The organism is Streptomyces sp. NPDC005706 (assembly GCF_040631045.1).
Lineage (GTDB): Bacteria > Actinomycetota > Actinomycetes > Streptomycetales > Streptomycetaceae > Streptomyces.
In genome coordinates, this window is the sequence record NZ_JBEXYS010000008.1 from 167,027 (window position 1) to 224,697 (window position 57,671).

Annotated in this window: 46 protein-coding genes (2 of these 46 running past the window's edge); 19 read left to right on the forward strand and 27 right to left on the reverse strand. The window is 73.2% G+C overall.

Going from position 1 to position 57,671, the window contains the following annotated elements:
• Positions 1-291: the beginning of an FAD-binding oxidoreductase gene (locus tag ABZ478_RS17090; protein ID WP_359549897.1), read on the reverse strand. It extends 1,122 nt beyond the left edge of the window; 291 of the gene's 1,413 nt are visible here — the first part of the coding sequence; the start codon lies at positions 289-291; the stop codon falls past the left edge of the window.
• A gap of 70 nt (positions 292-361) precedes the next feature.
• The gene (locus ABZ478_RS17095) at positions 362-3,583 is read right to left on the reverse strand and encodes a BTAD domain-containing putative transcriptional regulator (protein WP_359549900.1); all 3,222 of its coding nucleotides are present in this window, start codon (positions 3,581-3,583) and stop codon (positions 362-364) included.
• 104 nt (positions 3,584-3,687) lie between these two features.
• On the opposite strand from ABZ478_RS17095, the gene ABZ478_RS17100 reads away from it, so the two are divergent.
• On the forward strand, positions 3,688-4,119 hold the full coding sequence (locus tag ABZ478_RS17100) for a hypothetical protein (RefSeq protein WP_359549903.1): 432 nt from the start codon (positions 3,688-3,690) through the stop codon (positions 4,117-4,119).
• Here ABZ478_RS17100 and ABZ478_RS17105 read toward each other — a convergent pair.
• From ABZ478_RS17105 to ABZ478_RS17130, 6 genes are all read right to left on the reverse strand, one after another.
• On the reverse strand, positions 4,100-5,395 hold the full coding sequence (locus ABZ478_RS17105) for an FAD-dependent oxidoreductase (protein ID WP_359549905.1): 1,296 nt from the start codon (positions 5,393-5,395) through the stop codon (positions 4,100-4,102). The genes ABZ478_RS17100 and ABZ478_RS17105 overlap by 20 nt on opposite strands.
• 75 nt (positions 5,396-5,470) lie before the next feature.
• Positions 5,471-6,508, reverse strand: a complete 1,038-nt coding sequence (gene sbnA, locus ABZ478_RS17110; RefSeq protein ID WP_359549908.1) for a 2,3-diaminopropionate biosynthesis protein SbnA — start codon at positions 6,506-6,508, stop codon at positions 5,471-5,473.
• 32 nt (positions 6,509-6,540) lie between these two features.
• On the reverse strand, positions 6,541-7,611 hold the full coding sequence (gene sbnB, locus ABZ478_RS17115; protein WP_359549910.1) for a 2,3-diaminopropionate biosynthesis protein SbnB: 1,071 nt from the start codon (positions 7,609-7,611) through the stop codon (positions 6,541-6,543).
• A complete protein-coding gene (locus tag ABZ478_RS17120; RefSeq protein ID WP_359549913.1) occupies positions 7,608-8,618 on the reverse strand; it encodes a TauD/TfdA family dioxygenase in 1,011 nt (336 codons plus the stop codon). Before ABZ478_RS17120 ends, sbnB begins: the two co-directional genes overlap by 4 nt.
• 41 nt (positions 8,619-8,659) lie before the next feature.
• Positions 8,660-11,923, reverse strand: a complete 3,264-nt coding sequence (locus ABZ478_RS17125) for an amino acid adenylation domain-containing protein (protein WP_359549915.1) — start codon at positions 11,921-11,923, stop codon at positions 8,660-8,662.
• Positions 11,924-11,936: 13 nt separating this feature from the next.
• The gene (locus ABZ478_RS17130; protein WP_359549918.1) at positions 11,937-14,531 is read right to left on the reverse strand and encodes a Pls/PosA family non-ribosomal peptide synthetase; all 2,595 of its coding nucleotides are present in this window, start codon (positions 14,529-14,531) and stop codon (positions 11,937-11,939) included.
• 464 nt (positions 14,532-14,995) lie between these two features.
• On the opposite strand from ABZ478_RS17130, the gene ABZ478_RS17135 reads away from it, so the two are divergent.
• Positions 14,996-15,715, forward strand: a complete 720-nt coding sequence (locus ABZ478_RS17135) for an FAD binding domain-containing protein (protein WP_359549920.1) — start codon at positions 14,996-14,998, stop codon at positions 15,713-15,715.
• Between the two features lie 15 nt (positions 15,716-15,730).
• Here the strand turns inward: ABZ478_RS17135 and ABZ478_RS17140 are convergent, their stop codons facing one another.
• Positions 15,731-16,267: an isochorismatase family cysteine hydrolase gene (locus ABZ478_RS17140; RefSeq protein ID WP_359549922.1), complete on the reverse strand. Its 537-nt coding sequence runs from the start codon at positions 16,265-16,267 to the stop codon at positions 15,731-15,733.
• Positions 16,268-16,369: 102 nt separating this feature from the next.
• Here ABZ478_RS17140 and ABZ478_RS17145 point away from each other — a divergent pair, with 102 nt between their 5' ends.
• On the forward strand, positions 16,370-17,326 hold the full coding sequence (locus ABZ478_RS17145) for a hypothetical protein (RefSeq protein ID WP_359549925.1): 957 nt from the start codon (positions 16,370-16,372) through the stop codon (positions 17,324-17,326).
• An 18-nt stretch (positions 17,327-17,344) separates the two neighbouring features.
• On the opposite strand, the gene ABZ478_RS17150 is transcribed toward ABZ478_RS17145, so the two are convergent.
• Complete coding sequence (locus ABZ478_RS17150) at positions 17,345-18,154, reverse strand: SGNH/GDSL hydrolase family protein (RefSeq protein ID WP_359549928.1); 810 nt, start codon at positions 18,152-18,154, stop codon at positions 17,345-17,347.
• Between the two features lie 350 nt (positions 18,155-18,504).
• On the opposite strand from ABZ478_RS17150, the gene ABZ478_RS17155 reads away from it, so the two are divergent.
• Both ABZ478_RS17155 and ABZ478_RS17160 read left to right on the forward strand, forming a co-directional pair.
• Positions 18,505-19,677, forward strand: a complete 1,173-nt coding sequence (locus ABZ478_RS17155) for a S1 family peptidase (protein WP_359549930.1) — start codon at positions 18,505-18,507, stop codon at positions 19,675-19,677.
• Between the two features lie 122 nt (positions 19,678-19,799).
• Positions 19,800-20,309, forward strand: a complete 510-nt coding sequence (locus ABZ478_RS17160) for an N-acetyltransferase (protein WP_359549932.1) — start codon at positions 19,800-19,802, stop codon at positions 20,307-20,309.
• Between the two features lie 64 nt (positions 20,310-20,373).
• Here ABZ478_RS17160 and ABZ478_RS17165 read toward each other — a convergent pair whose 3' ends face one another.
• From ABZ478_RS17165 to ABZ478_RS17180, 4 genes are all read right to left on the reverse strand, one after another.
• Positions 20,374-21,315 carry a carbohydrate ABC transporter permease gene (locus ABZ478_RS17165; protein ID WP_359549935.1) on the reverse strand — a complete coding sequence of 314 codons (942 nt, stop codon included), beginning with the start codon at positions 21,313-21,315 and terminating at the stop codon, positions 20,374-20,376.
• 1 nt (position 21,316) lies between these two features.
• Positions 21,317-22,222, reverse strand: coding sequence for a sugar ABC transporter permease (locus ABZ478_RS17170; protein WP_359549938.1), 906 nt, complete (start codon positions 22,220-22,222; stop codon positions 21,317-21,319).
• Positions 22,223-22,256: 34 nt separating this feature from the next.
• Entirely contained in the window at positions 22,257-23,600 is a 1,344-nt protein-coding gene (locus ABZ478_RS17175) for an extracellular solute-binding protein (RefSeq protein ID WP_359549941.1), read from the reverse strand.
• Between the two features lie 165 nt (positions 23,601-23,765).
• Entirely contained in the window at positions 23,766-25,592 is a 1,827-nt protein-coding gene (locus ABZ478_RS17180; RefSeq protein ID WP_359549943.1) for a sugar-binding domain-containing protein, read from the reverse strand.
• 166 nt (positions 25,593-25,758) lie between these two features.
• Between ABZ478_RS17180 and ABZ478_RS17185 the strand changes: the two genes are divergently transcribed.
• Positions 25,759-26,781 (forward strand): LacI family DNA-binding transcriptional regulator, encoded by a 1,023-nt coding sequence (locus tag ABZ478_RS17185; RefSeq protein ID WP_359549946.1) that lies wholly within the window; start codon positions 25,759-25,761, stop codon positions 26,779-26,781.
• Between the two features lie 545 nt (positions 26,782-27,326).
• Here ABZ478_RS17185 and ABZ478_RS17190 read toward each other — a convergent pair.
• The 5 genes from ABZ478_RS17190 to ABZ478_RS17210 all read right to left on the reverse strand — a co-directional run bounded on the left by ABZ478_RS17190 (position 27,327) and on the right by ABZ478_RS17210 (position 33,111).
• Positions 27,327-28,334, reverse strand: a complete 1,008-nt coding sequence (locus tag ABZ478_RS17190) for an ABC transporter permease (protein WP_359550033.1) — start codon at positions 28,332-28,334, stop codon at positions 27,327-27,329.
• Positions 28,335-28,357: 23 nt separating this feature from the next.
• Positions 28,358-29,320 (reverse strand): ABC transporter permease, encoded by a 963-nt coding sequence (locus ABZ478_RS17195; protein WP_359549948.1) that lies wholly within the window; start codon positions 29,318-29,320, stop codon positions 28,358-28,360.
• Positions 29,313-30,830, reverse strand: a complete 1,518-nt coding sequence (locus ABZ478_RS17200; RefSeq protein ID WP_359549950.1) for a sugar ABC transporter ATP-binding protein — start codon at positions 30,828-30,830, stop codon at positions 29,313-29,315. Before ABZ478_RS17200 ends, ABZ478_RS17195 begins: the two co-directional genes overlap by 8 nt.
• Position 30,831: 1 nt before the next feature.
• Positions 30,832-31,929: an ABC transporter substrate-binding protein gene (locus tag ABZ478_RS17205; RefSeq protein WP_359549952.1), complete on the reverse strand. Its 1,098-nt coding sequence runs from the start codon at positions 31,927-31,929 to the stop codon at positions 30,832-30,834.
• A gap of 168 nt (positions 31,930-32,097) precedes the next feature.
• Positions 32,098-33,111 (reverse strand): LacI family DNA-binding transcriptional regulator, encoded by a 1,014-nt coding sequence (locus ABZ478_RS17210; protein WP_359550035.1) that lies wholly within the window; start codon positions 33,109-33,111, stop codon positions 32,098-32,100.
• Between the two features lie 159 nt (positions 33,112-33,270).
• Between ABZ478_RS17210 and ABZ478_RS17215 the strand changes: the two genes are divergently transcribed.
• Together ABZ478_RS17215 and ABZ478_RS17220 are read left to right on the forward strand one after the other, a co-directional pair.
• On the forward strand, positions 33,271-35,874 hold the full coding sequence (locus ABZ478_RS17215) for a PA14 domain-containing protein (protein ID WP_359549953.1): 2,604 nt from the start codon (positions 33,271-33,273) through the stop codon (positions 35,872-35,874).
• Positions 35,875-36,092: 218 nt separating this feature from the next.
• The gene (locus ABZ478_RS17220) at positions 36,093-36,260 is read left to right on the forward strand and encodes a hypothetical protein (RefSeq protein ID WP_358934114.1); all 168 of its coding nucleotides are present in this window, start codon (positions 36,093-36,095) and stop codon (positions 36,258-36,260) included.
• Positions 36,261-36,312: 52 nt separating this feature from the next.
• On the opposite strand, the gene ABZ478_RS17225 is transcribed toward ABZ478_RS17220, so the two are convergent.
• A complete protein-coding gene (locus ABZ478_RS17225; RefSeq protein WP_359549955.1) occupies positions 36,313-37,128 on the reverse strand; it encodes a class I SAM-dependent methyltransferase in 816 nt (271 codons plus the stop codon).
• A 435-nt stretch (positions 37,129-37,563) separates the two neighbouring features.
• On the opposite strand from ABZ478_RS17225, the gene msrA reads away from it, so the two are divergent.
• Positions 37,564-38,085 carry a peptide-methionine (S)-S-oxide reductase MsrA gene (gene msrA, locus ABZ478_RS17230; protein WP_199213184.1) on the forward strand — a complete coding sequence of 174 codons (522 nt, stop codon included), beginning with the start codon at positions 37,564-37,566 and terminating at the stop codon, positions 38,083-38,085.
• Positions 38,086-38,184: 99 nt separating this feature from the next.
• Here the strand turns inward: msrA and ABZ478_RS17235 are convergent, their stop codons facing one another.
• On the reverse strand, positions 38,185-39,108 hold the full coding sequence (locus tag ABZ478_RS17235) for an SDR family oxidoreductase (RefSeq protein ID WP_359549958.1): 924 nt from the start codon (positions 39,106-39,108) through the stop codon (positions 38,185-38,187).
• 86 nt (positions 39,109-39,194) lie between these two features.
• Here ABZ478_RS17235 and ABZ478_RS17240 point away from each other — a divergent pair, with 86 nt between their 5' ends.
• The gene (locus tag ABZ478_RS17240; protein WP_359549962.1) at positions 39,195-39,761 is read left to right on the forward strand and encodes a helix-turn-helix domain-containing protein; all 567 of its coding nucleotides are present in this window, start codon (positions 39,195-39,197) and stop codon (positions 39,759-39,761) included.
• A 75-nt stretch (positions 39,762-39,836) separates the two neighbouring features.
• Here the strand turns inward: ABZ478_RS17240 and ABZ478_RS17245 are convergent, their stop codons facing one another.
• A complete protein-coding gene (locus ABZ478_RS17245; RefSeq protein WP_359549963.1) occupies positions 39,837-40,826 on the reverse strand; it encodes an asparaginase in 990 nt (329 codons plus the stop codon).
• A 234-nt stretch (positions 40,827-41,060) separates the two neighbouring features.
• Positions 41,061-41,648 (reverse strand): TetR/AcrR family transcriptional regulator, encoded by a 588-nt coding sequence (locus ABZ478_RS17250; protein WP_359549966.1) that lies wholly within the window; start codon positions 41,646-41,648, stop codon positions 41,061-41,063.
• Positions 41,649-41,924: 276 nt separating this feature from the next.
• On the opposite strand from ABZ478_RS17250, the gene ABZ478_RS17255 reads away from it, so the two are divergent.
• The 4 genes from ABZ478_RS17255 to ABZ478_RS17270 are packed head-to-tail and all read left to right on the forward strand — an operon-like array spanning position 41,925 to position 46,768.
• Complete coding sequence (locus tag ABZ478_RS17255; protein ID WP_359550037.1) at positions 41,925-42,509, forward strand: 2Fe-2S iron-sulfur cluster-binding protein; 585 nt, start codon at positions 41,925-41,927, stop codon at positions 42,507-42,509.
• Positions 42,506-43,498: a xanthine dehydrogenase family protein subunit M gene (locus ABZ478_RS17260; protein ID WP_359549968.1), complete on the forward strand. Its 993-nt coding sequence runs from the start codon at positions 42,506-42,508 to the stop codon at positions 43,496-43,498. Before ABZ478_RS17255 ends, ABZ478_RS17260 begins: the two co-directional genes overlap by 4 nt.
• Positions 43,495-45,633 (forward strand): xanthine dehydrogenase family protein molybdopterin-binding subunit, encoded by a 2,139-nt coding sequence (locus ABZ478_RS17265; RefSeq protein ID WP_359549971.1) that lies wholly within the window; start codon positions 43,495-43,497, stop codon positions 45,631-45,633. Before ABZ478_RS17260 ends, ABZ478_RS17265 begins: the two co-directional genes overlap by 4 nt.
• Positions 45,626-46,768 (forward strand): XdhC/CoxI family protein, encoded by a 1,143-nt coding sequence (locus ABZ478_RS17270; RefSeq protein ID WP_359549973.1) that lies wholly within the window; start codon positions 45,626-45,628, stop codon positions 46,766-46,768. The genes ABZ478_RS17265 and ABZ478_RS17270 overlap by 8 nt, the downstream gene beginning before the upstream one ends.
• Positions 46,769-46,912: 144 nt before the next feature.
• On the opposite strand, the gene ABZ478_RS17275 is transcribed toward ABZ478_RS17270, so the two are convergent.
• Positions 46,913-47,785: a trypsin-like serine protease gene (locus ABZ478_RS17275; RefSeq protein ID WP_359549974.1), complete on the reverse strand. Its 873-nt coding sequence runs from the start codon at positions 47,783-47,785 to the stop codon at positions 46,913-46,915.
• Positions 47,786-48,037: 252 nt separating this feature from the next.
• Here ABZ478_RS17275 and ABZ478_RS17280 point away from each other — a divergent pair, with 252 nt between their 5' ends.
• The gene (locus ABZ478_RS17280; RefSeq protein WP_359549977.1) at positions 48,038-48,853 is read left to right on the forward strand and encodes a hypothetical protein; all 816 of its coding nucleotides are present in this window, start codon (positions 48,038-48,040) and stop codon (positions 48,851-48,853) included.
• Between the two features lie 18 nt (positions 48,854-48,871).
• Here the strand turns inward: ABZ478_RS17280 and ABZ478_RS17285 are convergent, their stop codons facing one another.
• On the reverse strand, positions 48,872-50,938 hold the full coding sequence (locus ABZ478_RS17285) for a discoidin domain-containing protein (RefSeq protein ID WP_359549979.1): 2,067 nt from the start codon (positions 50,936-50,938) through the stop codon (positions 48,872-48,874).
• 185 nt (positions 50,939-51,123) lie between these two features.
• Between ABZ478_RS17285 and ABZ478_RS17290 the strand changes: the two genes are divergently transcribed.
• Positions 51,124-52,254 carry a sulfite oxidase gene (locus tag ABZ478_RS17290; protein ID WP_359549982.1) on the forward strand — a complete coding sequence of 377 codons (1,131 nt, stop codon included), beginning with the start codon at positions 51,124-51,126 and terminating at the stop codon, positions 52,252-52,254.
• A 178-nt stretch (positions 52,255-52,432) separates the two neighbouring features.
• Positions 52,433-54,175, forward strand: coding sequence for a glycoside hydrolase family 15 protein (locus ABZ478_RS17295; protein ID WP_359549983.1), 1,743 nt, complete (start codon positions 52,433-52,435; stop codon positions 54,173-54,175).
• A 6-nt stretch (positions 54,176-54,181) separates the two neighbouring features.
• Here ABZ478_RS17295 and ABZ478_RS17300 read toward each other — a convergent pair whose 3' ends face one another.
• Positions 54,182-55,072, reverse strand: coding sequence for a DMT family transporter (locus ABZ478_RS17300; RefSeq protein WP_359549986.1), 891 nt, complete (start codon positions 55,070-55,072; stop codon positions 54,182-54,184).
• A gap of 442 nt (positions 55,073-55,514) precedes the next feature.
• Here ABZ478_RS17300 and ABZ478_RS17305 point away from each other — a divergent pair, with 442 nt between their 5' ends.
• Together ABZ478_RS17305 and ABZ478_RS17310 are read left to right on the forward strand one after the other, a co-directional pair.
• Positions 55,515-56,276, forward strand: coding sequence for an SDR family oxidoreductase (locus tag ABZ478_RS17305; RefSeq protein ID WP_359550040.1), 762 nt, complete (start codon positions 55,515-55,517; stop codon positions 56,274-56,276).
• Between the two features lie 67 nt (positions 56,277-56,343).
• The gene (locus ABZ478_RS17310; RefSeq protein WP_359549988.1) at positions 56,344-57,111 is read left to right on the forward strand and encodes a polysaccharide deacetylase family protein; all 768 of its coding nucleotides are present in this window, start codon (positions 56,344-56,346) and stop codon (positions 57,109-57,111) included.
• A 13-nt stretch (positions 57,112-57,124) separates the two neighbouring features.
• On the opposite strand, the gene ABZ478_RS17315 is transcribed toward ABZ478_RS17310, so the two are convergent.
• Positions 57,125-57,671, reverse strand: the 3' portion of a protein-coding gene (locus ABZ478_RS17315; protein ID WP_359550042.1) for a galactosyldiacylglycerol synthase. The gene runs 503 nt beyond the window's last position; only the last 547 of its 1,050 coding nucleotides appear in the window; the start codon falls outside the window, past its right edge; its stop codon occupies positions 57,125-57,127.

Genomic DNA, 57,671 nt, shown 5'->3' on the forward strand with positions numbered 1-57,671 from the left:
GTCGATGACGATGCCGCCGTCGCAGGTGGAGAACCCGGCGATGCTGTGGGCGCCGCCGCGCACGGCGACGAGCAGGTCCTGGCTCCGGGCGAACTCGACGGCGCGGATCACGTCGGCGGTCCCGGCACAGCGCACGACGAGCGCCGGCCGCTTGTCGTGCGCGGCGTTCCAGACCGCACGCGCCTCGTCGTAGTCGGCGTCGCCGGGGCGGACGACGGTGCCGCGCAGGCCTGCCTGGAGTTCGGCGATGGTGGCGTCTCCCAGGACGCCCTGTGCCGTGTCGATCGACATGGTCGGCTCCTCGGTCACGAGTGCTTTGTGCTGACACCCGTGACCGTAGGCAGCGCCTCTTAGCATTCACTCAGCAACCGCTTTGACCCGCCGGCGGCGGCACCGGCCGCCGCAGCGCGGCGAGGCCCCGCCGGTCGCCCAGGCGGGTGAACTGCGTTTCGGCTCGGGCGGCCGTCGCGACGGCCGCGTCTTCCTCGCCCCCCTGCCGGAGCAGATCCGCCAGCATCAGCTCGACCCAGCCGGCGGCGGGCACCGACCCGGCGACCTGCTCCAGGCTCCGGGCACGGGTGAGCAGGGCGCGCGCCCGCTGCCGGTCTCCCGCGGCCCGGGCCACGAGCCCGAGGTGCAGCAGGCTGTTGGTGGCGCCGGGACGGTCGTCCGCCTCCTGGAAATCGGCGAGCACCGTCTCGAAGGTGGCCCGTGCGCTCCCGGTGTCACCGGCGGCCAGCTCCAGCAGGCCCAGGCAGCCGAGCGTGATGCCCTCCTCCCGGCGGTCGCCGAGCCGGCGTCTCATGGCCAGGGCCGTCTCCAGGTGCTTGCGCGCCACATCGTGGCCGCCCGTGCCGCGGTGGATGTTCCCGAGCACGTTGAGGGCCATGGACTCCCCGTGCCGGTCGCCGAGCGCGCGGAGGCGGTCGGCGCCGCTCTCCGCCGCCGCCGTGGCGGCGTCCGTGTCCCCTTCCAGCCGGGCGGCCCACGCGAGTGTCGTCAGGGCGTACCCGCGGGCCCGGGCCGGGCCGACCGTGCGGCCGGTGAGCACGGTCTCCTCGAAGAGCACCGACACCTGACCGCGGCCGTCGCCCTCCACCACGTAGCCCGGTGTCATGACCGGGAAGAAGGGACCGGTCGCCGTCTTGACCTCGTCGAGCAGCCGCAGACTCTCCGAGCAGGCGGCGCGAGCCGTCGCCCCCTCACCGCGACAGGCGGCCCGGACGCAGTCCAGATGTGCGACGGCGGCGAGGACCGACGGCTCACCGGCCTCCCGCGCGAGGGCGCGCGCCCGGTCGAGGGCGGCGCGCCCCCGCACCCACGCGCCGCGCATCCACAGCAGGATCGCCTGCTGATAGCAGGCGTACGCCAGGGCCGACCTGTCCGGCTGCCGCTGCTGGATGCCGACGATCTCGGCGGCGATGTCCTCCAGCGGAGCGCCGTCACCGAGCCGGATCGCCAGCACGGCCCGGCCCATCAGGGCCTTCGCCCGCTGCGGTGTGGGCTCCGGGGCGGCGGCCAGTGCGTCGTCCAGCCAGCGCCCGCCCTCGGCGAGCCGTCCGCGCTCGGGCCAGAACGAGCGCAGGGCCACCGCCAGGCGCAGCCCGCTCTCCGGCCGGTGGCGCAGGAACGAGCGCAGGGCGGCCCGGAGATTGCCGTAGTCCGCCTCCAGCTCCAGTGAGGTCGCACCGGCGGACCCGGCGACCGGCTCACGGTCCCGTGCCTCGGCGAGCCGCAGATAGAACCGCCGGTGCCGGGCCTCGACCCCGGCCGGTTCCCCGCTGGCGCGCAGGAGTTCGGCGGCGTACTGCCGGATCGTCTCCAGCAGCCGGTACCGGGCCTCGCGCGGACCGGCTTCCACGCACACCAGGGACTTGTCGGCCAGCCGGCCGAGGAGGTCCAGCACCGAGCCGGCCGGCACGCCGTCCGCGCAGACGTCCTCGGCCGCCGCGAGCGAGAACCCGCCCGTGAAGACCGCCAGCCTGCGGAACAGGCACTGCTCCTCGCCGTCGAGCAGCCGGTGACTCCACTCCAGGGTGGCCAGCAGCGTCTGCTGCCGGGTCACGCCGTGCCGGCTGCCCCGGCTGAGCAGGGCGAGCGCGTCGTCGAGCCGTTCGGCGATCTGGTCCGGGGCCAGCAAGTGCACCCGGGCCGCGGCCAGTTCCAGGGCCAAAGGCATTCCGTCGAGCCGGAAGCAGATCTGCGCCACGGCCGCCGCGTTCCGCGCGGTCAGCCGGAAGCCCGGGTCCGCGTCGGCGGCCCGGTCCACGAACAGCCGTACGGAGGCGAAGCGGGCCAGTTCCCCGACGGGCGGCAGCCGCCGTGGATCCGGCAGCCCGAGGGACGGCACCCGGAAGGTGCGCTCGCCGTAACTGCGCAGCGGCTCCCGGCTGGTGGCGAGCACCGCGACCCCCGGGCAGCGGGCGATGATCTGCGAGACCAGGGCGGCACACGCGTCGACCAGGTGCTCGCAGTTGTCCAGGACCAGCAGCGTCCGCCGGCCGCCGAGCTGACCCAGCAGTGCTTCCCGGGCCTCGCCGGACGGCGGGAGCTGCAGGCCGAGCACGGCGGCAACGGCCTCGGGGACCAGGTCCGGCTCCGTCAGCGCGGCGAGGTCCACGAACCACGCCCCGTCACGGAATCCGTCGCCGCTGCGGTCCGCCACGGCGAGCGCCAGCCGGGTCTTGCCGCAGCCGCCGGCCCCGGTGAGGGTGAGCAGCCCGCCGCGCCCGAGCAGCCGCCGCACCTCGGCGATCTCCCGCTCCCGTCCGACGAGCTCGGTCGCCGGTGTCGGCAGCCTGCCCCGCCGGCCGTCCGCCGGCCGCTCGCCGGGATCCACCGAGTCGGCCAGCAGGGCCCGGTAGAGGCGGCGGGTCTGCGGGTCGGGATCGGCACCGGTGTCCCGGTGGAGCGTCTCGCGCAGCCGCTCGTACGCCGCCAGGGACTCCCCGCGCCGCCCGGACTCGGCCAGCGTCCGCATCAGGGCCCGCAGCCCCGGCTCGTCCAGCGGGTCCCGGGCGACCAGGGCCCGCAGCACGTCCACCGCCTCGGCCGTACGGTGATCGCGCTCCAGCGCCTCGGCCAGCCCCAGCCGGACGGCCGTGAGCCGGGTCTCCAGCGAGCCGGCCGCCTCGGCCACCCAGGTCTCGTAGCGGTCCTCGGGCAGCAGTTCGGCGCCGGCGAGGTCGAGCGCGGCACGGCAGTCCGCCGCCGTGCCGCCGGACGCGGCCCGCCGGATCGCCTCGTCGAGGCCGTCCAGGTCGACGTGGACTGCGCCGTCCGGCCCGAGCAGCACCATGTCGTCGCGCAGCACGACGATCTCGTCCCGCGCCCCGGCGGAGGCCAGCGCGCGCCGCACGGCGTGCAGCACCTGGTGGAGGTTGTTCGAGGCGGCCGTGATGTCGAGGTCCGGCCACAGGAGGTCGTAGAGCCGTTCCCGGTGCAGCCGGTGGCCCGGCGCCAGGCAGAGCAGTTTGAGCAGGGTCCGGGCCTTGCGCAGCCGCCACGCCCCGGTGGCGACCGGGCGGTCCTCGACCGCCACGGCGAAACCGCCGAGGAGCCGGATACGCACCTCATCGGCCATGACTGTCCTCACGAGCAGGCTACCGCCCGGTGGGCGGACCCACCCCCGCACCGGCCGGGCGTCCGGCCACGTTTGCGGGCTCCGTGAGGGGCAAGCCGCATTCCATGAGTGAACCGACCAAGGGCACGAGCCAGCAGACGCAGGACAAGAAGCGCACGGCCGCCTCGGCGGCGCGTCGCACCGCCGCCGAGGCGACCGCTCCGGCCTCCGGCGCGGCCAAGAAGGCCGAGGAGGCGGCCGGTGACGGCGCGTCAGCGGCGAAGAAGGCCACCGGGCGCGCCGCCGACGGCGTGGCCGGCACGGTGAGCGCGGCGGCCAAGGGCGTCGAGGCGGGGCGGCGGGCCGCCGTCGTGGCCTCGGGCCGGGTCGCCTCGGTGGCCACGACCGCGTGGACGGTCCTCGCCCACCGCAAGATCGTGGCCGCGGGCGTGAGCGCCGGCGTGACCGCGGTGGGCGTCGCGTCCTACGCGGCGGGCCGCCGCTCGGGCCGCCGCACCCAGGGGCCGATCACCCGCTTCACGGGCGGCCGGATCTGACGTCCGGCGGCCCGCGGTGCGGCGGGACCGTCCGCGGACGGCGGCTACCGGACCGCCGCCTTCGGCGGGCGCTCCCGCAGCGCGCCGTATCCGATGAAGTACGCCGGGAGCCGGCCGAGCCGCGATCCGGTGACCAGTGCGGCGAGGCGCCGGGCGCGCGCCGCGCTCCCGAGCGGCGGCCGTCCGTCCAGCACCGGGGCGACGAACCGGGCGTGGGCCGCCCGCTGCAGCGTCTGGGTGACGACCGTGGTGGGGCGGCGCCGGCGCTGCACCCTGCGGACGTCGCGCAGCCCACTGTCCCGCGCCGCAGCGGCGCGGCCAGATACCGCGCGGCGGCCACGGCGTCCTCGACGGCGAGGTTGATGCCGATGCCGAAGACCGGGGACATCGCGTGCGCGGCGTCGCCGATGCACAGCAGTCCCGGCCGGTGCCAGCGGCGCAGCCGGTCCAGGCGTACGTCGAGGAGCCGGACCTCGTCCCATGAGCCGATCCGCCCGGTGCGGTCCGCGATCCAGGGCACGGCGGCGCCGAAGTCGGCCCGGAACCGGTCCAGGCCGGCCGCCCGGCGCCGACGGTCGGTGCCCTTGCGGATGAGCGCGGCGCACTGCCAGTAGTCCCCGCGGTCGATCATCGCGGTGAGGAATCGGTCCCCCGCGCCACCTACCAGCCCGCTCGGGTCGCTCTCCCGGCGCGGCAGCCGGAACCACCAGGCGTCCATCGGGCAGCCGAAGCGGCGCAGGCCCAGCTCGGGCCGGCCGCGTGCCAGGGAGCCACGGCCGTCGCAGGCGACGGTGAGCACGGCGCGCAGTTCGCCGGTGCCGCCGTCGGAGGTGCGGTAGCGCACCCCGGTCACCCGGCCGCCCTCGGTCAGCAGGGCCGTCGCCTCGGTGTTCATCCGCAGGTGGAAGGAGGCCTCGCGCCGGGCCTCGGCCGCCAGCAGGTCGAGCAGGTCCCACTGGGGGACCATCGCCACGTAGTTGTACGGGCCGCGCAGCACCGAGAGGTCGGCGACCGTCACCGGCGAACGCCCGTCACCCAGGGGCAGTCGGACGGTACGCACCCTGCGCTGCGGCAGCCGGGCGAAGCGCCCGGCCAGCCCCAGGTCGTCCAGCAGCGCCAGGGTCGACGGGTGCACGGTGTCGCCGCGGAAGTCACGGAGGAAGTCGCCGTGCTTCTCCAGCACCGTCACCTCCACGCCCGCCCGCGCCAGCAGCAGGGCGAGCACCATGCCGGCGGGACCGCCTCCCACCACACAGCACGTGGTCCGCTCCATCATGCCCCCGCCTCTCCGGAGAACGTTAATTCATCGTCTGATGAATACTGTACTCCTCGGCGGGGGCGTACGGGCGCCCTACCGCCTCCGGCGGCGCCCCGGCGAGCGGCCGGCGGAGTCCACCTCCCGGGAGGCGCCGTCCACCTGGACCGGTTCCTGGACCGAGTCCAGGATGTGCTCGCCGTACAGATCCTGCAGCCAGTTGGTCTGGTAGATGGTGTCGAGGTAGCGCTCGCCGAGGTCGGGCGCGATGGCCACCGCGGTGGTGCCACCGGTGTCGTGCTCGGCGAGCCAGTCGGTCGCCCCGCTGACCACCGTGCCGGTGGAACCGCCGAACAGGAAGCCGCGCCTGGCCATGCGGTGACAGGTGCGGATGGTGTCGGCCTCCTCCACCCGGATCACCTCGTCCACATAGGACTCGTCCAGCAGCGGCGGGCGCATGCTCATGCCCAGACCGGGGATCATCCGGCGGCCCGGCTCCCCGCCGAAGGCCACCGAGCCCACGCTGTCCACCGCGACGATCCGCACCGGGCGGTGCCACTGCCGGAAGAAGCGGGCACAGCCCATCAGGGTTCCGGTGGTGCCCGCGCCGACGAACAGCACGTCCAGGCGCGGGAAGTGGCTGGCGATCTCCGGACCGGTGGTCCGGTAGTGCGCCCGCCAGTTGCCCGCGTTGGTGTACTGGCTCAGCCACACGTACCGGTCGTCGGACTCGCACAGCGAGCGGACGTACTCCAGCCGGGTGCCGAGGAAGCCGCCGTTGGCGTCCAGGTCGGCCACCACGTGCACCTGACTGCCCAGGGCCTCCATCAGCAGCCTGGTCGACAGGTTGCAGCGGGCGTCCGTGACGCACAGGAACCGGTAACCCTTGCTCGCGGCGATCATGCTGAGCGCCACGCCCAGGTTCCCCGACGAGGACTCCACGAGGATGGAGTCCCGCTTCAGGACCCCGTCCCGCTCGGCGCTCTCCACCATCTCGTTCGCGGCCTTCAGCTTGATGGAGCCGGCGAAGTTGAAACCCTCGCATTTCAGGTAGAGGGGGCACCCGAAGATCGACTCCAGGTCGACGAAGAGGTTGCCTTCGTTGAAGGCGTTGGGGGAGGAAATGACGGGCACGGCGGGCCTCCTGGTCCCGGCTGAGGACGGCCTCAGCCGTACCGACGCAGGTCGTGGAAGAAGTCGTCGACGAGGCGGAGGTTCCCCGCCCGGGCCACTTCGTCGTAGACGTACTTTCCGACGGCGAGATCGAGCACGCCGAGACCGAAGGGCGAGAAGATCACCGGCTGGTCCGGCGGCGGCGCGGCCCGCCCCAGCATCACGTCGTTGAGGGTGCCGTTGAGGAAGTCACGGTCGCCGGTACGCTGTTCGACCAGGTGGGGGGAGGTGTCGGCCTTCAGGCAGTGCTCGACGTCGTCGACGAAGTTGGCCGCGCCGAGCAGGATCTCGGGGGCGAGGTCGCGCAGCGACACGTGCAGCACCACGGGGTTGTGGTCGAACCAGGCCGGGGACGTGACGTGCGGCCGGCCGGCGACGGTGGCGAAGACCACGAGGTCGCTGGAACGGACGAGCGCCTCGGCGCTGTCGTGGACGGTGACCCGCGCCGCGGTGCCGGTCCCGCGCAGATAGCCGCTGAAGCCGGCCGCGCTGTCGGGGGACACGTCGTGCACGCCGATCGAGTCGAACGCCCAGCCGGTGCCGGCCAGGAAGGTGTGGATGTACCGGGCGATCAGGCCGGTGCCGAAGAAACCCACGCGGGTCGGGCGGGCACGGGTGCGGCTCAGCCAGTCGGCCGCCAGCGCGGCGGAGGCCGCGGTCCTGGTGGCGCTGATGATGGAGCTCTCCATGCACGCGAACGGGTAGCCCGTGTCGTGGTCGTTGAGGATGAGCACCGCGGAGGCCCGGGGCAGCCCGGCGCTCACGTTCTCCGGGAAGCTGGAGATCCACTTCACGCCGTCCACGTGCACCGAGCCGCCGATGGAGGCCGGCAGCGCGATGATCCGGGAGGTGGGCCGGTCGGGGAAGCGCAGGAAGTACGACGGCGGGTTCACCGAGTCCCCGGCGCCGTGCAGCCGGTAGGTCGCCTCGACCAGCTCCACGAGCTGTTTCTCGCGGCCCCCGAGCGCCTGCTGCACCTGCTCGCCGGAGATCACCGCGAACGTCGGCACGGTGGCCGGGACGGGCGTGGCCGGCTGGGTCCCGGTCGACAGAAGATGGGTCATCGCTCACTCGCCTCCGGGGTCGGGCAGCCGTCGGCCAGGCGCCGCGGTTCGGCCATGCCGACCACCACCTGCCGCTCACCGGTGAAGGGCTCCCTGCTGTGCGCGGTGCGGATGTTGTCCACCAGCAGCAGGTCACCGGCCTGCCAGGGCTCGCGCCTGGTGTGCTTCTCGTACGTCGTGTTGAGCGACTGGACGACGTCCTCGCCGATCGGGGTGCCGTCGCCGTAGCGGGTGTTGAACGGCAGGCCGTCCGCGCCGTACTCGTCCACCAGGTACTCGCGCACCTCCGGGGCGAGGGTCCACTCGTTGAGGAACGCGATCTGGTTGAACCAGCAGCGCCTGCCGGTCAGCGGGTGCCGCACCACGGCGCTGCGGCGCTGCTGGGTGCGCAGCGAGCCGTCCGGCTGCCAGTGGAAGTCGATGGCGTGCGAACGGCAGTAGCGTTCGATCTCGTCGCGGTCCTCGGTGCCGAACGACTCCGCGAGCGAGGCCCCGATCTCGTCGTTGTAGCTGCGGGTCAGCAGCCAGCCCTCGCGCTCGAACCGTTCGGCCAGACCGGCGGGCAGCGCCCTGAGCACTTCTTCGGCGTCGGCCACGGCCGTCGCGCCGCCCTCTTCGGGCGCGGTCAGACACGCGAACAGCATCAGGCCTGGCACCTCCAGCGTGTAACTCAGCTCGTGGTGCATGCACATCGGCTGGTTGGCCGGCCAGGCCGTCGAGGAGTACAGCCCCGGACCGAGGGGCTCCCGGGGGGCGAACGCCTCCCGCTCCGTCATGAGGGCGCCGGCACCGGCCAGCTTCGCGAAGACGGCACCGGCCTCGTCCGCGTCCCGCAGTCGCAGGCCGCGGACCAGGAGGGCCCCGTGCTCGGTGACCCGCGCGCGCAGCGACTCGCGGTGCTCGGCCGCCCAGCTCGCCGCGTCACCGGGGGAGTCGACGCGCAGCAGGGCGGGACTGTCCGGCCGGGGCTCCACGTCGAGCGAGGTGGCCAGAGGTGAGGAGGACATCTCGGATTCCTTTCGTTGCCCGGCTGCGGGCTCGGCGAGGTTCAGGAAGGGGCCAGGGGCGCCACGGCGGTCAGGACGGCTCGGGCCGCCTCGTCCGGTCGCGTGCGCGGGAAGTAGTGACCGCCGTAGGGGAGTTCGTGCAGCTCCACGTGGCCGGCCAGCAGCAGCCAGTCCCGATGGCGGTCGGCGTGCCCGGCGGTGTGCGGGTCGTCGGCGGCGACGACCACGGTGACCGGGGCGGCCAGCCGCGCCGCCGGCGGGTTCCGCAGCGCGTCGCGGAAGTAGCGGTGCGCGGACACGCAGTCGTGCCGGTAGGCGGCACCGATGTGCCCGGCGTGCCGGTCGTTCAGCTCCGCGAGTTCGGTGTAGCCGCTGTCCGAGGTCAGCCGGGCGGCGATCTCGGCGTCGCTTCGGCCGGTCAGCTCCTCGGCGGCGGCCCGCCGCTCCTCGGCGGTGCCGAGCAGCTGCGCGCCGAGGAACACCCGGGTCACGTCCACCCCGCGCGCCTCGAGCCGTCTGGCCGTCTCCACGGCCGGCGCGGCGCCCGACGAGTGACCCCAGATCATGACCCGGGTCAGACCGCGCGCGGCGATCTCGTCGGAGACCCGCTCCGCCACCCGCGTGATCGGCGCGAACGGCTCGGGTCGGTCGGACAGGTCGTGGCCGGGCAGGTCGACCGCGAGGACCGGCAGGCCGCCGCCCGCCAGCGCACTCGCCATCGGCTGGTAGTTGACGGCGTTGCCGCCCGCGTAGGGGAAGCAGATCAGGGCGCACTCCGCGGTACCGGCCGCCCGCGACAGCGGCTGGAGCAGTTCGGTGCGCTGCCGGCCCGCGCCGTCGAGCAGGGCCGCGAGGTCGCCGAGGACCGGGTGCCGGGTGATGTCCTTCAAGGACACCGCGCGGTCGAGCGCGATGGTGAGCCGGACCGCCGTCAGAGAGGTGCCGCCGGAGTCGAAGAAGTGGTCCGTCCGGCCGATCCGGTGCTCGGGCACGCCGAGCAACTCGGCCCAGGCGGCCGCCAGTTTCCGCTCGGTCGGGGTGAGCGGGGCACCGTCCCGCTCCGCGGCGCCGTCGCCCGCCACGGGCTCCGGCGTCTGCTCGGCCAGCACGGTGAGCGCCTTGCGGTCGATCTTGCCGTTGGCGGTCAGCGGCAGTTCCGGCCGCACATGGAAGGCCGACGGAATCATGTAGCCGGGCAGCACGCCACCCAGCGACTCCCGCAGCGTCTCCACCGGCTGTCGCTCACCCGTGTAGTAGGCGATCAGGTGCTTGCTCCCGCCGCCCTGCTCGGCGACGACCACCGCGGCGTCCCGCACCCCGGGCACCCGCAGCAGCGTGTTCTCGATCTCGCCGATCTCGATCCGGAAGCCGCGGATCTTGACCTGGTTGTCCCGGCGGCCCAGGAACTCCAGCTTGCCGTCCGGGTGCCAGCGCCCCCAGTCACCGCCCAGGTAGAGCCGCTCACCCGGCCGGTACGGATCCTCGCGGTACGCCTCCCGGGTGCGCTCCGGGTCGTTGACGTACCCCCGGCCCACACAGACGCCGGAGAACGCGATCAGTCCCGGGGCGCCCATCGGCACCAGTGCCAGCCGTTCGTCCACGACGAGGACGCGGACGTTGCTGACCGCGCGGCCCAGCAGCACCCGCTCGGGCACCCGGTCCATGACCTCGTGGTTGGTGTCGTCCGAGGTCTCCGTCAGGCCGTAGGCGTTGACCAGCCCGATGTCCGGCCGGCCGGCGAACCACCGCTGGACCAGCTCCCGCTTCAGCGCCTCACCGGTCACCGACACACGGCGCAGATCGGGAAGGGCCCGGGGGTGCCGCTCCAGATACGCGACCACGACCTCCAGGTACGAGGGCACGACCTGTGCCACGGTGACCCGGCCTGCGGCCAGCGTGTCGACGAACCGCTCCACGTCCACGATCACGTCCTGCGGAACCAGCAGCGTCCGCCCGCCCACCAGCAGCGCGGACACCAGTTGCCACAGCGAGATGTCGAAGCACTGCGGAGCCGTCTGCGCCACCACCGAGCCCTCGCCGATCCCCAGGTCGTCGATCTTGGCGAAGAGGTGGTTGAGCATCCCGGCGTGCTCGCACATGGCTCCCTTCGGCTCGCCGGTGGAGCCGGAGGTGAAGTAGATGTAGGCGAGCTGTCCGGCGTCGACCCGCACCCCGGGGTCGTCGTCGGCGTGCGGCTCCGCGTAGGCCTCCTCGACCAGCAGCTTCGCGGTGTCCGTCAGCGTGGTGAGCGCCTCGTCGAGGGTGCCGGTGCTGCCGGACTCGGTCAGCACCAGCCGGCAGCCGGCCCGGGACAGGGTGGCCGCGATCCGGCCGGCGGGGAAGTGCGGCTCGATCGGCAGGTACACGCCCCCCGCCTTGAACACCGCCAGGGTCGCGGCCAGCCAGTCGAGGTCGCGCTCGGTGACCACGGCGACCACGTCCTCACGGCCGACCCCGCGGGCCAGCAGGGCGTGTGCCAGCCGGTTGGCGCGCGCGTTGAGCTCGCCGTAGGTCCACTCCCGGTCGCCCCGCACCGCGGCGACGGCCCGCGGATGCTCCCGCGCCCGCCGCTCGAACAGTTCGTGCGCCCGCGCGTCCGGCAGCGGCCGGTGCGGCCCGGCGAACCCTTCGAGCTGCTCACGCACCTCGTCGTCGCCCAGCAGGCTCTGCCGCGCGTGCTCGGCGTCCACGTCGGCCGCCATCAGCCGCAGCGCCGTCAGGTGGTAGCCGGCGATCCGCTCCGCGCAGGCGGCGTCCAGCACGTCCGTGCGGTACCGCAGCCGCAGCACCGGCCGCCCGCCCAGGCCGGACCAGCGCACCTGCAGCACACCCTCGTCGGCGAACCCGTCCCCGGCGTCCGGGGGCCCGAGCACGGCCTCGTACGACGGCTCGGCCAGGCCCAGTTCCCGGCGCAGTTCCGCCAACGGGAACTCCCGGTGCTCCCGTACCTCCGCCTCTGCCCGCCGGGCGGCGGACACCAGGTCCCGCCAGGATCCCGGGGGGACGGTGAGACGGCAGGGCAGCGGCTCTCCGCGCGCGCCGGCGGCGTACCCCGTCACCACGTCCTGCTCGCCGGAGAGGGCGGCCAGCACCTTGGCGTGCGCCGCCAGGAGCAGCGCCCCGGCCGGCGCCCCGCACCGCTCGGCGAGGCCGTGCACCGCCTCGGCGACGTCGTCCGGTACGGGTGCCTCGTGCTCCGCCGTGCCCGGCACCGGCTCCCGCACCCATCGCGGCACCGCGGTGGAACCGCCGGCCGTCAGCACCCGGCTCCAGAACTCCCGGTCCGCATCCACGCGCGTTCTCATCGAATGGCCTTCCTCAACTCACCGTCACCGAAGTGGCGCCGGCCGGGCACGGGGGTGCCGCCAGGTCGCCGTCACCGGGCCGGCCGGCGGCCTCGGGCATGTCCACGGCGGGGTTGCCGCCCCACCGGGCGTGCGGCGGGACCTCCTCGCCCTTCATCAGGAAGGAGTCGACCTCCAGAACCGCGCCGTCACCCACCGTTACGCCGTAGTGCACATGGGCGCCGACGCCCAGCGTGCAGCCGTCCCCGAGGGTGGTGCCCTCGGATTTGAAGGTGCCGTCCTCCTGCGAGTGGCACTGGATCTTGCTCCCGGCGTTCAGCGTGCAGTCGTCGCCGATGACGGTGAGGGTCCGCTCCGTCAGGTAGCAGCCGTCGTCGAACACCCGCCGCCCGATGCGCACGCCCATCAGGCGCCAGGCGAGGCTCTTGAAGGGGGTGCCATTGAAGATGTTGAGATGGCGGTCCGGAACCTTCCACAGGCGCTCGTGCCGCCAGAACAAGGGGTCGTAGATGGAGTACAGCTGGGGGCGCAGCCGGCGGAATCGCATGATCAGGCGTTCCACCAGGACGTGGTAGAGCGTGGTGAACAGCAGCGTGACCGCCAGGTAGAGGGCGATGACCGCCTGTCCGGCGGCGCCGTACAGGTCCACCGAGACGAGGGCGAACAGCGTGAGCCCGAAGGTGTGCACCCACCGGGCGAACAGCATCACGCCCATCGAGCGCAGGTTGTAGCGGTTCTTCGCCGCCAGCCGCCGGCGCAGTGTCTCGCCGGTCCTCAGGTCGTCGAACCGCGCGTCCCGCTCCACCGTCCGGGGAATCTCGAAGCACGGCGAACCGAGCAGTCCGACGCCTTCTCTGACCTCCCCGTCGAGGGGCACCATCACCTTCGTCGCCAGCAGGCAGTTCTCTCCCGTCCGGCCCCCGGCGGGGTACGCGATGTTGTTGCCCAGGAAGTTGCGCGCCCCGATCGACGCCCGGGAGAGCCGGAACGACGTGCTGGAGTAGTCCGCGTTCACCACGGAGAGCCCGTCGGCCACCATGGTGCCGCTGCCGACGGAGACCAGGAACGGCGTCTCGTGCTGCACCTCGGTGCCGAAGTTCGAGCCCGTCTGCTCGACGTGCGACAGGTCGTATCCGAGCCCGCGCAGATAGTGCACGATGTAGGAGCTGTCGCCGAACAGCCAGGCGAAGAACCTGATGTTCGTCATCCGGGCCGTCGCCCGGTGCACCGCGTAGTGGAATCCGTAGAGCGGGTACACCCGGTCGGGCCTGACCAGGAGATTCAGCAGGCGCGGCACGGTGTACAGCACCAGCAGCCCGCCCACCACGAAGCCGCCGAACAGGACGAGGGACACCAGCAGCGCGTCGGGGATCAGCTCGGCCCGCGACAGCGCCGCCGTCTGCGGGTCCAGCCGCTTGCCGAGCGCCGGGACCTCGGTGAACAGCATGTACATGCCGCCCACGGCCAGGGGGATGTACAGGAAGAAGAGCTGGGCCAGCGTCATGAACCCGAACCAGGCGCGGCGCACGGTCCCGCACGCGGCCGGCTCGACGCGTACGTAGTCGGTACCGCCGGGCTCGGCCGGGGAGCCGTGCCAGCGCTCGCCGTCCGGGACCGCCTGGCCGCGGTGCAGCGCCGAGGAGTGGCCGATCTGGGCGTCGTCGCCCATCGACGTATCGATGTCCAGGACGGTCTTCTCGCCGACGAACGCACCCCGGCCGAGGGTGATCCGGCCGGTCTGGATGTGCCCGGAGTGGGCCCGGTAGCCGAGGAGGAACGCGTCCTTGCGGATCACGGTTCCGGCGCCGATCGTCACCAGGTCGGTGCAGACCGGCATGGAGCGGGAGAGGATCGTGACCCCCTTGCCGATCCGTGCGCCCAGGGCCCGCAGGTACAGCACGTACAGCGGGTTCCCGACGAAGAGGATCATCGGGTTGGCGTGCAGCAGTACCTTCAGGAGCCAGAAGCGGAGGTAACGGGGGCCCCAGAGCGGGAACTCGTCCGGCTTCCAGCGGCCCACGAGCACCCACTTGGCGGCGACGGGGAACACGCACAGGGCGATGAACCCGACGCCGCCGAACAGCAGCGACCGCACATAGATGCCGGCCGCTCCCGAGCCGGCCGCGATCCACTGGTACCCGCGGTCCATGATGAACCCGGCGGCCAGGGAGTACGTCAGGAAAATCAGCAACTGGGAGAAACCGCACAGGAAATGGTTACGGCTGCTCGTGCGCGGTACCCGTTCCGGCGAAGCGGCCGGTGACACGGCGGCGGCAGTGGCGGGCGAGGCGGCCTCGGGAGCGGTTTCGGAGAGGGCCGCCGCCAGGCTCCGGATCGTGGGATAGCGGTAGATGTCCTTCATGGAAGGGGACGGCAGGTCTGCCCTCTTCCTGACCCGGGCGCAGAACTGGGCCATCACCAGGGAGTTGGCGCCGAGGTCGGTGAAGAAGTGCCCGTCCACCGGTACGTGCGGGGCGCCCACGACGTCGGCGAGCGCGACGGCGAGTTCCCTCTCGGTGTCCGCTCCCGCCGGACCCGCGTCGTTCCGACTGGTGATGGTGCCTTCGTCCGGTCCTGCTATCTGGACCTCGGAGGACTGTTCCACCATTCGATCTCCTGCAGGGCTTCAGGGACAGCCGACGGCGGAGCGCGGCCGGCCCGCGGTCCGAGAGGACCGGGATGCGGCCCGACCGGGCCGTCGGAGGTTCTTGGCGTGTCATTCCTGATCACGAACCGCCAGCTTCAGTTTCGGTCGATCACCGTGAGGCTGCCACTTCGCGGCCTTGGTCATGTTTATTACGAATGACCTGGATGCCGGGATTTCCCCGGTCCTCCGGCGGCCCGGGGCCGCGCAGGGGATCACCCGACCGGCGGTGCTCGGAGCGCCCGGCGAAGCCGTCCACGCCCGTCCGGCCGACCGCGCATGCTCGTGTGAGCCCTGTACGCGCCCCCGCGGGGTCGAGCAGACTCCGCCGTGCCGGAGCGCGGGACACCGGGACACCAGGGCACCGGGACACCGGAGGGCCGTCACGCCGGCTGCCCAGTCGCCCCCAGGAAGGCAGGTCGGCCACCGTGCTGCTGCGTCTGCCCACATCCGTGTCCGAAGCGCAGGAGTGCCTGGCCGAAGGGGCCGTACCGGTCGGCGGGGCCACCCTGGTGTGGGCCGCCTGGCAGCGGGACGGCTTCCCCGCGCGGGCCATGTCCCTGCGGGAACTGCCGGAGGCCAACGTGATCGGCCGGGAGGCGCTGGGCGCCGCCGTGGTCCTCGCCCGCCTGGACGACCGGGTGCCGGACGTGCTGCGCCGCGCCGCCGCCTCGGTGGGCACCGGAGCCGTACGCCGGACGGCCACGGTCGGCGGCAACCTGGTGGGCAGCACCCTGCGCTGTCTGCTCCCGCCCGCGCTCGTGCTCGGCGCCCGCGCCAGGGTGCTGTGCCCGGACGGCGTCCGCGAGACCGGCCTCGCGGACGCGGCGGCGGAGCGCGCGGTGCTGCTCGGCGTCCACTGGCGGGAGCCGGTCGCCGCCGCGTACCGCAAATTCCCCGGCGTGGACGGCGGCCCGCCGCCCCTGGTCGTCGCCTCGGCGCTGCACGACGGCGAGCGGGGCCCGCGCCTCCGCGTCGCCGTGCGGACCGGCTACGACGTGCTCGGCGAGGAAGTCCACGGCGGCGCCGGCGCCGAGGACACGCTCGGCCTGCTGCGTGCCACGTCCCTGGGCGGCCTGCCGCCGGTGGCCTGGGAAGCCGTCCGGGAGCAGGTGGTGGGCCTCCTGGACCGGCCGGAGGCGCGCTGAGCGGTACGCGCCGCGTCAGGCCCACAGCTCCCGGCTGTCGCACACCTGGGCCCCCATGTTCCGCTCCATCATGCGCAGTGCCGCCTCCGCCAGATCCGCGTGGATGTGCGCCACCGCGTCCCGGGGGATCACCACGTCGAAATGCCGGATGTGGGCGTCGAGGGACGAGTAGAGCACGCACTGCTCGGTGACCTGGCCGGACAGCACGAGCCGCTCGATTCCCTGCTGGTGGAGCAGGTACGTCAGCGGGGTGTCGAAGAAGATCGAGTGGCGGGCCTTCACCACGAACAGGGAGCTCCGGTCGGGCCGCAAGGGCTCGACGAGTTCGGTGTGCGGGCCGGCCAGCGCGTGCTCCAGCAGTTCGCCGTGGTGGGAGCGCCACTCGCCGAAGTTGTCGTTCACGTAGATCACCGGCACGTCCTTCCGCCGGGCCCGTTCCAGGAGGCCGGTCAGCACGGGAACGACGGAGGTCACCGAGGGCAGCAGCAGATCGGCGTCCTTGTGGTCATAGGTGTTGATCATGTCGATGACGATCAGCGCGGTCTTGCCCATAACGGCAGGGTTCCACTCCGCGGCGTCCGCCAACCGGTCGGTGACAGATAACGATCTCGGCGAACACCTTGCGTTATCCACCTGCCGTTCTAGCCTCCGGCCATGGCTTTTCTATCGCGTCGCCGCCGAGGGGCACGCCTGGCGCCGGAGCTCGGCGACCAGGACCTGGGCAGGCTGCTGAAGTCGCTGCTGGCGACCACGAGGACCGGAACGATCGCGACGACGGACCTGTGCGCCGCCCAGCTGTCCCGGCTCCTGGCCCAGGAGCCCGGCGACTGGGACCGCCGTACGCACCGCATGAGTGTGCTGGGCGGTTTCCTGGCCGGATCGCATCTGGCGCGGTCCTGGGCGGCGCGCGAGCCGCGCGACGCGAACGCACTCGTCCTGCACGCCTGGACCGAGGTCGCCCACGCCCGGACGCGGGGGAGCCTGGACGACGCGGCCGGCACCGTGGACCGCTGTCTGCGGGCCGCCGGACTCGCGCCGGAGGATCCCACCCCCTGGGTCGCCCTGCTGGCGGTGGCACGCGTGGAACGCTGGGCGCAGCCCCGGGTGTTCGGGGTGTGGAACGAGGTGCTCGCGCGCGACCGCTGGAACCGTGAGGCCTACTTGAGCATGCTGGGCTATCTGAGCCCGGAGGAGGCCGGATCACGCATCCAGGTGCTGGAGTTCGTGGACACCCTGCGGGCCCGAATGCCCGCGAACGCCCCCTGCGCGGGGACGGAACTCACCGCGCAGGTACAGCAGTACCAGGCCGTGCTCGACCGGGGCGGGTTCGAGGCGCTGGTGGCGCGCAACCACTGGTCCCAGGCGATGGCGGCCCAGGCCCTCGACCGGGTCGTCGACACCTGGGTGCGGCCGGGGTTCCTGAGCCATGCCGCGGCCCCGGCCGATCTCAACGTCCTCGCCTACGCGTTGCTGGCCGCCGACCGGCGGGTGGCGGCCCGTGCGGTCTTCGAGCTGCTCGACGGCACCGTCACCGCCTGGCCCTGGCAGGCCGGCGGTGATCCGGTGCAGGAGTTCGAGCAGGCGCGGCGCAAGGCGACGGCCGGTATGTGACCGGCACCGGCCGCCGTCTCAGAGGGCGCCGGTGAGCAGGGGGAGATAGCCGAGGGAGTGGCCGGCCGCCGTCGGGTGGTAGGACTCGCCGAGATCCAGCCAGTCGACGCTGTGCAGCCAGGGTTCGGCCGAGCAGATCCCGTGCCCGTCGAAGACGGTCCGTACGTCGACGAAGGTGAAGCCGTGGGCGGCGGCGCGCGCGGCGAGCACCTGGTTGAGGTGGTCCGAGGCCTCGTTGAGCGCGGACCGCTCGGTGTCCGGCAGGCCGCCCGAGCAACTGCCGTGCAACTGGTACAGGCGCGGATAGCCGAGCACGACGACGCGGGCGGCGGGCGCCTTGTCGCGGATGGCCGAGTAGAGACGGTCGAGGTCGCCCGGCAGCGTCTCGTCGGTGGCGGAGCGGGCCTTGGCCACGGCGGACAGGCACGTGCCGCTGCCGCCCAGCACGCAGGCCGCCATCACGCTGGTGAAGCCCGCGTCCCGGCCGCCCGCCGTGATGGTGACCAGACCGGTGCGCGGGCCGAGCGGGCCGAGTTGCTTGTTCAGCACGTCGCCGGTCCTGGCGCCGTCGCAGGCGGTGAAGCTGAACGACGAGGGGGAGTGGGCCGCGGCCCACAGGGCCGGGAAGGACAGGCTGCTGCGCAGGCAGCGCGGCGCGGCGGTGAGGTAGCTGCCGGCTCCGACCCCCGCCGAGTAGGAGTCACCGAGGGCCACGTAGCCCGTGGCCGCGATGCCTGGTGCCGCCGCCGTGGCCGCGGGACCGGCGAGGGTGCAGGCGGCCGCGAGGAGCAGGGCGGCCGCCCAGGGCGCTGTTCGGGACTTTCTCATGACTCTCCTCTATCCCGCCCCGGCCGGCCCCGCCCGCCCTGGACGCCCGTGCGGACCGGTCGAGTTGACGGATGCCGCCGCGCGTGGCGGGTCCGGGGACGCCCCGTGAGGGCAGGAGCGCGGGCCGGACGCGGGCACCGCGGTGACGTGCCGTCCCCCGGCGGAGTTCACCCGATGAGCCGTCACCCGCCCGGCGGCGTACCGGCCGCCGCTTACATCGTTGAGTTGCCCCCTGCATTGGCATGGACCTGACCACGAACAGGGACTAAGCTCTGCCCCGCCACGCATGAGAGCGCTCTCAGACATCGGCTGTTCCACCCCCACTCCTGGAACGACGAAGGGCAACCCCCATGAGACGCACCAGACTTGCGCATGCCGCCGTGTCCGCACTCCTCGTCCTCGGCGGACTGAGCGCGGCCGGCACCTTCCCCGCCTCAGCGACCGGCTCCGCGGCCGGACCCACCACTACCGCACGATCCGCCGAGCCCGCCTCCGACGGGATCGTCACCGCCATGCGGCGCGACCTCGGCCTGACCCGCACCGAGGCGGTGGCCCGGCTCGCCGCCGAGAAGACCGCCGCCGCCCTCGACCCCAAGGCACGCCGCACGGCCGGCGCCGCCTACGCGGGCTCCTGGTTCGACGCCCCGAGCGGGCGCCTGACCGTGGCGCTCACCCGGAACGCCCCGGCAGCCACCCGCCGGGCGATCGAGCGATCCGGCGCCATCCTCCGCACCGCCGAGCACAGCGCCCGGCAACTGGACGCGGCCAAGGCGCGCATCGACCGGCTGACGGCACCCTCGGGGATCAGCGGCTGGCACGTCGATCCGAAGGCCGGCACGGTAGTCGTGGAGGTCGTACGCGGCGAACGCGCCGACAACGATGTCCGGCGCTTCCTGTCCCAGGCCCGCCGGACCGGGCCCGTCACCGTCGAGGCCTCCGCCGCCCCGAGGACCCTCGCCGCCGGCACGGTGGGCGGCGACCCGTACTACACCGGCAACGTCCGCTGCTCCATCGGCTTCTCGGTGTACGGCGGCTTCGTCACGGCCGGGCACTGCGGGCAGCCCGGCGCCGGGGTCAGCGGCTGGGACCGCTCCTACATCGGCACCTTCCAGGGCTCCTCCTTCCCGGACAACGACTACGCCTGGGTCAGCGTCGGCAGCGGCTGGTGGACGGTGCCGGTGGTGCTCGGCTGGGGCACGGTGCCGGACCAGCTCGTACGCGGTTCCAACGTGGCGCCCGTCGGCTCCTCCGTCTGCCGTTCGGGCTCCACCTCGCACTGGCACTGCGGCACGGTGCTCGCGCTGAACGAGACCGTCAACTACAGCCAGGGCGCGGTGCACCAGCTCACCAAGACCAGCGCCTGCGCCGAACCCGGTGACTCGGGCGGCTCCTTCATCACCGGCGACCAGGCCCAGGGCGTCACCTCCGGCGGCTGGGGCAACTGCTCCAGCGGCGGCGAGACCTGGTTCCAGCCGGTCAACGAGATCCTGGGCCGGTACGGTCTGACCCTGCACACCTACTGACCGCACGCGGCGGCTCGGGGGGTTCCGCGCCCGGCGCGGAGCCCCCACCCGCGACCCCGGCACCCCGGGGCGGCGAGAGCGTCCGCGTGACGACACCACCGCGGAACGGATCTCCACCCACCATGCGCGACACCTGGACCACCCGCCCCGAGACCGCCGCCGACGCGGCCGCCGTCCGCGAGATCCACCTCGCCGCCTTCGACACCCCGCTGGAGGCCGGCCTGGTCGACGCCCTGCGCGCCGATCCCGCCTGGATCGACGGGCTGTCCTGGGTCAGTACCGGAACGGACGGCACACCGGCCGGCCACGCGCTGCTGACCCGGTGCCACATCGGTGACGTTCCGGCCCTGTGTCTCGGCCCCGTCGCCGTGCGCCCGGAGCACCAGCGCGCCGGCGCCGGATCGGCGGCCGTGCGCGCCGCGCTCCGGGCCGCCGGGAGCCTGGGCGAGCGCCACGTCGTGGTCCTCGGACATCCGGAGTACTACCCGCGCTTCGGCTTCGTCCGCGCCTCCGCCCACGGCATCCGTCTCACGATCGACGTACCCGACGAGGCCGTGATGGCCCTCGCGCTGGACGCCGGCAGCCCGCTGCCCGCGGGAACCGTGCGCTACGCCGAGCCGTTCGGCATCTGAGACGACCCGGCCGCGCGGGGCACCGCCGCCCCGCGCGGCCGGGTCGTCTCAGATGCCCGGCGGGTCACTGGCCGCCGAGTCCGGTCGTGGCGACGGACTTGACGATGTGACGCTGGAAGAAGACGAAGACCACGACGAGCGGGAGCGCCGCGAGCACGGCGGACGCCATGGTCTGCGCGTACTGGATGCCGTAGGCGTCCTTCACCGAGGTGATGCCGACCGGCAGGGTCATCAGTCCCGGGTCCGACGTCGAGACGAACGGCCACAGGAAGTTGTTCCAGGCCCCGATGAACACGAAGATCGCGACGGCCGCCAGCATCGGCCGCGACAGCGGCAGCAGCACGGACCAGAAGACGCGCCAGTGGCCCGCGCCGTCGATGCGCGCGGCCTCCTCCAGCTCCCGCGGCAGCGAGTCGAAGTGCTTCTTCAGGATGAACACCATGACCGGCGCCACCGTCTGCGGGAGGATCACCGCCGCGTAGGTGTCGACCAGGTGCAATGTGAGCATCTGCCGGAACCACGGCACGATGAGCAGCTGCGGCGGCACCAGCACCGCCGCCACGGTGAGCGCGAACAGCCACCGGCGCCCGGCGAACACCGTGCGGGAGAAGGCGTATCCGGCCATGGCGGAGACCAGCACCGTGACGATCGTGACCGCCGAGGACACCAGGAAGCTGTTGAGCATCCACAGCGGAAGGTCGCCGCGCTCCCACACCGTCGAGAACCCGTGCAGGGTGAAACCGTGCCGGGGCAGGAACCACTGCCCGGGATCGCTCGCGTCCTGCTCGGACTTGAACGCGGTGAGCAGGGCCCAGGCCATCGGCAGCAGCCACACGAGGGCCAGTACCGCGAGCACGGCCAGGGCCAGTCCCCGGGCGAGCCGGCTCTCCCCGAGGGTGAGGTTCCGGTCCGGCCGGGCGGCCCGGCGCGGCCCGGCCGGGCCTCTCGGCGGACGGGCGGCGCGGTCCGGCGCGGCCGGGCGGACGGGCAGTTCGGTGGAGGTCATGTCACTTCTCCCGGCGGCGGAGGGCGGCGTACTGGGCCGCGGAGGCGATGAGGACGAGGGCGAAGAAGACGTAGCTGACCGCCGAGGCGTAGCCCAGCCGGTATCCGGTGAAGCCGACGTCGTACATGTACTCGATGACCGGGCGGGTCGAGTTGTTCGGGCCGCCCTTGGCCAGCAGGTACACCTGGTCGAACACCTTCAGCGAGGCCAGGATCTGCAGCACGGTGATGACGCCGGTGATCCGGCTGAGCTGCGGCAGCGTGATCGACCACAGCCGCCGCCAGGCACCCGCCCCGTCGATGGCCGCCGCCTCGTACAGGTGGTCCGGGATCGCCTGCAACGCGGCCAGGTACAGCAGGAAGTTGAAGCCGACGGTCCACCACAGGGTGGTCAGCACGATCGCCCACATCGCCACGGACTCGTCGCTCAGCCAGGACACCGGTCCGAGGCCGGCCGCATCCAGGAGGTGGTTCAGGAGCCCGAGGTCCGGCTGGTACAGCCAGATCCACAGCAGGCTCACCACGCCGACCGGGAGCAGATAGGGCGCGAAGAACGCCAGCCGCCACACCCACTGGCCAGGCAGGCCGGTGTGCACGAGCAGCGCCATGCCGAGCGCCACCGCGACGAGCGGGACCGTCGACAGGACGGTGAACCACACGGTGTGGCCCAGGGAGCGCCACATCTCGGCGTCCCCCAGGGCCTCGGCGAAGTTGTCCAGGCCGACGAAGGACGGGGTGTGGGCCGACAGCGAGGTGTCGGTCAGGCTCATCCACAGGCCCTGGACCAGCGGCCACACCATGAACAGGGCGAACAGGACGAGGAAGGGCAGCGCGAACAGCAGGCCCGGGGGGAACAGCCGGCGCGCCGACGGGGCCCCGGGGCGGGGCGAGGCGTGGGGAGAGGACATCGTTGTGCCTCCTGCGCGGTGGATCGCGGCCGGGTCAGGCCGGGCTGGGCTTGGAGAGGAAGGTGTTGAGGCGCCGCACCATCGCGCGCGCCGCGCGGTCGGGGGCGAGACCGTCGAGCAGGGCCTGCTGCAGGACCTGCGACATGGCGTTCTGGAAGTCCGAGCCGGCGCCCGCGAACCACACGGACGGGTCGAGCACCACATGGTCCTGGGCCTTGGCGTAGTGCGACTGCGGCTGGAGTCCGGCGTACGCCGACGTACGGGTGACCGGGCCGTAGGCGGGGATGTGCCCGGCCGTCGCCCAGATCTGGCCGGCCTTCAGCAGCGCCGCCACCGCCTGGTGGGTACGACGGCGGTGCCCGGGGTCGGGGTCGGGGTGGTGCGGCAGGACGAAGGAGTGCGAGTCGGCGTAGACGGCCGGGGTGCCGAACACCGTCGGGAACGGGGCGGCCCCCACGTTCCTGTCCGCGCTCCGGAAGGTGCCGAGCTCCCACTCGCCGGAGAGGATCATCGCCGTCTGCCGGTTGGTGAAGGCGGCGATCGCCGAGGCGTAGTCGAGCCGCCTGGGGTTCACCCGGCCGTCGACGATCCTGGCCATGAAGGCGATGACCTCGGCCATCCGGTCGACGTCGACCTCGGCCGGCCCGCCCCGCGGCAGCCGGAACGCCCCGCCGGTCTGCCGGTACAGCCCGTAGAACAGCCGCCATCCCTGGGCGGTGTCGGTGACGTACCCGAAGGCGATGCCCTGCTTGCCCGAGGCCTTCGCCAGTTCGCGGCCCGCCGCCAGGAACCGGTCGGGGGAGGAGAACGCCTCGGTGTCCAGCGCCCCGTCCCGGGTGAGCAGGCCGGCCTCGCGGGCCGGTTCCGGGTGGTAGAAGACGATGAACGGGTGCGTGTCCAGGGGGATCGCGTAGGTGCGCCCCTCGAACTGGGTCCGGGACCACACGGCCTTGGTGAAGGCGTCCTCGGTGATGCCGTACTCCGCCAGGACGTCCAGGTCCCACGGGTCCAGCAGCCCGGTGGGGGCGTAGCCGGCCAGCCGGGACATGTGGGAGACCGCCACGTCGGGACCGCGCCCGCCGGCCGAGGCCATGGCGAGCTTGGTGTAGTACGGGGTGCCCCACTCCAGCACGGTGCGCTCGACGCGCGTGCCCGGCATGTCGGGGCGCGCCGCGCGCACCATGTCGTTGAGCAGTCCGCCGTCGGCCCCGCTGAACAGGTCCCACAGTCGGACGGTCGAGGCGTCGGCCGCCTGGGCGGAACCGCAGCCACTGAGCGCACCTGCGCCCAGGGCCGCGGCACCGGAGGCGAGCGCGGCCGTCAGCACCCGGCGCCGCGAGGGCGCGGGCGGACCGACGGGCGCGGATATGCCGGTCATACAGCTCCTCTCCTGCGGGCGGCGGCCCACGGGACGCACCTCGCGCCCCACGGGTGCCGCCCCATGGACATACATCGATGTAAATCGCGTGGTCATGAGTCCCTCCCACGATCGCGGGGAGGGGTGGGTGTCACCGGTTGCCCACCGGGGTCGCCCACCGGCTGCTCAGCGGTCGCTCTCGAAGGCCGCCGGACGGGTCTGGGCGGCGCGCAGCAGCGCGGTGTCGACCTTCTCGGAGCGGTCCAAGCGGTAGACGCCGTTGCGCTCCTGGAAAACGTCGGTGAGCTGGGTGTAGCAGTAGCCGAACATGTCCGGGTCGTCGAGGAGCACGGCGGTCAGCCCCGTGAAGCGCTCGACGAACTCGGCGGCGGTGCGCGGGCGTTCGCCGTAACCCCAGGAGGCCTCGGAGTCGTCGCCGGCGGCGTTCGCCGCGGCCTGCGGATCCCACCAGACGCCGCCGAACTCGCTGCAGAAGTACGGCTGGCCGCGGTAGGGCAGCGACCAGGGGCGTCCGTCGGGACCGGCGTTGACGTACGGCCGGTCCTCGGCCAGGCCGGCCATCGTCTTGGCGAAGGCGGCCGGGTCCTGCTCGTAGCAGTGGGAGTCGTAGACGTCCGTCTCGGCCACCCGGTGGGCGTAGCCGGAGGCGTCGATCACGGGCCGGCTGGGGTCCGCCTGCTTCGTGGCGAGGAACATCGCGCGGGTGACGTCGTCGAGCCCGGTGACGCGGTCGTGCAGGTGCTGGTAGGTCTCGTTCAGCGGGCACCAGCCGACGATCGAGGGGTGCGAGTGGTCGCGCTCCAGCGCCTCCAGCCACTGGGCGACGTAACTGGCGTCCGGGCGCTGGTTGTCGTCGCGCACACCCGTCTCGCAGCCCCAGTCGCCGAACTCGCCCCAGACCAGGTAGCCGAGGCGGTCGGCGTGGTACAGGTACCGCTCCTCGAAGACCTTCTGGTGCAGCCGGGCGCCGTTGAAGCCCGCCGCGAGCCCCAGTTCGATGTCGCGGACCAGATCGGCGTCGCACGGCGCGGTCATCAGGCCGTCCGCGTAGTAGCCCTGGTCCAGGACCAGGCGCTGGAAGACCGGTTCGCCGTTGAGCAGCAGCCGCTTGCCGTGGATCGCGACCGAGCGCAGACCGGCGTAGGAGCGGACGGAGTCGACCACCTCCCCGTCGGCGTCCAGTACCTCCAGGACGAGGTCGTACAGATGCGGGTCGGCGGGCGACCACACCCGGCGCCGGTCCTCGGGGACGGCCAGCACCAGGCGGGGGGCGAGGCCGAGGTCGGCCCGGGACTCGGCGGTGACGACGGGACCGTCCGAGTCGCTCACGGTGGCACGGACCCGGTGGCCGGGTGCGTTCGCGGTGAGCGGCAGCTCCACGTGGAAGGAGCCGGAGGCCAGGTCGGGTGTGACGCGCGGGCGCCTGAGGGCGACCGAGCGGGGCACCGGCTCCATCCACACCGTCTGCCAGATGCCGGTCGTACGGGTGTAGTGGCAGTGCGAGTTGGCGTACCAGGTGGCCTGCTTGCCGCGGGCCTGGACGCCGTGCCGGCTGTCCCGGGCGCGCACCACGACGGTCAGCTCCCGGCCCGGGGCGGCCAGATCGCCGAGGTCCGCGCTGAACGGGGTGAAGCCGCCCCGGTGCCGGGCCACCTCGGTGCCGTCCACCCACACCGTGGTGTCGTGGTCGACGGCCCCGAAGTGCAGCAGCACCCGGGCGTCGGTCCAGTCCTCCGGGACGGTCACCGTGCGCCGGTACCAGACCGCCTCGAGGAAGTCGGTCTCGCCGACGCCCGAGAGCTCCGACTCGGGGCAGAACGGGACGACGATGCGGCCGGTGAGCGCCCGGTCCCTCAGCCCGCGCTCCAGGCCGGTGTCGGACCGGTCGATCTCGAACTGCCACTCGCCGTTGAGATTCAGCCAGGCCGCACGGACGAACTGCGGCCTGGGGTACTCGGGTCGGGGCAGGTCCGTGGGGTGCGGGACGGGCATGGTGCTCCTTGGCGTCCGGGGTGCCGTGCTGGTGCGAGCACATGGCACCATGAGATTTACATCGATGTAAATACCTGGGACGGAAGAGGACGGGACCGGGACCGTCCGCCCGGATCGGCTCGGACCGTGGTCGTGCCCATCGGTATGATCCACGGCAGGCGGGAGGATGATCGGCGTGGCAGCCAGACCGAGGATCAAGGACGTGGCGGAGTACGCCGGGGTCTCACCCAAGACCGTCTCCAACGTGATCAACAACTTCGAGCACGTCTCGGACCGGACCAGGACCGCCGTGCAGGAGGCCATCGACGCCCTGGGCTACCGGGTCAACATCGCGGGACGCCAGCTCCGCCAGGGCCGTACCGGGATGATCACGCTGGCCGTCCCGGAGCTGGACGTCGCCTACTTCTCCGAGCTGGCCAAACACGTGACGGCCGAGGCGGACCGCCGCGGCCGCACCGTGCTGCTGCACCAGACCGGGGGAGCGCGGGAGCGTGAACTCGCCGCGCTGCACGGCTTCGACGCGCAGTTCTCCGACGGCGTCGTCCTCAGCCCGCTGTCCCTGCTGCCGCGCGACCTCGCCACCCGTGACCGGCGGCTGCCCGTCGTCCTGCTCGGCGAGCGCTCCGCGGCCGGCACCACCGACCACGTGGGCATCGACAACGTCGGCGCCGCCCGCGAGGCCACCGAGCACCTGCTCTCCCGCGGGCGCCGGCGCATCGCGGTGATCGGCGGCTCGGTCCGCGGCCGGCAGGGTACCGACCGGCTGCGCACCGACGGCCACCGCGAGGCGCTGGCCGCCGCCGGGCTGCCCTTCGCGGAGGACCTCGTGGTGCCGGTGCGGGCGTACCACTGGCAGGACGGCGCCCGCGCGGCCATCGCGCTGCTGGACCGGCCCGCACCGCCGGACGCCCTGCTCTGCCTCAACGACCACCTGGCGCTGGGCGCGCTGCGCGCTCTGCACGAGGCGGGCCGGTCGGTGCCCGGTGACCTCGACGTCATGGGCTTCGACGACATCGAGGCGTCCCGCTTCAGCGTCCCCTCCCTGACGACCGTCGCCCCCGACAAGGAGGAGATCGCCCGCAGCGCCGTGTCCCTCCTGCTGGACCGCATCGACGACCCGGAGTCCGGCTCCCCCGAGGACCGGGTCGCGGGTCACCGGGTGATCGTCCGGGAGAGCACCGGAGGCTGAGGGGAGCCGCGGTGGGACGGCTGGGCGCCCGCGCGGCGGGCGATATCCGGGTCATCGGGGCCTGACGCCACTTCGGGGGCTTGCCACCGTTCGTCACCTACAGGCGTGTCCGAGCACCGGCGTCACTCAACAGCGCGGCCGAGCGCCGGAATCACCCATGGACGCGGCCGAGCACCGGCGTCACCCACGGGCATCTGTGAGCCTGTTGTCACCCGCGGGGCGTGCGCCGGGGCCGCGAGCCCCCGGGTGTGTGAACCCGGTTGTCACTCGGACACGCCAAGCGGCCGGGCCTCCCTGGGGGGTGTGAACCCGGTTGTCTCCCACGGGTCGCGCACCGAGTCCGGTGTCGGCCACGGACACACGCCCCGCCCTCGCTCACGGACGCGCGCGAGCCCGACGACGTGACCCGTGGACCCGCGGGCCCGGTCGGTGTTCACGGGCGCGCGGGCCTACGGGGGATCCGGCAGCCCGACGCGTCGGGAGACCGGCAGGGTCCGACGTACCGGGAGACCCGCGGAGCCGCGAGTGGCGTCGGGCCGGCTGGTTCACAGCACCCGGCGCCGGCGTCCCAGCCAGGTCTGGGCGATGACGACCACCGCCAGGAAGGCGCCGCTGACCACCTGCTGGTAGGCCGAGTCCAGGGAGCCGATCTGGTTGATGACGTTCTGGATGACCTTCAGCAGCGCCACGCCGACGAGCGAGCCGCTGATGAACCCGAACCCGCCGGTCAGCAGGGTGCCGCCGATGACCACCGCCGAGATCGCCTCAAGCTCCATACCGGAACCGAGGATCGTCACCCCCGACAGCAGCCACGCCGCGTTCAGCGCACCCGCGAGGCCCGCGCACAGCCCGGACAGCGTGTAGACGGCGACCTTGGTGCGGGCCACCGGCGCGCCCATCAGCGCCGCCGCGTCCTCGTTGCCACCGACCGCGTACACGTACTGACCGAAGCGCGTGCGCCGCAGCACCACCGCGCCCAGCACGAACAGCGCCAGCGTGATCCACACCGGCACGCCGACGCCGAGCAGCGAACCCTGCCCGAGCCGGGTGAAGAACGCGCCCTTGTCCACGAGATACGTCCGCGAACCCTCGTCGGTCAGCGCCAGCAGGACACCGCGCGCACCGAGCATGGAGGCCAGGGTCACGATGAACGGGGCCAGCCCCGAACGCGCGATCAGCAGCCCGTTGAGCAGGCCGACGAGCCCGCACACCACGAGCGGCAGCAGCAGCGCCACCAAGGTCCCGTACTGCGAACCCCGTGCGGCGAGCACCCCGCCGAGGGCGAACAGCGAGCCCACCGACAGATCGATGCCGCCGGTGACGATCACGAAGGTCATGCCGAGCGCCACGACGGCGAGGAACGCCGACGACAGCGCCATGTTCTCCAGGTTGTCACCGGTCAGGAAGGTGTCGAAGCTCAGCGAGGCGACGACCATCGCGAGCACCAGGGTGACCAGCGCTCCGTGTTGCTGGGCGAGCGCGCTGAGCCGCTCCGAGCGGCTCGCGCCCGGCGGCTCGTCGCCCGCGTGGGGGGTGGGGGCGTCCTTCCGCATGGTGGCTTCCCCGGCGTCCGTGGTCATCGCTTCCCCCGTTCGCGTGCCGCGTACACGGCACCGACGATCACCACGGCCTGCGCGATCTGCGTCCACGACGGGGGCAGGTCGTGCTTGATGAGCGTGGTGGTGAGCAGTTGGATCAGTACGGCGCCCGCGACCGTGCCGCCGATGCGGACCCGGCCGCCGCTGAGCGGGGTGCCGCCGACCACCACCGCGGTGATGGCGGACAGTTCCATCAGGGTGCCCAGCGAGGTCGGGTCGCTGGCGGCGAGCCGGGCGGTCGCCAGCACGCCCGCGATCGCGGCCAGCGCGCCGGAGCACACGTAGACCACGACCAGCACCCGGCGCACCGGCAGTCCCGCGAGACGGGCGGCCGGCCGGCTGTCGCCGATGGCCAGCAGCTGCCGGCCGAACGTGGAGCGCCGTACGACGAACGCCACGAGCAGCGCCAGCGCCGCCGCGATCAGCACCAGATGGGGGACGCCCAGCACGTCCCCGGAGCCGAGGGACGCCAGGCCCGGGTCGTGGACGTCCTTGAGCTGGGGGAGGAGCACCAGGGCGAGCCCGCGGGCGGCGACCATCAGCGCGAGCGTGGCGACGATCGGCTGCACACCGACGAAGGCGACCAGCGCCCCGCTCGCGAGGCCGGCGAGCACGCCGCCGACGACCGCGATCAGCGTGGCGATCCACGGCCCGTAACCGAGGTACAGCGACAGCAGTGAGGTGGACAGCGCCATCACCGAGCCCACCGACAGGTCGACGCCCTCCGTGCCGATGGCGAGCGCCATGCCGAGGGCCACGATCAGCACGGGCGCGACCTGCACGGCCTGGGTGCGGAAGTTCGCCGCGGAGGCGAAGTGCGGGGTGAAGACGAAGTTGAACAGCAGCAGGACCACCACACCGCCGTACACGCCGTAGTCCTGGAGCAGGCGCAGCGCCCGGTCCCGGTCCACCGTGCCCCGGGCAAGGCTCAGTTCAGTCATCGTGGCCTCCGGCCGGTACGGCGGCGATCGCGCGCATCAGCTCGTCCTCGGTGACGGCGTCGCCGGTCAGCTCGCGCACCACCGCCCCGTCCTTGAGGACGATCACGCGGTCGCTGCCCTCGATCAGTTCCTCGGTGTCGGAGGAGATCAGCAGCACCGCCAGGCCGTCGTCGGCCAGTTCGTCGACGAGTGCCTGCACCTCCGCCTTGGCACCCACGTCGATGCCGCGGGTCGGCTCGTCCAGCAGCAGCACCTTGGGGTGCAGGGCGAGCCACCGGGCGAGCAGCACCTTCTGCTGATTGCCGCCGGACAGTTCGCCCACCTTCTGGTGCGGGCCGGCCGCCTTGATGCGCAGCCGCTTCATGAAGGTGTCGACGATCCGGTCGACGCGGGCGTCGTCGACCAGGCCGAACCGGGACAGCCCCGGCAGCGCGGCGAGCGCGATGTTCTCCCGCACCGACAGGCCCGGCACGATGCCCTCGCTCTTGCGGTCCTCCGGGAGCAGGCTGATGCCGGCCCGGATCGCCGCCGCGGTGGAGCCGCCGCGCACCGGCTCACCGGCCACCACGACCCTCCCGCCGTCGACGGGCAGGGCGCCCGCGATGGCCTTCGCGGTCTCGCTGCGTCCCGAACCGAGCAGCCCGCCCAGCCCGACCACCTCGCCCGGACGCAGGGACACCGAGACGCCGTCCAGCTGATGACGGATGGTCAACCCCTCTGCTTCCAGCACAGGTCGGGCCGCGGCGTCGTGGGAGCCGGAGAACTTGGTGAGCCCCTCCTCGCGCACCTCGCCGATCTCCCGCCCGAGCATGAGGGCGACCAGCCGCAGCCGGTCCAGCTCGGCGAGCCGGCCGGTGTGCACCACCCGGCCGTCCCGCAGCACGGTGACCGCGTCGCAGATCTCGTACAGCTCGTCCATGCGATGACTGACGTAGATCACCGCGATGCCCCGCTCCCGCAGGGCGCGGATCACCCCGAACAGCGTGCGCACTTCGCGGGGTTCCAGCGAGGAGGTCGGCTCGTCCATGATCACGACCCGGGCGTCGATCGCCACCGCGCGTGCCAGCGCGACCATCTGCTGTGCGCCGACGCCCAGTTCACGCAGCGGGCGGCGGACGTCGACCCGGACGCCCATCCCGCGCAGGGTGTCCTCCGCCTCCCGGTGCATCCGGCGGAAGTCGATCAGGCCCAGCCGGCCGCGTGGCTCGCGGCCGAGGAACAGGTTGCGGGCCACGCTCATCAGCGGGACGAGGTTGACCTCCTGGTAGATGGTGGAGATCCCCGCCTGCTGCGCCTGGAGCGGCGTGGCGAAGCGGACCGGGGAGCCGTCGTGGGACATCTCGCCGGCGTCGGGCTGGTACACGCCGGTGAGCACCTTGATCAGGGTGGACTTGCCCGCGCCGTTCTCGCCCACCAGGGCGTGCACCTCCCCGGCGCGGGCGGTGAAGTCCACCTCGGACAACGCCCGTACGCCGGGGAAGGTCTTGCACAGTCCGGTGACCGTCAGCATCTCAGAAGGCCTTGCCCAGGTCGGACTTGGCGTTGGCCTCGGTGTAGGAGCTGTCCTGGATGACGATGTCCTGGGCGACCTTCTGGCCCTGGGTGAAGCTGTCCAGGGTCTGGAAGGCCAGCGGCCCGAAGCGCGGGTTGGACTCGATCACACCGGAGATCCAGCCGTCCACGATGCCCTGCACGGCGTTGCGGGTGCCGTCGATGGTCACGACCTTCACGTCACCGGGCTTCTTGCCAGCGCTCTTGAGGGCGTTGACCGCGCCGAGGCCCATTTCGTCGTTCTCGGCGTAGATGCCCTTGATCCCCGGCTTGGACTGGATCAGGTTCTCGGTGACCGACTGGCCCTTCTCCCGGGCGAACTCGGCGGTCTGCCGGAACACGATCTTCAGACCCGGGGCCTTCTCCTTGACGCGGTCCTCGAAGCCCTTGGTGCGTTCGGTGGTGACGTTGTTTCCGGCCGCGCCGAGCAGGATGGCGATCTCGCCCTTGCCGCCGGTCGCCGCGATCATCTGGTCGGCCGCCCGCTTGCCCTGCTCGACGAAGTCGGAGCCGATGAAGCTCACGTAGTCCTTGCAGGCGGTGGCGTTGATCTTGCGGTCGACCGTGACGATCGGGATGTGCTTGGCGGCCGCCGTGCGCAGCACGGGCTCCCAGCCGTCCGAGTTGAGCGGCGCGATGACCAGGAGGTCGGCGCCCTTGGCGATGAGGTCCTGGACGTCGCTGATCTGCTTGGAGAACTGCGACTGGGCGTTGGCGGTGAGCAGTTTGACGCCCCGCTTCTGGGCCTCCGCCTTGATGGAGGCGGTCTCCGCGATCCGGAAGGGGTTGGCCTCCTTCTCGGACTGGGAGAACCCGACGGTGGCGGACTTCAGGTCCAGTTTCTTGCCGCCGTAGGCGTCGATGGCGCAGGCCGGCCCTGAACCGCCGCTCGGCGAGGCGACGACCTGGCCGGCGTCCTTGTCCTGCGAGGCGGCCTTGTCGCCGCCGGAGTCGTCCTCCGACTTGGCGCATCCGGTCATGAGGGCCAGGCTCGTGACGAGTCCGGCGGCGATGAGGGTCCGCGTGCAGGTGCGGCGCAGTGGTGCTGTGGGCTTCATGGGAGTCCCCAAACGGCGTGGCCCCGGCGCGCCGTTGGCGCTCACGGGGGGTAGGACGGCTTGCGGTCAACTCGGCGTGCACGTCGTTCAGGGGAGGTTTTTACATCGTTGGAAGAGCGCTGTAAACCCTCCCGTCCGAAATCCCGGTCAGACGCCCGCCGTTCCGCCTCACCGCCGACCGAGCGTGCTCTCCCGCTCCACCAGCCGGAACTCGGCGACGAGTTCGCGTCCGCCGGGCTCCTCGCGCCCCGACAGACTGCGCAGCAGCGAGCCCACCGCCATGCGCGCGATGGCCTGCTTGTCCGGCGCGATCGTGGTGAGCGACACCGCGCCGAAACGGCTTTCGGCGATGTCGTCGAAGCCCACCACGGCGACGTCCCACGGCACCCGCAGGCCCCGCTCGTGCAGCACCCGCATCGCACCGATCGCGATCAGGTCGTTCAGCGCGAACACCGCGTCCGGCCGCACGCCCGAGTCGAGCAGCTCGGCCATGGCCCGGGCGCCGTCGTCCCGGTCCCAGCCGCCGACCGGGACCACCAGGTCGTCCGGCGCCGGCACCCCGGCCGCCGCCAACTCCTCGCGCCAGCCCACGAGTCGCAGGTGGGCCGGGCGGTTCGCGGAGTCCGTGCGGGCGCCCAGGTAGGCGATCCGGGTGCGGCCCCGGCCCAGCAGATGGCGTACCGCGGCCCGGGCGGCGGCCACGTTGTCGATGGCGATGTGGTCGTGCGGGGCGTCGTACTCGCGCTCGCCGAGCAGCACCAGCGGAACGTCGTCGGACCGCCCCTGCAGGTCCTCGGCCTCCAGCTCCAGCGGGCTGAGGATGAGCCCGTCGATCACCCGGGCCCGGAAGCCCTGGCTGACCAGCACCTCCTGCTCGCGCCTGCCGCGGGTGTGGTCCAGCAGCACGGTGAAATCGTGTTCCGCCGCCGCGTCGACCACGGCGCCCGCCAGTTCGGCGAAGTACGGGTTGCCCAGCTCCGGCACGGCCAGCGCGATGATGCCCGTGCGGCCCTTGCGCAGGTGCCGTGCGGTCAGGTTCGGCCGGTAGCCGAGCTCGTCGATGGCCTGCTGCACCCGGGACCGCATCGCCGGTGTGACGTGCGGATAGTTGTTCACGACGTTGGACACGGTCTTGATCGAGACGCCGGCCCGCTCGGCCACGTCCTTCAGGCTGACCCGCAAGGGGATCTCCTCGGCATCGATGGGTGCTCCGAAGGGCGGAGCCATGTCATGACTCTGGACAGCGGCCGGGAGCCGTGCTCTCATGCCAACTGCCGTGCTTCCAACGTTGTACAGACTGAAGCAGAGAGCCGCCACCCTTCCTCAGCCATAGGGAGATTCGTGCGCACCAGATCACTCCGACATCGACTGTCACTCCTCCTGGCGGCCGCCCTCGGCGTGGCCGGACTGACCGCGGCACCCAGCGTCGCCGCGGCGGACGACCCCGCCGAGGTCCACGGCCTCAAGGGCGAGTACTACACCCAGTCGGCCCCCGGAGCCTTCGACTTCGACCAGCTCAAGGCCACCGGGTTCGACCCGAAACTCGACTTCGACTCCCTGGAGTCCCGCCTGAACTCGGCCACCGGCCGGTCGGACGACGTCAGCGTCCGCTGGACCGGCCGGATCGTGCCCGAGAAGACCGGCGCCACCACCTTCTCGATCATCGGCGACAACGGATTCCGACTCTGGGTCGACGGCAAACTCGTCATCGACCACTGGGTCGACGACTGGGACCGTGAACAGAGCGGCGCCCCGGTCGAGTTGACCGCCGGCAAGGCGTACGACATCAAGGTCGAGTACTTCGAGCACTACGGAGGCTCCAACCTCCACCTGCGCTGGACGCCGCCGGGCGGCACCAAGACCGCCGTACCGCAGTCGGCGTTCCTGCTGCCCGAGGGATACGCCTACGACGGCGCCATCGCCACCACCGTCCTCAAGGACGGCCGTACCCTGCGGCTCGACTTCGCCCAGACGCTGGCCAAGCCCACCGCGGCCCTGACCAGCCACCTCGACGCCGTCATCGGCGGCGCCACCTGGCCGCTCGGCAGCGCCCGGCTGGACCCCGCCGACCCCAGATCCCTGCTGGTCTCCCTGAAGGAACCCGTCGTCGGCGACAAGGCCGGCACCGCGCCCGGCCTGGCGGACGTCCGCTACGACGGCGAAGGCGGACTCAGCAGCGAGGACGGCAACGTTGTCAGCGCGTTCTGGAGCAGTGGCAGCAACCACTCCACCTACGAACTGCGCACCAAGTGGGCCGACGACGTCACCCCGGCCAACGCCCACCGCGAGTACCCCAGACCGCAGTTGACCCGCGACGCGTGGCAGAACCTCAACGGCAGCTGGCAGTTCGCCGCGGCCAAGGCGGGGGAGCAGCCGCCGGTGGGCCGCACCCTGGGTGAGCGGATCCTGGTTCCGTACCCCGTCGAGTCCCAGCTCTCGGGCGTCGAACGGCACGAGGACCGCATGTGGTACCGGCGCACCTTCACCGTCCCGGTCGGCTGGAAGGTCGGCGACGAGAAGCGGCTCCAGCTGAACTTCGGCGCCGTCGACTGGCAGGCCGAGGTCTACGTCAACGGCACCAAGGTCGCCGAACACAAGGGCGGCTACGACAAGTTCAGCGCCGACATCACCGACGCCCTCAAGCCCGGCCGCACCCAGGAGCTGATCGTCGGCGTCTACGACCCGACGGACGCCTCCGGCGGCGAGAACCCGCCGATGGGCAAGCAGCGCCTGGACCCGAGCGGCATCTGGTACACCCCGTCCTCCGGTATCTGGCAGACCGTGTGGCTGGAACCCGTCGCCGCCGACCACGCCGACCAGCTCAAGCTGACTCCGCACGTCGACACCGGCACGCTCACCGTCGAGCCGCAGGGCGTGCGTGACGGCGTACCGGTCACCGCGACCGCGTACGACGGCAAGCGCCGGGTGGCCACGGCCACCGGCAGCACCGGCGGGCCCCTCACCCTGAAGATCCCGAAGGCCCGTCTGTGGTCGCCGGACGATCCGTTCCTCTACGACCTCAAGGTGAAGGTCGGCGACGACCGGGTGGGCAGCTACTTCGGGATGCGCTCCATCGCCGTGGAGAAGGTGAACGGCGTGCCGCGCACGGTCCTCAACGGCAAGCCGGTCTTCATGATGGCCACCCTCGACCAGGGCTTCTGGCCCGACGGCCTGCACACCGCGCCCAGCGACGAGGCCCTGGCCTACGACCTGAAGATGCACAAGCGGATGGGCTTCAACTCCGTCCGCAAGCACATCAAGGTCGAACCCGACCGCTGGTTCTACTGGGCCGACCGGCTCGGTCTGCTGGTATGGCAGGACATGCCGGCCATGACGGCCGGGGTGAACCCGTCGACCACCGCCCGCGCGGAGTACGAGCGGGAGATGAAGCAGATGATCGACGAGCACATCAGCAGCCCGTCGGTCGTCATGTGGGTGGTCTTCAACGAGGGCTGGGGCCAGTACGACATCGGCCGCGTCGCCTCCCAGGCCAAGGCCTGGGACCCCACCCGCCTGGTGAACAACATGTCCGGCCTCAACCTGGGCGCGGACGGCGGAGCCGGCGACATCATGGACGAGCACGGCTATCCGAGCCCCGCCCTGCCACCGCGTCCGGACGGGCGACGCGCCGTGGTCGCGGGCGAGTACGGCGGTCTCGGCCTCGCGGTGCCGGGCCACGCCTGGTCGGTGCAGCAGTCCTACGTGGACGTCGACCCCAGCACCTACACCGACGACTACCTGAAGAAGCTCGGCGAGGTGCACGCGCTGGCCTGCAAGGGCGGCAACGGTGCCGTCTACACGCAGATCTCGGACGTCGAGGGCGAGCTCAACGGCCTTGTGACGTACGACCGCAAGGTGACCAAGCCCGACGTGCGGCGCGTGAAGGCGGCCCAGGACGCGCTGATCGACGACGCCTCCCGGGCGGTCGTGGCGGGCTGCGCCTGACCTCGGGGCCACGGCGGCCGTCGCCTCCCCGCGAACCGCCGTGGCCGCACCCGGGGTCGCCGCCGTGACCGTCCCCGGCCCGGTCCATCCACCGCATCGACGGCGGGTGGACCGGGCCGGGCCCGTACGGGCGAGGAACGGTCGGTTCCGTGTGCCTGCCCCGGCGTTCAGGGGGCAGACGGGGCAGGGAAGGAACCTTCCAGGAGAGGAATCCACCCATGCTCGGCATAGGCGCGGCAGTACTGTTCTTCATCTCATTCCTGATCAACGCGGCGGACCTCAGCACCAACGACACGTTCTCCTCGGTCAACGTCATGCTGCTGGGCCTGACCCTGCTGGCGCTGCACGTGGCGGGCATCGGCTCCACCTGGTCCCGCAGACGCTGAACGCTGACGCTGGAACGGCCGGTGGCGACCCGTCACCGGCCGTTCCGCGTTCTCAGGGCCGCCGCCCCCAGGCCATCACCATGCCCGGGCCCAGTTCGGCGAACCGGGGCGAGGCCAGGTAGTCCAGTGCCTCGTCGATGACGGCGCCGTCCACCCGGCCGGTGGCCTCCAGATCGGGCCGTATCCGGCTCCACGTCTCGGACCAGAAGAGGGCGAGGGGGCTGCCCGCGACCATCGGTGGGCAGAAGAGCTCCGCCGCGACGTCGCACAGGCCCTCCTCCCGCAGGAAGCGCGGGTACGCCGGGACGGACGAGGTGTCGGTGCCGATCGTCGATCTCAGCGCCTGCCACATGGCGTCCATGACCCGGCGGTAGGCCGACGAGGTGTCCAGCGGATCCGGTACCTCCACCGCATCGGCGAGCACCAGCCGGCCTCCGGGTTTCAGCCATCCCGCGAGCCGCGAGATGATCCCGCGCCGCCCGGGCAGGTGCATGAGCACGAACCGGGCGTGGATCAGGTCGAAGGCGCCGGGCCGGAGACTCCCGTCCGTGAGGTCGGCGGTGAGCACGCGCAGCCGAGTATCCGTCAGGGCGCTCAGACCGCTGGTGTCCCGGTCCAGCGCGACGACCTCCGCCGCTCCGGCCTCCTCCAGCAGCCAGCGCGTCACCGTGCCGGTCCCGGCCCCGACGTCCAGGCAGCGGGCTCCGGGGCCCACGCCGAGCGCCCGGAGCCGCCCGGTGGTGACAGGGTCGTACGCCAGGGCGGCGGCGTCGATGCGCTCGGCCTCCCGCGGATGCCCCGGCTCGAAGAGCGTCTCTCCGTAGTGGCCGTCGCCGGCCGCCCGGCCGGGCGGCGGCACACCGGTCACGGCCGGGCCTCCCACCGCTCGGCCGAGCCGGCCTCGCACGGGGTGCCGAAGGCCCGGGTCGGAGTCGCCGGCCGTCCGGCGGGAGCGGTCTCACTCGGCATGCGGCGAGCGTCCGCCACGGTGCCGAGGCTGTCAATCGACACACCTGGCGGGAAGCGGGACGTACCGCCGAACGGCGGTGTCGGTGCGCCGTCCGGGCGCGCACGGCCGACGAAGCTCCCGGCACCACGCGGCCGACGCCGGCCCGGGCGTGTACGGCGGCGGCGGTCGCGGTGCGCACCCCGGACGAGGTGAGGGGCGCGGACGCCGGTCGTCGGCCGCCCTCGTCCTCCTGATCGTCGAGGACCCGGCATCGGGCACGGGCCGGGGAATATCCCGACCGTGCGTGACCTTAGGGTGGACGAACGTAGAAGCAGCAGGGCGAGGGAGCGACCGATGACAGTGGGAACCCAGCGAGCCGTACTGGCCGGCGGTTGTTTCTGGGGCATGCAGGACCTGATCCGCAAGCAGCCCGGCGTCGTGTCCACGCGCGTCGGCTACTCCGGCGGTGACACGCCGAACGCCACCTACCGCGATCACGGCGACCACGCCGAGGCCATCGAGATCCTCTTCGATCCCGCGGCCACGAGCTACCGCGACATCCTGGAGTTCTTCTTCCAGATCCACGACCCGACCACGCGGGACCGCCAGGGCAACGACATCGGGCGCAGCTACCGGTCCGCGATCTACTACGCGGACGAGGAGCAGCACCGCGTCGCCGTGGACACGATCGCCGACGTCGAGGCGAGCGGACTGTGGCCGGGGAAGGTCGTCACCGAGGTCGAGCCCGTCGGTGACTTCTGGGAGGCCGAGCCCGAGCACCAGGACTACCTGGAGCGCTATCCGAACGGCTACACCTGTCACTTCCCGCGCCCCGGCTGGAAGCTGCCGCGCCGGGCCTCGTCCACGGCGAACTGAGGCCGGGCACCGGCCGGGGGTCCCGCCGCCGGCCGGAAGTCCCTTCACCGGTGCCGGGATTGCCTCGGCCGGCCGTGAGCCCGGACGGCCCCTTCACCGTCAGGCGGTGGGGGCCTGCGTGTCGAAGTAGTGGCCCTTGCCGAGGTCGGCGAGGAGTCCGGGCTCGACCGGTTCCCAGCCGAGCAGTTCGCGGGTGAGGGTGTTCGACGCCGGGGCGTCGAGGCCGAGGAAGCCGCCCAGCCAGGTGAAGTGCCCGGCCGCCGCCTCCGGTGCCACGGAGGTCACGGGCACGCCCAGATGGCGGCCGATCACCTCGGCGACGTCCCGGATGGCGACACCCTCCTCCGCGACGCCGTGCAGCACCGATCCCGCCGGCGCCGCCTCGACCGCCAGGCGGAACAGCCGCGCGGCGTCGAGGCGGTGGACGGCGGGCCAGCGGTTGGCGCCGTCCCCGATGTATCCGGAGACCCCCTTGGCGCGGGCGATGCCGACCAGGGTGGCCACGAAGCCGTGGTCGCCGTCGCCGTGGCAGGTGGGGGAGAGCCGGACCACGCTGGAGCGAACGCCGCGCGCGGCGAGGCCGAGGACCGCCTGTGCTGTGGCCATCCGGGTCGAGACCGGGGACCCGTCGTCCACGGGCATGTCCCGCTCGGTCGCCACCCGTCCCGGCGCCAGTCCGGCCACCCCCGAGGCGATGACGAACGGCCGCCCGCTGCCGGCGAGCGCCTCACCGATGGTGTCGACCGCGCGCCGATCGGCCTCTGCGGCCCCCTGGAAGTCGCCGCTGAAGGCGATGTCGTGCTTGAAGGCCAGGTGAATCACCCCGTCCGAGGCGGCGGCCGCGTCACGCAGCACACCGAGATCGTCGACGGTGCCGCGGACGACCTCCGCGCCGGCCGCCTCCAGCGCGGCGGCCGAGGCGTCGGAGCGGGCGAGCCCGACGACGCCGTGGCCCGCGTCGATGAGTTCGGGAACGACGGCGGAACCGATCCAGCCGGAAGCGCCGGTCACGAAAATGCGCATGGGAGAACCCCAGACCTGTTGATGTCAGTGACTGACATCGACGTTAGCACTGATGTCAGTCACTGTCATCGCGTAGGATCCCGACCATGGGCAGATGGGAGCCGAACGGGCGGGAGCGCCTGGCGAAGGCGGCGCTGGAGCTGTACAGCGAGCACGGGTTCGAACAGACCACCGTGGCGGAGATCGCCAAGCGGGCCGGGCTCACCGAGCGCACCTTCTTCCGGCACTACGCCGACAAGCGCGAGGTGCTGTTCGCCGGCTCGGGTGAGCTGGAGGAGCTGATGGTGCGGGCGGTCGCCGGGGCGCCCGCGGCGGCGGCGCCGGTCGACGTGCTGGCGGCGGCCCTCGACGTGCTCGCCGGCGCCTTCACCGGCCGGCGCGAGCACGCGATGCGGCGGCAGGCCGTGATCGTGGCGAACCCGGAACTCCGGGAACGTGAGTTGATCAAACTCGCCTCCATGTCGGCCGCCCTCGCCGGCGCCCTGCGCGACCGCGGTGTCGCCGAGCCGGCCGCGAGCCTGGCGGCGGAGGCGGGGATCGCCGTCTTCAAGGTCGGCTTCGAGCGCTGGATCGCGCCGGCCGAGGAGCGCGACATGTCGCGGCTGCTGCGGGATTCGCTGGAGCAGTTGAAGGCCGTGACGGCCGGCGCCTGACGGGCGGCGCCCGGCGTCCGACCGGCTGGTACGGCGGGCGCCGCGGGTCGGCGGCCGGGGCCCCGGCGCTCGGCCTCAGAAGACCGGCAGTACCTCTCCCACCTCCCGGCCGCCGCCCAGCAGGGGCGCGCGGCCCACGCGGTCGATCACGGGTGCCGTGACACCGGCCAGGCGCAGGGCGCGGGCCAGAACCGGTCCCAGGGCCCGGCCGCCGCCGTCCTCGATCTTGAGGGCCAGGGCGCGTCCGTCGGGCAGTGCGAGTCCCTGGACCGCTTCCGCGCCCACCTTCGCCAGCGTGCCCGGCAGTTCCCGCATCAGCCACGTGTCGTGCCGGCGGGTGCCGGCGACGTACTCGGGATGGGCGCGCATGGCGTCGGCGACCCGTCGCTCGGGCGTGCCGGGCTCGGCGAGGACGTAGGAGCGGAAGGCGCGGGCGAGGCCGGTCAGGCTGATCGCCATGAGCGGTGCCCCGCAGCCGTCCGTGCCGACCGCCGCCACCCGCTCCCCGGCCGCCTCCTCGACCGCCGTCCGGATGAGCCGCTGCAGCGGGTGCCCGGGGTCGAGGTAGGACTCCAGCGGCCACTCGCGCAACGCGGACGCCGCGAGCATCGCCGTGTGCTTGCCGGAGCAGTTCATGGCCACCGGATCACGCCGGGCGCCCGCCGCGAGGTACCTCTCCTGCTCCTCCTGGTCCAGGGGGAGGGCGGGCGGGCACCGCAGGTCCTCGGGGCTCAGCCCGTGCTCGTCGAGCATCGTGCGCACCAGGTCGCGGTGGAAGGCCTCGCCCGAGTGGCTGCCCGCCGCCAGGGCCAGCCGCTCGCCCGCGAGCCGCAGTCCCGCCCGCAGCATGCCCGCCGCCTGCATCGGCTTGTTGGCGGAGCGTGGGAGGACGGGGGACGTCACGTCACCGAGCGCCAGCTCCACCGTGCCGTCCGCCGCGAGCAGCACCAGGCTGCCCCGGTGCCGCCCCTCGACGAATCCGGAACGGACGACCTCGGCGAGGACCGGAGCGGTACGGGGCTCGGCCACGGCTGTAGTGGCGGTGGCGGTGGCGGACTCGGACATGGGCGGTGACCTCCCGGACGCGGATCGGGGCGGCCCGCCCGCGTCCGGCCGCCCGGGATCGCCGGAGCCGCCGGCCGGCCGAGCGGGTCGTCCACCTGGGCTACCGCGTCACGGTACCGGCGAGTGATCTCCGCGCAGCGGCCGGAGGCGCGGTGCGCTCGGGGCGGGGTCGCGCAACGCCCGCCGTCTCTGCGGTCCGGTCGTGGTCGCGCGGCCCCTGCCGTCCCCGCGCCCCTACCGACCCCGCGCTCCGGGCGCTCCGGTGCGCAGGCCGTCCATGACGAGGTCGAGGAGCCGGGCGGCGCGTGACCGCCAGTCGTCGTGCGGGTCGAGCTGCCAGAGGCCCGCGATGGCCAGAACGAAGTCGTCCGCCGTGACGCCGGGACGGATCGTGCCGGCCTCCTCGTTGGCGCGCAGCAGCAGCTCGGCCGCGGAGGTCACCGGGGTGTGCGTCGGCTTCGCCGGGCTGCCCGGCGCGCCGGTGACCTGGCGGATCGCGTCGGCCAGACCGGCCTTGGTCATGGCGAACTCGGCCAGCCGGTCCATCCAGGCGCGCAGGGCCTCCTCGGGCGGCCGGGTCCGCAGCAGTTGCGCCGCGCTGTCGGCGACCTGCTGTATCTCGTGCCGGTAGATCTCAAGGACGAGCGCCTCGCGATTGGGGAAGTTCCGGTAGAACGTGCCCTGCCCGACACCGGCCTTCTTGGCGATCGCGCTCAGCGGGGCGTCCGCGCAGCGCGTCAGCTCCCCGAGGGCCACCTCCAGGATGCGCTCACGGTTGCGCTGCGCGTCCGAGCGCCGGGGTGAGTCGTCTCGCGATGGCACTCGTCCTCCTCGCAGGTCCGTGGCCGAACCTCGCCCTTGCTAACCGGACAGCTGTCCGTTAGGTTTTCCAGGTAGCGGACAGCTGTCCGGTTGTCACGTCCACGATAGCCGGGGCGGCGAACTCGCGGCAGTCCGCGTCCGTCCTTTCGGTTCAAGCGCACCGCACCTCGCTTCGCCCACCCGCGGCAACGGCCCGCACCACGCACTCTCCGCACCGTCCGGCACTTCGTCGCCGGATCACCCCCCATCTTCCTGGAAATGCGAAAGAAGCTGCTCATGGCCTCATCGACGTCCAGTGTCATCACCTTGAAGATCAACGGCGAGAAGTACACACTGCCCGTCGACCACCGCACCACCCTGCTCGACGCCCTGCGCGAGCGCCTCGATCTCACCGGCACCAAGAAGGGCTGCGACCAGGGCCAGTGCGGTGCCTGCACCGTCCTGGTGGACGGGCGCCGGACCGTGGCCTGCCTGCAGCTGGCCGTGGCGGCCGAGGGCCGCGAGATCACCACCGTCGAAGGCCTGGCCGACGGCGATCAGCTCCATCCCGTGCAGCAGGCCTTCCTCGACCTGGACGGCTTCCAGTGCGGCTACTGCACACCGGGTCAGATCTGCTCGGCGATCGGGGTGATCCAGGAACACGCGGCGGGCTGGCCCAGCGCCGTCACCGGCGACATCAGTCCCGACTCGGGACCGCCGCCCCTGACCGCCGAGGAGATCCGGGAGCGGATGAGCGGCAACCTGTGCCGCTGCGGCGCCTACGTCTCGATCGTCCGGGCGGTGGCCCGTGCGGCCGGGACCGACCCGGACACCGCCGCTCCCGCCGCCCCCGCCGCGGGTACGAAGGAGGTTGTGGCATGAGGGAGTTCGGTTATCAGAGGGTGTCCGACGTGGCCGGTGCCGTCGCGGTGCTCGGCGCCGACCCGGACGCGCGCTTCCTCGGCGGCGGCACCAACCTCGTCGACCTGATGAAGACCGGTGTGGAGCGGCCGGCCCGGCTCGTGGACATCCGCGAACTGCCGCTGGACGAGATCGAGTCGGCCGACGACGGCGGCCTGCGGATCGGCGCGACCGTCACCAACGGCGACCTGGCCGCCCACCCCGAGATCCGGCGCCGCTACCCGGTGCTCGCGCAGGCGGTGCTCGCCGGGGCGTCCGGGCAGCTGCGCAACATGGCCACCGTCGGCGGGAACCTGCTGCAGCGCACCCGGTGCGGCTACTTCACCGACATCACCAAGCCCTGCAACAAGCGTGCCCCCGGCAGCGGTTGCCCCGCCGTCAAGGGCGAGCACCACAACCACGCCATCCTCGGGGCGTCCGACACTTGCGTCGCCGTGCACCCCTCCGACATGGGTGTCGCGCTCACCGCGCTCGACGCCGTCGTCCACTTCGAAACAGCGGACGGACCGGGCGAGTCGCCGCTCACCGAGTTCTACCTGCCCGTGGGTGACACCCCGCACCACGAGACCGCTCTGCCGCCCGGCGCCCTGATCACCGGTGTCTCGCTGCCGCCCGCGCCGGTCGCCTCCCACTCCCGCTACCGCAAGGTGCGCGAGCGGGCCTCGTACGCCTTCGCCATCGGCTCGGTCGCCGCCGCGCTCGACATCCGGGACGGAGTCGTGCGGGACGCACGCCTGGCCCTGGGCGCGGTCGCCTCCCGCCCCTGGCGCGCCCACGCGGCCGAACGCGTCCTGACCGGTGCGCCCGCCGGCGCCGAGACCTTCGCCGCCGCCGCGGACGCCGAACTGACGGCGGCCCGGCCGCTGCCCCACAACGGATACAAGGTGACCCTGATGCGCAACCTCGTGGTGGCCGTCCTGACCGAACTCGCCGAGGAGGCCGCCCGATGACCACCGTCACGACCGGCACCCCCGCGCGGGCGGCCTCCGTCGGCACCGCGCACACCCGCGTCGAAGGCAGGGACAAGGTCACCGGAGCCGCCCGCTACTCGGGAGAGATCCCCTTCGCGGGCCTGGCGCACGGCTGGCTGGTGCTCTCCACGGTCGCCCGCGGCCGCGTCAGCGCCCTCGACACCGACGCCGTGCTGGACATGCCGGGCGTCGTCGCCGTCCTGGACCACCGCAACGCCCCGCGCGTCAATACCGACTACGTCGGAATGCTGGGCACGCCCCCGGACCCCACCTGCGCCGTCTTCCAGCACGACCGGGTGCCGCACCTGGGCTGGCCGGTGGCGCTGGTCGTCGCCGAGACGTCGGAACAGGCCAGGGAGGCCGCCGAGTCGCTCGTCGTGCACTACGAACAAGAGCCCCACGACGTCGACTTCGACGGCGAGCACCCCGATGCCTACCCGGTGGACGGCTTCATGCCGGCGGTGACGGAGAAGGGCGACCTCGAAGCCGAACTCGCCGCGTCCTCCCATGTCGTGGACGCCGAGTACACCACTCCCGAAGAGCACCACAGCATGATGGAGCCGCACGCCGCGACCGCCCGCTGGGACGGCGGCCGGCTCGAGGTGGTCGACTCCAACCAGGGCGCCACCTGGGTCGTCGGTGAACTCGCCAACCTCTTCTCGCTCGACCCGGCCTCGGTGCGGGTGCGCTCCGAGCACGTCGGCGGCGGCTTCGGCAGCAAGGGCGTCCGCGCCCACCAGGTGGCCGCCGTGATGGCGGCGACCACCCTGCGACGCCCCGTACGCGTGGTGCTGACCCGACGTCAGATGTTCTCGCTGACCGGCTACCGCAGCCCCACCACGCAGCACGTCAGGCTGGGCGCCGACGCCACCGGCCGGCTGCGCGCCCTCGAGCACCGCTCGGTGAGCGTCACCTCCACCGTGCACGAGTTCGTCGAACCCAGCGCCGGCGTGGCACGCGTGATGTACGACGCCGACGCCCACCACACCGCCAACCGCGTGGTACGGCTCGACCTGCCGACCCCGACCTGGATGCGGGCCCCGGGCGAGGCACCCGGCTCGTTCGCGCTGGAGGCGGCGCTGGACGAACTCGCCGAGAAGTGCGGGATCGACCCGATCGAACTACGCCTGCGCAACGAACCGGAGCGGGGGCCGGTCTCCGGGCTGCCCTTCGCCGGCCGCAACCTGCCCGCCTGCTTCCAGGAGGGCGCCCGCAGGTTCGGCTGGGCGGACCGCGACCCGCGCCCCGGCCGGCGCCGCGACGGCCGCTGGCTGCTCGGCACCGGCACGGCCGCGGCCTCCTTCGGCGCCGGCGCCGCACCGTCCACCGCCACCGCGACCGCCCACCCGGACGGCACCTTCACGGTCCGTATCGCCGCGGCCGACATCGGCACCGGGGCCCGCACCGCGCTCACCCTCGTCGCCGCGGACGCGCTGGGCGCCGCCCCCGAGCGCGTCCGGGTCCGCATCGGCGACAGCGACTTCGGCCCGGCGATGATCGCCGGTGGCTCCATGGGCACCCGCTCCTGGTCCTGGGCGGTCACGACGGCCGCCGCCGAACTGCGCGAACGACTCGCCCTGAGCGACGACATCCCGGCGGAGGGCATCACCGTACGGTCGGACACCACCGCGGCCATCGGCGCCCTCGCACCCGCCGAACGGCACTCCTACGGAGCCCAGTTCGCGGAAGTCGCCGTGGACGTCGCCACCGGCGAGGTGCGCGTGCGCCGCATGCTCGGCATCTTCGCCGCCGGCCGGATCGTCAACCCGCTCACCGCACGCGGCCAGTTCCTGGGCGGCATGACCTGGGGCATCTCCATGGCCCTGCACGAGGAGGCCGTCCGGGACCGCGCCAGCGGCGGCCACGTCGGCGCCGACCTCGCCGGCTACCACGTGGCCACGCACGCCGACGTCCCGCACATCGAGGCCGACTGGATCGAGGACACCGATCCCGACGACCCGGTCGGGATCAAGGGCATCGGCGAGATCGGCATCGTGGGCGCCGCGGCCGCCATCGCCAACGCCGTCTGGCACGCGACCGGCGTCCGCCACCGCAACCTGCCCATCCGGCCCGACCGCGTCCTCATGGCCCCCGGAGGAGCGCCGGATGCTTGATCTGGCCGAGGAGCTGAACCACTGGATCGAGGAGGGCCGGGAGTTCGCCGTCGCCACCGTGGTGGCCGTCGCGGGCAGCGCGCCCCGCGGCCCCGGCGCCGCCCTCGCCGTCGACCGTGAGGGCACCGTCATCGGCTCGGTCTCCGGGGGGTGCGTGGAGGGCGCGGTGTACGACCTGTGCCAGGAGGCGCTGGAGACCGGCGAGAGCGTCCTGGAGCGGTTCGGCTACAGCGACGAGGACGCCTTCGCCGTCGGCCTGACCTGCGGCGGCACCATCGACGTGCTGATCACGCCGGTGGGCGCGCCGACGCCCGCCCGCAGGGCGTTGCTGACGGCCCTGTCGGCGGCCGCCCGCGGTGAGCCGGCCGCTCTCGCCCGGGTCGTCCGGGGTCCGGCCGAGCTCCTCGGCCACGCCCTGCTGGTGCGGCCCGACGGCACCCACGAGGGCGGTCTGGGCGGTCACCGGGAACTGGACCGGACGGCGGTGGCGGAGGCCGGGGCGCTGCTGGAGGCGGGGCGCACCGGCACGGTGGACATCGCCGAGGACGGCTCCCACTGCCCCGGCGGCCTCACCCTGCTGGTCGAGTCGAACGTGCCGCCGCCGCGCATGATCGTCTTCGGTGCGGTGGACTTCGCGTCCGCCCTGGCCCGGGCCGGCAAGTTCCTCGGCTACCACGTGACCGTCTGCGACGCCCGGCCCGTCTTCGCCACCCGGGCCCGCTTCCCGGACGCCGACGAGGTCGTCGTCGACTGGCCCCACCGCTATCTGCGGCGGACGGAGACCGACACCCGTACGGTGCTGTGCGTCCTCACCCACGACGCCAAGTTCGACGTACCGCTGCTGAAAGTGGCGCTGGCGCTGCCGGTGGCGTTCGTCGGCGCGCTCGGCTCGCGCCGCACCCACGAGGACCGTGAACGGCGGCTGCGGGAGGAGGGCGTGAGCGCACGGGAAATGGGCCGGCTGCGGTCCCCGATCGGACTCGACCTCGGCGCCCGCACCCCGCAGGAGACGGCGCTGTCGATCGTGGCGGAGATCGTCGCCTCCCGGCGGGGCGGGACCGGCGTCCCCCTGACCGGCACGGACACCCCGATCCACCGCGACCGCGCGGACCACGGCGGGGCGACGGCGGCCTGAACCGGAGCCCCGGCCCGCTCAGGCCGGTCCTGATGGCGCGCCGTCCGGGTTCCACCCCGGACGGCGTGCCCTCGAGGGCCAGGCGGTGCCGCGCCTCGGCCGCGAGCCGCCGTGCGGCCGGCCGACAGCGGCGTCGCGCGGCGGCTACGGCAGCTTCACGAAGGGGGACAGGAACGCCCGTGCCCCAGGGGTGTCTAGGCGGTAGGTGACGTTCGTGGCGTAGCACGGGGTGTCGCCGGTGATGGTCGTGGAGGTGAGGATCCTCTTGCCGCCGATCAGCGCGAAGTTGGGGCCGCCGGAGTCGCCGTAGCAGGCACCGCCGTTGCCCTGGGGCGCCGTCATGCCGAGGCGGACCCAGGCCTTGTCGAGGGCGTTGAAGCTCACGGGCGCCTTCATGCGGACCCCGCCGCCCGGGTGCGTCTGGCCGCCCGGCCCCCGCGACGCCTCCTGAGTGCCGTATCCGGCGACGACCCAGTCGGTGGAGTCCAGCTCCTTCGAGGTGAGGGTGTCCAGCTGGTTCGCTGCCGGGAGGGCGGCCGGGGTGGACGACCAGCGGGACGCGGCCTTCGCGGCGGGCACTTCGATCACCGCGATGTCGTGCGGGTCGGACGACGGACCGGGGTAGCCGGGGTGCGTGTGCGCGGTGCCCTCGACCGCGACGGCGTTCGCCTGGGCGGCCGGGTCGCCCGGGTACCGCTTCGCGGCGGCGTCGAGCCCGGCCTGGACGTCCTGGTCGAGGGAGACGTAGAACCTGACCCCGGCCGGCCAGTCGCTGGTGCAGTGCGCGGCGGTCAGGAAGGTGTTCGCGTCGATCATGGTGCCGGAGCACACCCAGTCGGCGCGGTCCGGGGTCGCCGGATCGCCGTCGTCGTCCCAGGTGGCCACGAGGGCGCCGACCTCGGTGCGTTCGGGGGCGGGAGTGGCGTTGTACGAGTTGATCGCGGAGGACGGCAACGCGGCGGCGAGGACGAGGGCGCAGGTGGCCGCGGTGACGGCGGTGGCGCGTATGGCGGTCAAGAAGAACCCCTTCACTGGGTGTGTGGGACAGGTGTTCTCCTGTGGGGAGGTAGGGAGCATTGAAGTGGCTGGGCCGCCTCGCCACAAGATGGCGCCGCTCCGGGTGAGCGCCGGTGACCGGCCCGCCCGCCGCTCGTTGCCGAGCCCCGGCAGGCCCCTGGCGTGGGTGCTTCCGGTGCCGGCCCTGGGCGGGCCCGCGCCCACGTGCTGGAATGCGCGTACGGAACAGGGCGGGGAAGGCGAGGAGGCGGGGTGAGGCCGGGGGAGCACGACGGGCTGCGGGGAGTGATGTGGTTGCTGATCGCCTTGGCGGTGCTGGGCGTCGGGGTGGCGTCGGCCTCCGAGATCCGCGGGGCGCTGGAGCGGGAGCGCGCCTACCGGGCCGCTCCGGAGTGCGCCTCCGTGCCGGTGAAGCCGTCGGCCTGCCTGTGGCCGCAGAAGTTCACGGTCCGCACGGCCGAACTGCACCGCGGTAGGAGGAACGAGTCGCCGGAGGCCCGGCTGGCGCCGCCCTCCGGCGAGCCGTGGCGGGTGACGTTCCGGCAGACGGACCCCGTGCTGTCCGAACTGGAGCCGGGCGACAAGGTCGTCGGGGTGATCTGGCACGGCCGTGTCGTCGAGGTGCGGGACGCCGGGGGACGGCGGCAGCAGACGTCCGAGGGGCCCGTGGGGTGGCCCGAGGACCGGCTCGGTGGCGCCCTGGCCTGCGGCTCGTTCGGTCTGACGGCGCTCGTCGGAGCGGTGTGGTCCCTGTTCGCCCGGAGCAACCGGCGGCACGCCCGGGCGGCGGCCGTGGTGCGGTGGCACGGTGCCGGCATGGGCGTCACGGCCATCCTGACGCTCTGGGCGCAGTCGGCCAACGACTGGCCGATGTGGGCGATCCCGGTGATCTGGGGGCCGCTCGCCCTGCTCGCTCTCGCCTCCATGGTGGCCTTCGCCATCGCGGCGGTGCGTGGTGAACTGGACGACGAGGCCCCGGCCGCCCCGTCGTCCGCCGGTCCGGTTCCGCCGCCCGCGTCGACGGGTGCGCCGGGCGGGACGGCGGGGTCCGGGAGCGCTCACTCGTGACGGACGGGGCCGCCGGTGTCAGCCGCTGTGCACGCCGACCTCGTACAGCGAGTAGCCCCACTGGGTCCCGCGCCCGGTGCCCGTGACGCGGACGTAGCGGGCCGGCGCGGGGGTGAAGCGGGCGGTGTCCAGTCCGCCGTCGCCGGTGGTGGTCGACCAGGCGGTCCGCCAGTCCACCCCGTCCGTCGAGAGCTCGATCCGGTACGACCTGCCGTACGCCCGCTCCCAGTCGAGCGTGACCCGTCCGACCAGGTGGGCCGAGCCCAGGTCGATCCGCAGCCACTGGCCGTCGCTCCAGTCACTGGCCCACCGGGTGTCCCGCCGGCCGTCCACCGCCCGGCCCGGCGCATAGCTGGTGAACGGGTTCCACTCGGACGAACTGGCGGTGGCCGGAGCCCCGTCGGCCAGGTCGGCCGTGGCCTGGTGCCGTTCGGCCGCTCCCCAGGTGCCGAGGTAGGACTCGGCCCCGCGGAAGAGGTCGTTCACCGTGTCCTGGCCGCCCACCCGCCGGATGTCCTCGATCCAGTCCGGCACCAGGCCGTAGTGCGCGGCTCCGTCGGTGTTCAGGTCCCAGGTGCGCTCGCCCGTGGTCTGACGGTCGATGAGGGAGCCGCCGTCGACGCTGCGGAAGGGGTAGACGACCTTGTCCGGGGCGTCCGCGCCCCGGGGCCCGGGCCAGCCGCCGACGCCGTTCATGTCCGTGCCGTAGCCGTAGCCGACGCCGTACTTCTCCCGCAGCGCCTTCGTGCGGTTCGCCTCGGCGACGAACCCCTGCGAGCCGTTCATGTACTGGGCGACGAATCCGCCGAGGCCGTAGACCCGCTCGGTCCAGTTCATGTCCATCCAGCTGTGCGAGGAGATCACGCCGGGGTAGGAGTCGGCCTCCAGGATGTCGAGCGCGCGGCCGGCGGCCTTGACGCTCATGTGGTCGATCTCCAGCATCATCTTGCGCTTCATCATGCCGCGCACGGCGTACTCGCCGAGGTCGGTGAGCCCGCGCACGTTGCACTGCGCGTCCGCGCCGTACGCGGGGACGCTCACGCCGGCCGGGAGCTTCGCCTCGGCCCCGGGCGCGGCCGCCGAGCCGATGGGGTTGTCGTGCTGCGGGCCGGCGCACTTCTCGGTCTTCCAGAACGTGCCCGTCGACAGGAACTGCCCCACGTTGATGGCCGTTCCGAGCCCGCCGGAGTCGAAGCGCACCCCGCACAGCGCGTTGTCGAACTTGTGGCAGAGGAACATGCTGCGCACCCCGAGCGCGTACAGCTCGTCCAGGCCCGCGTCGATGTCGTGCCGGTCGCACCGCGGGACGTCCAGGATCTGCTTGCAGCCGAACGGCTCGGAGGTCTCCACGCCCAGCACGACCGCGAGCTTGCCCTGCTCGACGACCTCGCGGGCCTGCGCGCTGTCGGTGACGATCCGGAACCAGCCCTTGCCGGGACCGCCGTACATCCGGTCGATGTAGGACTGGAGGTCGTACGTCAGCTTCGCCTGCAGACGGATCGACGTCATCTCGTCGCAGCCGCGGTCCTTGAAGAAGTAGACCGAGCAGATCACGCCGTTGGTGACCAGGTCGTTGACGAGCACGCGCTGACCGCCGCGCCAGGCGCGCTCCACCCACGCGTAGTAGTTCTGCTGGTGGGTCAGCGAGTCATGGGCGGGCCAGTCCTTGAACGTCGGCCAGCCGACCGGGTCGTGCCTGCCGTCGCCGCCCTTGGTGATGAAGTCGAAGACGGCGAGCGAGCCGTCGGGGTAGTGCTCGGGGCAGTCCTTGAGCGCGTCGGCGATCCCGGCCTCGGAGAACACCTTGCCGCAGATGAGCCGGCCGCCGAAGGCCTCGTTGGCGAAGAGGTGGTCGTGGGCGTCGGCGAATCCCCGTACCCGGCCCTGGGCGTCGGTGCCCTTGAACGGCTCCCCGGTGACATTGATCCGCGCGTCCGGAGCGGGCCGTGCCACGGGTGTCCACCAGTCGTTCCCGGCCGCCGCCGAACTCGGCGTGGGACTCAGGACGACGGCCAGCACCAGGAGCAGCACCGAAAGGACGCCCGCGTCCCTGCGATGGCGGTACGGGCTTCTGCGTACGGTCACGGCCCACGTCCCTCGGTCGGCGGGATGGCGCGGTGTTGTCCGGCGGGTGTTGTCATGTACGACACAATCTGCCCCGAGGATCGTCACTGCCGCCCGGGACGTCAAGACGCCGGACGCACCCGCGAGCGCGGGCCGCGCCTGTCCAGCCGGTGCGCGAGCGCGGGCCGGAGCGAATAATCGACGGCATGGGGCGTCGACTCACCGACGTGAGCGCTCCTGCCCGGCTGGCCGCGACGGACGAGGGCCTCGGGCAGGACGAACTGGCGCTGGCCGCCCGCAACCACGGCCTGCCGCTGGAGGCCCTGCGCTACGACCTGACCCCGCCCGGCCTGCACTACGTCCTCACCCACTACGACATCCCGTACGTGCCGGACGGCACCGCCTGGCGGCTGACACTGGGCGGACACGTGCGGCGCGCCCTCACCCTCTCGGCCGCGGAGCTGCGCGCCTTTCCAGCGGTCACGACGCGCGTGACCCTGGAGTGCGCCGGAAACGGCAGAGCCCTGCTGTCGCCGAGGCCGGTGAGCCAGCCCTGGCTGCTGGAAGCGGTGGGCACGGCGGAGTGGACAGGGGTCCCGCTGCGCCTCCTCCTCGCCGAGGCCGGTGTCGCCCCCGACGCGGTCGACGTCGTCTTCACCGGCGCCGACCACGGAGTGGAACGCGGTGTCGAACAGGACTACGAGCGCGCCCTCCCGCTCGACGTCGCCACCGGCTCGGAGCCCGAGGTGCTGGTGGCCTACGCCATGAACGGCGCGCCCCTGCCGCCCCAGCACGGCAGGCCCCTGCGCCTGGTGGTGCCCGGCTGGTACGGCATGGCCCAGGTAAAGTGGCTGCGCGCGATCACCGTCACCGACCGGCCCTTCACCGGCTTCCAGCAGTCCGTCGCCTACCGGATCAGGCAGGAGCCGGACGAGCCGGGAGTGCCCGTCGAGTGCATCGCTCCCCGGGCGCTGCTGATACCGCCCGGCTTTCCCGACTTCATGTCCCGTACGCGGGTCGTAGCGCCGGGCCCGGTCCGCATCGAGGGACGGGCCTGGTCGGGGCGCGCCCCGGTGACGTCGGTGGAGGTCAGCACGGACGGGGGCGCGAGCAGCCACCCCGCCGATCTCGAACCGGACCACGGACACCGCTGGGCGTGGCGCCGGTGGACCTACGAGTGGTTCGCCGAGCCCGGCGACCACATGCTGAGCGTCCGAGCCCACGACGGCGCCGGGAACGGCCAGCCGCTGGAACAGTCCTGGAACCGGGGCGGCTTCGCCAACAACCTCGTCCAGCGGGTACCGGTGTTCTGCCCGGATCCCGCCGACACCGTATGACGGCCCTCGCACCCGATCGCCCGACGTGGCACGGCCGCGCCCATCGCCCGGCGCGGCACGGCGATCTCCCGCTCGCCCCGCGCCGGGCACGTCATCCGTCGTGGCATCGCGTTCCCATGCGGGCGGCCAGGAAGGGTACCCGGACGCGGCCCGAGCCGAGGAGGAGGAGACAGCACCGATGAGCATCACCTCGTTCCCGCCGCACGCACTGCACGACTACGCGCTGCCGGCGGACGGGGAACGCGGCGCCCTGATCGGACCGGACGGCGCCGTCAACTGGCTGTGCGCGCCCACCTGGCACGACGACGCCGTCTTCGCCTCCCTCATCGGGGGCGCGGGCGTCTACGCCGTGACCCCGCGCGGCCGCTGGGTGCCCGGCGGCTACTACGAGGAGGGCACCCTGATCCGGCGCAGCCGCTGGATCACCACCGACGGTGTCATCGAGTGCCGCGAGGCCCTCGCCTTCCCCGGCGAACCCGGCCGCCTGGTCCTGCTGCGTCAACTGCGCGCCGTCGACGGCACCGCCCACGTCCGCCTCGTGCTCGACCCGCGCGCCGACTACGGCCGCGCCCCGCCGGCCGGCACGCACCGCGACGACGACGGCGTCTGGCACCTGGGCACCGGCCACCACCGTCTGCGCCGGCAGGGCGCCCCGACGGCCGCCGTACGCGCCGAGGGCCTGACCGCCGACCTGGTGCTCGGGCCCGGGGAGCGGCACGACCTGGTCCTGGAGTGCTCCGACTCACCGCTGCCGCACCATCCGCCGAAGGCCGAGCAGGCCTGGGCCGCCACCGAACGGGCCTGGCGGCGCTCCGTGCCCGCGCTGGAGAACACGGTCGCCACCGGCGACGCCCGGCGCGCCTACGCCGTCCTGCGCGGCCTGACCGCCCACGGCGGCGGCATGGTCGCCGCGGCCACCACGAGCTTGCCCGAACGCGCGGAGGCCGGCCGCAACTACGACTACCGGTACGTGTGGATCCGCGACCAGAGCTACGCCGGGCAGGCGGCCGCCGCCGCGAACGACCCCGAACTCCTCGACGCCGCCGTCCGCTTCGTCGGTGAGCGACTGCTCACCGACGGCCCCCGCCTCGCCCCCGCCTACACCGTGCACGGCACGCCCGTCCCGGAACAGCGCGAACTCGACCTGCCCGGCTACCCCGGCGGGTTCAGCCGCGTCGGCAACCACGTCGAGCGGCAGTTCCAGCTCGACTGCTTTGGCGAGGCGCTGCTGCTGTTCGCCGCCGCCGAACGCCTGGACCGGCTGGGCCCGGACGGCCGGAAAGCCGCCGAGATCGCGGTACGGGCCGTCGCCGAGCGCCGACGGGAGGCGGACGCGGGCATCTGGGAGCTGGACGACCGGCTCTGGACGCACAGCCGGCTCAGCTGCGTCGCCGGGCTGCGCGCCCTGGCCGACGCGGCCCCCGGCCTGCCGCTCGCCGGCACCTGCGCCGACCTTGCCGGCACCCTGTTCACCGAGACGGCGGCGAGCAGCGTCCACCCGAAGGGGCACTGGCAGCGCACCCCCGACGACCCCGCCGTCGACGCGGCCCTGCTGCTGCCCGCCGTGCGCGGCTCGCTGTCCCCCGAAGACTCGCGCACCCGCGCCACCCTCGCCGCCTGCCGGGCCCAGCTGACCCAGGACCACTTCATCTACCGGTTCCGGCACGACGACCGGCCCCTGGAGGACGCCGAGGGCGCCTTCCTGCTGTGCGGCTTCCTCATGGCGCTGGCCGAGCACCAGCAGGGCGACGAGGTCGAGGCGCACCGCTGGTTCGAGCGCAACCGGGGCGCCTGCGGCGCGTCCGGGCTGTACGCGGAGGAGTTCGACATCGCCCAGCGCCAGTTGCGCGGCAACCTCCCGCAGGCCTTCGTCCACGCCCTGCTGCTGGAGACCACCGCCCGGCTCGCCGACGCACCCTAGAGCCCGTCAGTGCCGGTGGATCAGGTGGTGCGGCGGCGGCTCGGGGCGGCGCTCGCCGCTGGGCATCACCGGATGCCGGCCCAGCACGAAGACCCCGGTGAGCGCCGCCACCACCCCGGCCGCCTGCCAGGCCAGCGCGCCCGGCGTCGTCCGCAGCTCGTCGTTGAGGAAGCCGATGCCGCAGGCGATGCCGCTCAGCGGCTCTGCGGCGCTCAGCGAGGGCAGGGACAGCCGCAGCGGCCCGGCCTCGAAGGCGCTCTGCACCAGCAGCAGCCCCACCACCGCCAGCGCCACCACGCCCCACGGCTGCCACGAGGCCAGCAGCCCGGTGAGCCCCTCGGCGCCGAAGATGCCGCCGCAGACCCGGGTGAGCGCGTCCTGCAGGCCGTACAGCGTGCCGGCCGCAGCGGCCAGGAGGGGCGGCCGGTGCAGGAGCCCCAGTCGCTGGGAGACGACGACGAGGATCCCGGCCACCCCCAGCACGCAGCCGATCACCACCCAGTGCCGCAACGCGCCGGCCTCGCCCTGACCGCTGTGCGGGCGCCCCGCCACCACGAAGGCCGCGACCCCGCCGCTGAGGGCCAGCGCCCCCAGCCACCCCGACCAGCCCAGCGGCTGGTCGCCCATCCACCGGGCCAGGGCCATCGCGAAGAGCAGGTTCATGGTGAGCAACGGCTCCACCTGGGCCAGGCTGCCCTGCGTCAGCGCCAGCGCTCCGAGGACCTGACCGAGCACCATGCAGCCGATGCCCGCCAGCCACAGCGGCACCCGCACCAGGTCCAGCAGCAGCCGGAAGGACAACATCAGGGACAGCGGTTCGCGTTCGGCCGCGTGCTGCTGGAGCACGAAGCCGAAACCCAGCAGACACGCGGCGGGAAGGCCGAAGAGATACACCACGGCGTGCCATCCTCCCGCCCGGGCCGGGCGAAGGCTCCGGACGGCGGGACGCAGGCCGGGACCGTCCAGGAAAGAACACCCGCATGGCTCATCGCCGTGCCGTCCGGCGCGCCGGTGGCGACGCAGCGAAGCGCCGAAACGGCCCGGGGGCGGTCACCTCACCGGTTCGGCACGGACGGACCCGACCGCGCCGTGCCCGGGCGCCTCCCGTGCCCGCGGGCCGGCGCCCCGGCACGTTTGAAAGCCGTGAGCTCCGGCTATCCCTCGATGGTCGTCGGCATCGACGGGCGCACGGCGCACGGGCGCACGGGGACGGGCGGGGCGGAGAGCGTGCGCTCACGAGCGGCCGGCGGACCCCGTGATCCGCGCCGGGGCCCATCACTCGAGGAGGTTCAGCTTGGGACGCGCCACGGCGGATCCGTACCCCGCCCCGTCCACCCTCCTGCCGGGCACCGCGCCCACAACGGGCGTGGCGCTCGTGACGGGCGCGTCCTCGGGAATCGGCGCGGCGGTCGCGCGGGCCCTGGCGGGGGAACGGTGGACGCTGCTCCTCTCCGGACGCGACCGCGCCCGGCTGGACGCGGTGGCGCGCGAGACGTCCGGCGTCGCCATCCCCTGCGACCTGGCCGGCGCCGACGGCGCCCGGCAACTGGCCGAACACGCCCTGCGCCGGGCACCCGGCGTCGATCTCCTCGTCGCCGCGGCCGGAGTGGGCTGGGCCGGCCCGTTCACCTCGATGCCCAGCGGCGAGGTGGACCGGGTGCTCACCGTCGACCTGGCCTCGGTGGTGCACCTGGTCCGCCAGGTACTGCCGCACATGGTGGCGCGCGGCCGGGGCCGTCTGGTGCTCATCGGCTCCGTCGCCGGGTGCGTCGGGGTGCGCGAGGAAGCGGTGTACTCCGCGGCGAAGGCGGGCCTCGGCACCTTCGCCGACGCGCTGCGGTACGAGCTGAACGGCACCGGCGTCGGGGTGACCCATGTCGTACCGGGCGTGGTGAACACGCCGTTCTTCGCCCGGAGAGGGGTGCCCTACTCCCGCCGCCGCCCGCGTCCGGTCCCGCCCGAGCGGGTGGCCGCGGCGGTGGTCGAGGCCGTGCGCGGCGGACGCCACGAGGTGTTCGTGCCCGGCTGGCTCCGCCTCCCGGTCGCGGTCCGCGGCCTGGCACCGAAGCCGTACCGGCGCCTGGCGGCCCGGTTCGGCTGACGACCCGTACGGCGATCCGTCAGTGCCCGCCGACCGCCGGACCGGACGAACGAGAAGGGAGACGCGTATGCGGGGCGGAGCCCGTCGTGGCCGGCTGCTCACCGCGGCCATCGCCGCCGTGCCCGTGCTGGCCGCCGCCCATGTCGTCCCGGCCGCCACCTGGCTCCCCGGACCGCGCCGTGCCTGGCTGCCCGCCCTCGCCGGCGCCGGCCGCACCGACCATGTGGCGCTGACCTTCGACGACGGCCCCGATCCGCGTTCCACCCCCGCCTTCCTCGCCGCGCTGGACGACCTGGCGGTCCGCGCCACGTTCTTCGTGCTGGGCGAGCAGGTGCTGGCCCACCGGCGGCTCGGCCACGAGATCGTCCGGCGCGGTCATGAACTCGCCGTGCACGGCTGGACACACGACCGTCCCTGGCGGCCCGCGCCGGTCAGGGAGACCCGGCGGCTGGCCCGGGCCGCGTGGGCCGTCGCGGAGGTGTCCGGCGCGAGACCGCTGTGGTACCGGCCCCCGTACGGCATCCTGACCGGCGACCGGCTGCTGGCCGCGCGCCGCACCGGGCTGCGCCCGGTCCTGTGGACCGCCTGGGGCCGCGACTGGGCGGCCGGTGCCAGCGCTGACTCCGTGACGGCGACCGTCCTGCCGGACCTGCGGGGCGGCGGCACGGTGCTGCTGCACGACACCGACCGGCAGGCGGCACCGGACTGCTGGCGGGCGGCGCTGGCCGCGCTGCCCCGGCTCGTCGGCGCCTGCCGCGGGGCCGGCCTGACCGTCGGACCGCTGGGCGAACACGAGGTCGGGCACCCGGCGCGCACGGCCCGCACCGGACGCTGAGGTCGCCCGGACGTCAGGAGCAGAGACGTTCCAGCGGGCCCACGACGTCACCCCGGAGCAGACCGCGGGCGGCCGAGGCGTGCCGGCCGGGCGCCGGGCCGCCGGAGGTGAGGCGGTCCAGGGACCGCACGAGCTGCCACGGGGCGGCGGCGTGCTCGGTCAGGCCGAGCGCCGCCATGCGGCGCACCCCCTCGGCGCCGTGGCCGGGGATCGGGCGGTATCCGACGACCGGCACGCCGACGGCCAGCGCTTCCAGCGACGTCTGTCCCGCCGCGTTGTCGACGACCGCCGCGCACGCCGAGAGCAGGCCCGGCATGTCGTCCACCCAGGACAGCGCGAGCGTCCCCGGCACCTTCGACAGCGGGCGGCGCAGACGCTCGTTGCGGCCGCACAGGACGACCGGCAGATAGCCCGCGCCGGCCAGCAGCCGGGCCGTCGCGCCGAGCCGGCTGCCCGCCCCCCACGCGCCCGCGGACAGCAGCACGGGCGGGCGTCCGCCGCCCGCCGTGAGCCGCCGGCGCCAGGACGCCTCGCCGGCCGGGTGCGGACGGAAACGGTCC

Coding starts and splice junctions, on each gene's coding strand:
- ABZ478_RS17265 (WP_359549971.1), top strand. CDS start 43,495: ATGACCACCGTCACGACCGGCACCCCCGCGCGGGCGGCCTCCGTCGGC.
- ABZ478_RS17205 (WP_359549952.1), bottom strand. CDS start 31,929: ATGAAGCCCACAGCACCACTGCGCCGCACCTGCACGCGGACCCTCATC.
- ABZ478_RS17235 (WP_359549958.1), bottom strand. CDS start 39,108: ATGCGCATTTTCGTGACCGGCGCTTCCGGCTGGATCGGTTCCGCCGTC.
- ABZ478_RS17095 (WP_359549900.1), bottom strand. CDS start 3,583: ATGGCCGATGAGGTGCGTATCCGGCTCCTCGGCGGTTTCGCCGTGGCG.
- ABZ478_RS17255 (WP_359550037.1), top strand. CDS start 41,925: ATGGCCTCATCGACGTCCAGTGTCATCACCTTGAAGATCAACGGCGAG.
- ABZ478_RS17155 (WP_359549930.1), top strand. CDS start 18,505: ATGAGACGCACCAGACTTGCGCATGCCGCCGTGTCCGCACTCCTCGTC.
- ABZ478_RS17175 (WP_359549941.1), bottom strand. CDS start 23,600: ATGACCGGCATATCCGCGCCCGTCGGTCCGCCCGCGCCCTCGCGGCGC.
- sbnB (WP_359549910.1), bottom strand. CDS start 7,611: ATGACCCATCTTCTGTCGACCGGGACCCAGCCGGCCACGCCCGTCCCG.
- ABZ478_RS17290 (WP_359549982.1), top strand. CDS start 51,124: ATGGGGCGTCGACTCACCGACGTGAGCGCTCCTGCCCGGCTGGCCGCG.
- ABZ478_RS17195 (WP_359549948.1), bottom strand. CDS start 29,320: ATGACTGAACTGAGCCTTGCCCGGGGCACGGTGGACCGGGACCGGGCG.
- ABZ478_RS17260 (WP_359549968.1), top strand. CDS start 42,506: ATGAGGGAGTTCGGTTATCAGAGGGTGTCCGACGTGGCCGGTGCCGTC.
- ABZ478_RS17160 (WP_359549932.1), top strand. CDS start 19,800: ATGCGCGACACCTGGACCACCCGCCCCGAGACCGCCGCCGACGCGGCC.
- ABZ478_RS17200 (WP_359549950.1), bottom strand. CDS start 30,830: ATGCTGACGGTCACCGGACTGTGCAAGACCTTCCCCGGCGTACGGGCG.
- ABZ478_RS17140 (WP_359549922.1), bottom strand. CDS start 16,267: ATGGGCAAGACCGCGCTGATCGTCATCGACATGATCAACACCTATGAC.
- ABZ478_RS17125 (WP_359549915.1), bottom strand. CDS start 11,923: ATGAGAACGCGCGTGGATGCGGACCGGGAGTTCTGGAGCCGGGTGCTG.
- ABZ478_RS17105 (WP_359549905.1), bottom strand. CDS start 5,395: ATGATGGAGCGGACCACGTGCTGTGTGGTGGGAGGCGGTCCCGCCGGC.
- ABZ478_RS17270 (WP_359549973.1), top strand. CDS start 45,626: ATGCTTGATCTGGCCGAGGAGCTGAACCACTGGATCGAGGAGGGCCGG.
- ABZ478_RS17100 (WP_359549903.1), top strand. CDS start 3,688: ATGAGTGAACCGACCAAGGGCACGAGCCAGCAGACGCAGGACAAGAAG.
- ABZ478_RS17295 (WP_359549983.1), top strand. CDS start 52,433: ATGAGCATCACCTCGTTCCCGCCGCACGCACTGCACGACTACGCGCTG.
- ABZ478_RS17245 (WP_359549963.1), bottom strand. CDS start 40,826: ATGTCCGAGTCCGCCACCGCCACCGCCACTACAGCCGTGGCCGAGCCC.
- ABZ478_RS17150 (WP_359549928.1), bottom strand. CDS start 18,154: ATGAGAAAGTCCCGAACAGCGCCCTGGGCGGCCGCCCTGCTCCTCGCG.
- ABZ478_RS17310 (WP_359549988.1), top strand. CDS start 56,344: ATGCGGGGCGGAGCCCGTCGTGGCCGGCTGCTCACCGCGGCCATCGCC.
- ABZ478_RS17180 (WP_359549943.1), bottom strand. CDS start 25,592: ATGCCCGTCCCGCACCCCACGGACCTGCCCCGACCCGAGTACCCCAGG.
- ABZ478_RS17170 (WP_359549938.1), bottom strand. CDS start 22,222: ATGTCCTCTCCCCACGCCTCGCCCCGCCCCGGGGCCCCGTCGGCGCGC.
- ABZ478_RS17120 (WP_359549913.1), bottom strand. CDS start 8,618: ATGTCCTCCTCACCTCTGGCCACCTCGCTCGACGTGGAGCCCCGGCCG.
- ABZ478_RS17220 (WP_358934114.1), top strand. CDS start 36,093: ATGCTCGGCATAGGCGCGGCAGTACTGTTCTTCATCTCATTCCTGATC.
- ABZ478_RS17240 (WP_359549962.1), top strand. CDS start 39,195: ATGGGCAGATGGGAGCCGAACGGGCGGGAGCGCCTGGCGAAGGCGGCG.
- ABZ478_RS17130 (WP_359549918.1), bottom strand. CDS start 14,531: ATGGTGGAACAGTCCTCCGAGGTCCAGATAGCAGGACCGGACGAAGGC.
- msrA (WP_199213184.1), top strand. CDS start 37,564: ATGACAGTGGGAACCCAGCGAGCCGTACTGGCCGGCGGTTGTTTCTGG.
- ABZ478_RS17165 (WP_359549935.1), bottom strand. CDS start 21,315: ATGACCTCCACCGAACTGCCCGTCCGCCCGGCCGCGCCGGACCGCGCC.
- ABZ478_RS17185 (WP_359549946.1), top strand. CDS start 25,759: ATGATCGGCGTGGCAGCCAGACCGAGGATCAAGGACGTGGCGGAGTAC.
- ABZ478_RS17190 (WP_359550033.1), bottom strand. CDS start 28,334: ATGCGGAAGGACGCCCCCACCCCCCACGCGGGCGACGAGCCGCCGGGC.
- ABZ478_RS17145 (WP_359549925.1), top strand. CDS start 16,370: ATGGCTTTTCTATCGCGTCGCCGCCGAGGGGCACGCCTGGCGCCGGAG.